Below are 56374 nucleotides of genomic sequence, written 5' to 3' on the forward strand. Positions count from 1 at the left end.
CGCCGGCCTGCAGCGCATCGGCTACCTGCTCCTCCAGCTTGGCGATTGCGCGGGCGTTCATCAGCGGGCCGATGTCGGGGTCGTCGAGGCCCGCTCCGACCGTCAAGGCGCCGACACGCTCGGTGAACCGGCGGCAGAATTCACCATAGACGGGGCGTTCCACCAGGAAGCGATTGGCGGCCAGACAGTCCTGACCTGACGTTGCGAACTTCGCCTTGACCGCCTCGTCGACCGCCTTGTCCATATCGGCATCGGCAAAGACGAGGAAAGGGGCGTGACCGCCGAGTTCCAGCACCAGGCGTTTGACCGTGCCAGCCGAGCGGGCGTAGAGCAGCCGTCCGATTTCCGTCGAGCCGGTGAAGGAGAGAGCCCGCACGCGCGGATCGACGAGCCACGGTTCGACCACAGTTGCGGCATCCCCTGTGACGACATTGAAGACACCTGCCGGCAAGCCCGCCCGTTCGGCGAGTTCCGCCAGGGCCAGTGCCGAATAGGGTGTCTCGTGGCTCGGATGGGCGACGACGGTGCAGCCCGCCGCAAGCGCTGCCGCTGCCTTTCGGGTCAGCATCGCGGACGGAAAGTTCCAGGGCGTGACAAGCGCTGCAACACCGACCGGCTCCAGCCAGACCTCCATCTCCGCATCGGGCAGATGCGACGTCACGCCGGTAATATCGGGCCGTTTGGCCTGTTCGGCATAATACTCCACGAAAGAGGCCGCGTAGTCGATCTCGCCCTTTGCCTCGGAGATCGGCTTGCCCTGTTCGACAACCATCAGGCGGGCGAGATCCCGTCGATGCGCCAGGATGAGCTCGAACCAGCGCCGCAGAAGACGCGAGCGCTCCTGGGGCAGCGCGCCGGCCCAGGCCGGAAAGGCGCGTGCGGCCGCCTCGACCGCCGCAGCACTTTCCTGCGCCGACAGGCTGGCCACGTCACCAAGCCATGCGCCGGTCGCAGGGTCGGTCACCGCGAAGGTCCGGCTGGTTGCAGAAGCCATCCAGCGCCCGCCGATATAGGAAAACTGGCGGATCAGGCGGTTGTCGTCGAAGCCCGTGAGCGGTGATTTCGCAACGTCGGCGGAATGGGTCATGATCTGTCTCTTGCTGCGTTTCCTGCGGCTCCAATGTCGCGCATGAGCCGCAGACGAAGTCTCTTCTGGCGGCCTCGCCGGCAGAGAGAGCATCTCTATTCGCCACCCGCGCCGGCGTTTTCGTCTGTCCATTCCGCGAGCAGCAGATCGAAGGGCAATGGTGCCTGCTCCTTGACCGGCTTGGTGACGATGTAGCTGTAATAGCGCGCAAGCCCCAGCGGCTCGTCCAGGAGCGTATCCATCAGCCGCTGATAGCTGTCGACATCGCGGCTAACGATCTGCAGCAGGTAATCGAAGCCGCCGCCGACCGCCCAGCAGCCGACGATCTCCTCCCTTGTCTTGACGGTGCGCTCGAAAATTTGGAAAGCCTGCGATCGATGGCGTTCCAGCTCGACGGTCACGAAGACGGTAACGCTTGCGGCTATCGGCTTCAGGCTGATGTCGGCCCGATAACTGCGGATGATGCCCGCCTTTTCCAGCCGGTTCAGCCGCTCCCAACAGGGGCTCGGTGAAAGGTTGATACGGCTTGCAAGCTCCGCCTTGGAGATGCGCGCCTCCCGCGAGAGCACCTTGAGGATCGCGATGTCGCGGCTGTCGAGCTTCAGCATGGCGATGTGCCGCAACAGGAAGGCGTGATCAAGACCACCTCAGACCTCCATCACCGTTCCGGCGGCGGCTGCAGCACACAGCCGGCGGGCAAAGGTCGCGATCGCCGTATCCTGCGCGCCGGTGCCGGTGAGATCGCAGATGGTGATATCCGCCTGGCTGAGGCGGCCGGCAGCGAGCCCGCTCGCCACGGCGCCGAGTTCGGCAGGTGCTGCTTTCTGCCAGAGGCCGGCGGCGACGGCGCTTCTGAGCTCGCCCAAGATCTCGCACTGGCTGACGCGGTCGCAGATATAGGCGTGCGCCGCAACGAGCGCCTTCGGATCGATCTCGTTCTTCTCCGACTGATCGGAGCCCATCGCCGTGATATGAAGGCCGGGATGCAACCATTCAGCCTTCAGGATCGGCTGGAACGACGGCGTGGTCGTGACGACCAGCTGGCTTTCGGCAACCAGCCGCGCCGGATCTGCCTCGACCATGGCCTCGATACCGAGCGTGCGGGCGATATCGCTGGCGCAGATTTCTGCCTTGGCCAGGTCACGGCCCCAAACGAGAACCCTGCCGAATGGGCGCACGAGATGAGCCGCTTGAATTTGCAGGCGGGCCTGGACGCCGGTTCCCATCACTCCGGCCGTCTCGACCTGCGCGGGCGCCAGATGGCGGGCGGCCACGGCTCCGGCGGCCGCCGTGCGGATGTCCGTCAGGTAGCCATTGTCCAATAGCAGCGCTTCGACGAGACCTGTGGTGGCGGAGAAGAGGATCATCAGACCGTTGAGGCTCGGCAGGCCGATCTTCGGATTGTCGAAGAAACCCGGGCTCACCTTGATGGCGAAACCATCGAAACCCGGAATATACGCCGTCTTCACGTCGACCTCGCCGTTGACCGCAGGGATCGCCATCGACAGGATCGGCGGCATGATAACGTCACCCGTCGCCAATGCCTTGAAGGCGTCCTCGACGACATCGACTGCGTGGAGATCGAGACGAACCGCCTTGCGCAGTTCCGTCTCCGTCAGGATCATGATGTCATGCGCCATAGCGCCGTCCTTCCAGAAGAGTGTTGCCGAGCGTCACTGCCTTGCCCGAGACGATCCGGGTAAAAGTCGGCATGTCGAGATTGCGGCCGGTGAGGATGGTCGCAGCCGGTCCTTCGGGCAGCGCGACCTTGCCCGAGAGAACTGCGGCAAGGCCGACCACGCCGGCACCCTCGGCCACGATGCGCTCCTCGTGGTAGACCACCTGCATGGCGTTGTAGATGTCCGCCTCGCCGACCAGCACCGTCTCGTCGAGAAGATCCCTGCAAAGATCGAAGGTGAGGCGGTTGTGGAGGCCGATGCCGCCGCCGAGCGAATCTGCAAGACTTGCCACCTCTTCCACCTCCACCGGCCTGCCGGCGGAAATCGAGGCAACCATCGCAGCTCCCCGGTCCATGGAAATTCCGATCGTGCGGATCTTCGGATTGATGGCCTTGGCCGCCAGCGCCACACCGGCTGCAAGCCCCCCGCCGGACAAAGGGATCAGCAGCGAGGCGATATCGGAACGGTCCTCCAGCATCTCCAGCCCGATCGTCCCCTGCCCGGCAATCACGTCGGCATGATCGAAGGGCGGTATCTCGACGAAGCCTTCTTCCGCACAGAGACGACTGCTTTCGGCCTGCGCGTCGTCCTGGCTCCGGCCGACGATGCGTATGTCGGCGCCGAGCGCCCGGATGCCGTCGACTTTGGCCTGCGGCACTAGCGACGACATGCACACGACGGCCCTAATGCCTCTGGCGCGGGCGGCGTAAGCAACGCCGCGCCCGTGATTGCCGGTCGAGCAGCAGACGACGCCTTGCGTTTCGGCGGGCAGGCGGGCGATCGCATTGGCCGCCCCGCGTATCTTGAAGGCGCCAACCGGCTGGGCGATCTCCAGCTTCAGCAGAAAATCGCGTCCCGACTTCTGCGTCATGAAGATGGATGGAACGAGCGGGGTGCGGACCGCATCTTTGGCGATCCGGGCGCGCGCCGCCAGCACGTCGGCAAGCGTGATCGGGTCGCCTCCGCTCATTGCGCTTCCGTGACCGCCCTTAAGAATTGCTGCGTGCGCTCCTTCTGCGGATTGCCGAAGATTTCGGCAGGCGTCCCCTCCTCGTGGATCTTGCCCTTGTCGAAAAAGCAGACACGGTCCGAGATCTCACGCGCAAAGCGCATTTCATGCGTCACCATCAGCATGGTCAGATCGTGCTCGGAGGCAAGCCGGCGAATGACGGTCAGCACCTCGCCGACGAGTTCCGGGTCAAGCGCCGAGGTCGGTTCGTCGAAGAGCATGATGCGCGGGCGCATGGCAAGGGCACGCGCGATGCCGACGCGTTGCTGCTGGCCGCCGGAAAGCTGGCCGGGAAACTTGTGGGCGTGGTCCGTCAAACCGACGAGTTGAAGCAGCTCCTCCGCCCGCTCCTTCGCCTCGGTTTTCGACAGACCAAGCACCACGCGCGGCGCTTCCATAAGGTTGCGCAACACTGTCATATGCGGAAACAGATTGAACTGCTGGAAGACCATGCCGAGCTGCTTGCGCATGCCGCGAAGGTGGTTTTCGCCGGCTGCCACAAGGGCACCGTTCTTCCGCTCGTGCCACAGCGGATCGCCGCCGACATAGACGGCGCCGCCATTGATCTTTTCGAGCGTCATCAGGATGCGCAGCACGGTCGACTTGCCCGAGCCCGAGGGGCCTATGATGGTGACTTTCTCGCCCGGGGAGACGCTGAAATCCAGGTCGTTGATGACGACGAAATCGCCATAGGACTTCTTGACCTTGTCGAAGACAATGACCGGCTCGCTCATCTTAGCGGAATTCCTCTCTTCGGGAGGTTGATGTCGACATACCGCACGAGCGCGGAGGCGAGGATCGTCAGGAGCAGATAGATCCCGCCGACCATCGATAGCGGCACGAGATAGTCGAAGGTCTGATCGCCGATGATCTTGGCGACGTTCAGCATCTCGAGCACGGTGACGACCGAAAGCACCGGCACGTCCTTCATGATCGACACGAGGTAGTTGCCGAGTGCCGGGATGATGCGCGGTATGGCCTGTGGCAGGATGATGTGGGTAAAGGACCGGTGCGGCGGCAGGTCGAGCGCCTTGGATGCCTCGTGTTGGCCGTGCGGCACCGCATCGATGCCGGCGCGATAGACCTCCGACGTATAGGCGCTGTATTGGATACCAAGTGCCAGCGCCCCGGTCATGAAAGCCGGCAGGACGATGCCGTAGTCGGGCAGCACGTAATAGAGGAAGAACAGCTGCACGAGCAGCGGGGTATCGCGGATGAATTCCGTGACGAAGGTGGCAGGCCAGGAAACGACGCGCGATGGCGCGCCCTTCAGGACGGCGAGGACCAGACCGATCACCATGGCGACGAAAAAGCCGAGGATCGAGGCCTCGATGGTGACGACGAGCCCGCGCAGCAATATCGGCAGGATCGAGAGCGCGAAGGCCAGCTCGCCGTGGGTCGTATCCCATTCATATCCGAACAACATCCGGCTACCTCCTTACGCCGCGCCAGCGGCCAAGGGCATTTTCGAGCATGCGCATGGCAAGCGACAGGACAAGCGCCATGCCGAAATACATGAACAGGATGATCGTGTAGATCGTGGTGGAATCCTGATAGAAGTTGCGCAGCTGCTCGGCCTTGAAGGCAAGATCGGCGAGGCTGACGAGCGAGACGAGCGCCGTGTCCTTGAGGTTCTGGACCGCCAGATTGGAAAAACTGGGCATCATTTCCGGAACAGCCTGCGGCAGAGCCACCCGGAAAAGCGCCTGACGCGAGGTGAAGTTCAGCGCGGTTGCCGCCTCGTACTGATTGCGGCTGACAGCCTCAATTGCGCCGCGAACCACCTCGGCACCATAAGCGCCGATGTTGAGCGCAAGCGCCAGAACCCCGGCTGCGACCGGTGGCAGCCGAAGGTCGAGACCGACCATATCGCCGGCGATCGGCAGGGCGAAATAGAGCCAGAACAGCTGGACCAGAAGTGACGTGCCGCGAAAGACCTCGATATAGACGATCGAGAAGCCCCTGATGAACCAGTTGCCGGACAGCTTCCCGATGCCGAACAGGAACGAGAAGAGTCCGCCGAGTATCGTCGAATAGACGGTGAGTTCGATGGTGATCCAGGCACCCTCCATGAGAGGGCCGAGATAGTCCGTCCAGTGCATCCGCAGCGTTCCCCATCGGTTTTAAGGTGGCTCACGTCGAAACGGCAGCGACCGGAGCTTTGCGAAATCCGCCCCGGCCAGCCGTATCGACCGATGCAATCCGTGCGGATTACATAGCGCAGAGCTCCTTGGTCGTCTTGGCCGACGAACCTTCGATGTCTGCCGGGGTAAAGCCGTAGCCGGAGAGGATCTTCTTCCACTCATCGGTCTTCTTGAAGGCTTCGAGTTCCTTGTTGAAGGCATCGCGCAGATCGGTGGAACTGGAATTGAAGTTGAAACCACCCCAGCTTCGCACTTCCTTGCCGTCGACGACCGGGTCTTTGAACTTATCGACGATCTGGACCTTGTCGCTCTTGCCGGCAAGTTCGCTTGCGGTCAGGCCGGTTGCCGCATAAGCATCGGCGCGACCGGTCGAGACGGTCGAGATCGCATCGGAATTAGCCGCGATCGTGACGATGTTGGCTTCCGGTACGCCAAGCGCCTGCATCATGTGAAGCTGGTCGGCACCGGCCATGATCGCGACTTTCATGCCGCCCTTGGCAAAATCGGAATAGCCGCTCAGACCCTTCGGATTGCCCTTGGCGACCAGCAGGCCCTCACCGTAGGACGTATTGGGCTCGGAATAGATGACCTTCTGGCAGCGTTCCGGCCGGATCGCCATCTCGCTCGCCGTCATGTCGAAGCGATTGGCCTGCAGGCCGGGGATCAGCGAGGAGAAATTAGTAACCACCCACTGGATGTTATCGGCCGAAATGCCGAGCTTGCCGAGCACGGCTGTGGCAACGTCCGGGCCTGCTCCCTTTGCCGCCCCGCTGGGGTCCATAAAGCCATAAGGAATTTCGTTGGCGACCGCGACGCGGATAAAGCCGCGATCCTGCACTTCCTTCAGCGTGACTGCACCCGCCACCGAGGCGCCGACGGAGACGAGGATTGCCGTCGCCAACGCCGTTTTGAACATGCTCCGTTTCATTCGCTTGCTCCCGTTTTTTTCTCTGCTGGTTCCACACGTGTTTTCTTATGTTGTACACAACAGCATCGAATTTACGGGTGTGTCAATATTTTTCTTGCATTTTTTTACCGAATATAGCCTCATTCTCGTGCACTTGTACACAAATCCAGCATTTGCCTAATTCGTTGACTTTCGGAGGACCGATGATCGCCAAGCGCCTTCCCTTCTCGCGGGACGAGTTTTCCCGCCGGCTGACAAAAACCCGTGCCGCCATGGCAGCAAAGGGGATCGACGTTCTCTTCGTCGAGGATCCCTCGAACATGGCCTGGCTGACGGGCTATGACGGCTGGTCCTTCTACGTGCATCAGGGCGTCATCGTTTTTCACGACGAGGACCCGATCTGGTGGGGTCGCAGGCAGGATGCCAACGGTGCCTACCGCACCGTCTGGATGGACGACGGCCAGGTGACTTTCTACGCAGACAACTACGTGCAGTCGACCGAGCGCCACCCGATGCAGACACTGGCGGCGATCCTGCGCGAAAAAGGATATGGGACCAAACGGGTCGGCCTCGAATTCGATAACTACTATTTCTCCGCCAAGGCCTATCTGACGCTGAAGGACGAGCTGCCGGCGGCCGATCTCATCGATGCGACCGCCCTCGTCAACTGGCAGCGCACCGTCAAGAGCGGCGAAGAGATCGCCTTCATGCGCAAGGCCGCCCGCATTTCCGAAAAGATCGTCGACGGCATCGTCGAACGCATGCGGTCCGGACTGAAAAAGAACGAACTCGTCGCCGACATTCTCGGCGACGCCGTGCGCGGGACGGACGACGCCTGGGGCGATTACGCGGCGATCGTCCCCCTTTTGCCGAGCGGATCCGATGCTGCTGCCCCGCACCTGACCTGGGACGGTCGCGAGACGGAAGGCGGAACGGCCACCTTCTTCGAGATCGCCGGCTGCTACCGCCGCTATCACGTGCCCTTCTGCCGGACAGTCTTCCTCGGCACACCGCCGGCCTTCCTGCTGGAGGCCGAAAAAGCCCTCGTGGCGGGGCTGGAAGCCGGGCTGGAAGCGGCACGCGCCGGCAACCGCGCCTGCGATATCGCCAATGCCCTTGCTGCGCCGCTCGAACGCGCCGGCATCGAGCGCGGCGCACGCTGCGGCTATCCGGTCGGGCTCTCCTATCCTCCGGACTGGGGCGAACGCACGATCTCGTTGCGCGAAGAGGATCAGACCGTGCTGCAGCCGGGCATGACCTTCCACTTCATGCCGGGGCTTTGGATGCAGGATTGGGGCATGGAGATCACCGAGACGATCCTCATCCGCGAAAACGGCGCGGCCGAGTGCCTGTGCGACCGGCCGCGCAAGCTTTTCGTCAAGGATTGATGCATGTCGCTTGAAGCAACCCGATCGATTTTATCCGATCTCATCGCCTTTCCGACCGTCTCGTCAGACAGCAACCTTGCGCTGATCGACTATGCTGCCGAACGGCTGAGCCAATCCGGCGCGCGTGTTGTTCTGACGAAGGACGCAACCGGCCTCAAGGCAAATCTCTTTGCCTCGATCGGCCCGGACTGCGATGGCGGTATCGTTCTGTCCGGCCATACAGATGTCGTGCCTGCCGATGCGAGCGAGTGGCAGTCCGACCCGTTTTCGGCGCGCGAGGCCGACGGCCTGATCTATGGACGCGGCGCCTGCGACATGAAGGGCTTCATCGCCGCCGCGCTTGCCATGGCGCCCGACTATGCGAGCCTGAATCTCAAAAGGCCCATTCACTTCGCTTTCACTTACGATGAGGAAGTGGGTTGCCTCGGCGGCCAGCAGCTCGTTTCCGAGCTGGCGCGCCGGGGGATCAAGCCTTCTGTCGCCATCGTCGGCGAGCCCACCGACATGCGGATCATCGAGGGACACAAGGGCTGCTACGAATATACGACCGAGTTTACGGGGCTGGAGGGTCACGCATCCAATCCTGATCTCGGGGTCAACGCGATCGAATATGCCGTGCGCTATATCGGTCGGCTCCTCGAGATCGGTGGCGAGCTTCGCCAAACCGTGCCGTCGAGCCCCTTCACACCTCCCTGGACGACGATACAGGCCGGACGGATCGAAGGTGGAAAGGCGCGAAACGTGATTGCCGGTCATTGCGCCGTCGAATGGGAAATGCGCCCGGTGCGAGGGGCCGATGTCGACTACGTGAAACGTCGCATCGCCGCCTATTGCGAAGAAGTGCTTCTGCCCTCGATGCGCGCCGTTTCGCCGTCAGCCTGCATCCATACGCATGTCGTCGGCGAGATCGACGGGCTGGAACCCGTGACCGACAACGAGGCGCGCGCCATCGTTTCGGCTCTGACGGGCGCAACGACGGCCGATGTCGTCTCTTTCGGAACGGAAGCCGGCCTTTTCCAGAAACTTGGCATTTCCACTGTCGTTTGCGGACCGGGCTCGATCGATCAGGCCCACAAGCCGGACGAATTCATCAGTTGCGCGCAGTTGAAGGCGTGCCTGGATATGCTAAGCGGATTGAAGCAGAGGCTCACCACCTGAGGAAGGCGACGGTGCAGCCGTTGGAGGGTCACCGCACCATGCAGGATCACGAGACGAAAGTCGACGAGGCAACGGCGAGATCGGCAAAGCCTGCCGGGACCGACGACACGCAGGTCAACGCGGCCCGGGAGCGCTTCCAGCGGATTTATTCGATCCTGAGAGGCCGGATCTGCATGCTCGACTATCCACCGGGCACCCGGCTGAGCGAGGAAGCGCTCGCCGCCGAATTCGGCATCAGCCGCACGCCGGTGCGCCGTGTCCTGGGCTGGCTGGAATCGCAAGGGCTTCTGCGCTCGGTCCAAGGCGTCGGCACGATCGTCACCGATGTCGAGATCGGTGCGTTCGCCCAGGTTTACCAGCTGAGAATGGAATTGGCCGAACTCGTCGGCAAGCTCTCGCCTGTCCCGCCGAGCCAGGAGACGATCCGCCTTTTCCACGAACTCGAAGCACGCGGCGTCGAACTGGTTGCCCGTCCCGATCCGCGAAATTTCGCCCAGCTCAACATCGATCTTTTCCACGCGCTTATGCGCCTCACCGAAAACGAACCGCTGCGGGAGATTTCAGAACGCCTGTATTATCAGACTGCCCGCATCTGGCTGAAGTCCATTTCGCATATGGATCTTGCCGAAGAAGTCGCAGTCTTTGCTCGTGAGATCGCGGAAATCCGCACCGCTGTCGAAATCGGCGACGTCAGCGCTGCCGCCTATATCCGCCGCTCCCATATTTCCATGAGCTTCGTGCGCCTCAGCAACACCTCGGCCCTGCGATAAAAGCGGGAATGCCGCAGGCCTGTTGCACTGGCCAGCAGATAGCTCGCGTGAGCTGATTGTTGCAGTCTGATCTGATTATTCCAAAGAACGAATTTGGTGTCGCCAGAGGCCCTGAAGGAACCTTTTCATCCGATATCGCTTAAACAGCATGATCAAATCCATGCTCGTCAGCGGCTTCATATCGCTTGCAATCTACGGCGTCGGCAACGCCCAGCAACTTGCGGCCGGGGCCATCAATGACGCGTCGATCGGCGACATCTCCCCAGACCCTCCGAAAGAACGATCGACGACGCCGGATCCGGCAATCATCCATCTTCAGGTGCTGCTGGACCGCGCCGGCGCCTCCCCCGGCGTGATCGATGGCTTTTACGGTGAAAACGTCGTCAAGGCGATTGCCGGTTTCGAGATCATGCAGCGTCTTCCGGTCGACGGAAAGCCCGATCCGCAGATGCTCTCCCGGCTGCAGGACGATCAACAGGTGATCGGTTCCTATGTCATTGCGCAGGATGATGCCGCCGATCTCGTCGAGACCATTCCGAAGGACTACGCCAAACAAGCAAAGATGAAACATCTCGGCTACACGAGCGTCGCCGAGCGGCTGGCCGAGCGCTTTCACATGGACATCGATCTTTTGAAGGCATTAAACCACGGCGCTCGATTCGATCCGGGCGAAACAATTTCGGTCACGGTCATCGGCGCGCCAAGAACGGGGAAGGTCAAGCGTATCGAGGCTCGCCGCAAAAGCGGCGAGGTTCTGGCCTTTGCCGACGACGGATCTGTTCTTGCAGTCTACCCGGCGACGATCGGCAGCGAAGATAACCCCTCACCGACTGGTCACCACAAGGTAAACGGCGTCGCCCGAAACCCCAAATACACCTACAATCCCAAGATCAATTTTCAGCAGGGTCATAACAAGGAGCTCCTGAAGTTGCCGAGCGGACCCAACAACCCGGTCGGGACGGTCTGGATCGACCTCTCCGAGCCGACCTACGGCATCCATGGAACGCCGGAGCCTTCGCTGATCGACAAGGCCGGTTCGCACGGCTGCGTGCGGCTGACAAACTGGGATGTCGAGGAGCTTGCCGGCATGGTGAAGCCCGGCGTCGTCGTCGACTTCGTAGACTGAGCGACTTTCCGACCGAACGGAAAGCGGACGAACATTTCGAAGAAGCCCGGCACAAAGCCATGCTCCGACTACGCGGCCGTATTGGCCTCAGCAGCACTCAGCGCCAGATCGGTCACCTCGCCGGTCGAGGCATAGCCGGAGACGAGTTCGGCAAGCATCAGGCGGGCGGCCGGTATGTCGTTGCGATCCAGCGCTGCATCGAGTGCCGTAAGGCGTTTGGAAAGTTCCGGCCAGGAGAGGAAATCCTCGCGCGCCTTCATGATGCGCGGATGCTGCGTCGTCTCGGGATTGTCGCCGATCAGCAGTTCTTCGTAGAGCTTTTCGCCGGGCCTGAGACCGGTGACCGAAAGCTCGATATCGCCTTCAGGATTATCCTCACTGCGCACCGTCAGGCCGGAAAGATCGATCATCCGGCGCGCTAGATCGGCAATGCGCACCGGTTCGCCCATATCGAGCAGGAAGACATCGCCGCCATCGGCCATGGCCCCGGCCTGGATGACGAGCTGAGAAGCCTCCGAGATCGTCATGAAGTAGCGGGTAATATCGGGATGCGTCAGGGTCACCGGCCCGCCATCCCTGATCTGTTGGCGAAACAGAGGCACGACGGAACCGGAGGAACCCAGCACATTGCCGAAGCGGACCATGGAGAAATTAGTGTGGGTGCGGTTGGCCGCCCGTTCGGCAGAAAGCGCCTGCAGCACCATTTCGGCAAGGCGCTTGCTGGCGCCCATTACGTTGGTCGGCCTCACCGCCTTGTCGGTGCTGATCAGCACGAAGTTCGACACACCGTATTTTTCGGCAGCCTGTGCTGTGATCAGCGTGCCCATGACATTGTTCTTGATGCCTTCTACCGCATTCTGCTCGACGAGCGGCACATGTTTGTAGGCAGCTGCATGATAGAGCGCCTGCGGGCGCCAGCTCATGATGATGTGTTCCATGCGGTCGCGGTCACGCACCGAACAGAGGATCGGCACGATCTGCACCTTCTGCTGCTCGTACACTTCCGAAAGCTTCTGCAGCTCGCCGTGGATCGCATAAAGGGCGTATTCGTTCTGCTCGACGAGGATGAGATGAGTCGGGCTGCTGCGCAGGATCTGGCGGCAGAGCTCGCTGCCGATCGAGCCGCCGGCCCCTGTCACCATCACGACCTTGCCGAGTGTGGCCTTGTCGAGCAATTCCTGGCGCGGCGCCACGGCCTCGCGGCCGAGCAGGTCTTCGATTTCGAGTTCGCGGATATCCGAAACGGCAATACGGCCCTGCGCAAGTGCCGTCATATCCGGCAGCGTGCGGACGTTCACCCGCGCCTTGCGGATTTGCTCGAGGATCTCGTTGCGGCGCTGGCGCGATGCCGATGGCAAAGCCAGAAGCACGTTATGGACATTCAGCGTCTGGACCAGTTCGGTCAGGTCGGAGGGATCATAGATCGGCAGGCCGCCCATGATGCCGCCTTTGAGCTTCGGATCATCATCGAGATAACCGACGACATTGAGCTCTGCACTGTTTGTCAGTGCAGCGGCCAGTTGCCGGCCGGAACTGCCCGCGCCATAGATCAGCACCTTTGCCATCGCGCCCTTGTGCAGGATGCGCTGATAGGTGTCGCCAAGCCAGTAGCGGATGCCGAGGCGCGAAAGGCCGATTGCGATCAGCAACAGGAAAGGCTGCAGGATGCCGACGGTACGCGGAATGCCGGGAACGCTAAGCGCGGTGAAAATGGTGGCAAAGGCAACGCCATAGATCGCAATCGCCTTCAGCACTGCCAGGAAAGCGGCAATGCCGGCATAGCGGAAGATCGCCCGGTACATGCCCATGACGACGAAGATCGGCAGGGCCAGACACAGCGATACGAGAACCGCGAGCCACTGCACCCCGGTCAGCACCGTCCATTCGTTCAGGCGGAAACAATAGGCAAGCCAGATGGTCAGAACACAAAGGCTGGAATCGACGATCAGCGCAAGAATACGCTTGGCCGGACGTGGCATCGCCAAGAGCGGCCCGACCAGTGCCTGCATCGACATCCAGGACTGGCTGGTCTTTGATCCGTCATGTGAAGGATCATCATGCATGTTTATACTGCCCATCCATCATTCCAGCCTGATTTCTTCTTGTCCTTTTCGACCTTAAGTGCAACCGAAATAATCGGTGGTCGCGCACGCAACCTGTTCATAACCTTAGCTTGTAGCCTCAATGGGTTATGCCCTTGCTGCCCAATACCTTGCCGACGGTCATTGCCAGGATGCGCATATCCATGAGGAACGAGCGGCGCTGCAGGTAATCGACGTCGAACTTCACCTTTTCGGGGATCGGCAGTTCGTCGCGTCCATTGACCTGCGCCCACCCTGTCAGTCCCGGCAGCAAAGCATCGACACCTTCTGCCGTCCGAAGTGCGATAAGATCGTCCTGATTGTAGAGCGCCGGGCGCGGGCCGACGAAGCTCATCTCACCCTTCAGGATACACCAGAGCTGCGGCAGTTCATCGAGGCTCGACTTGCGCAAGAAGCCGCCGATCGGCGTCAAATAGCGGGAAGGGTCGTCGAGCAGATGCGTGGCGACCGTCGGCGTGTCGATCCGCATGCTGCGGAATTTCGGCATCCGGAATATCTCGTTGCGGCGCCCCACTCGGTTCGACCAGTAAAGCACCGGCCCCGGTGAGGTCAGGCGTACGCAAAGTGCCACGATCCCGATCGGAACGATCAGGATCAGGGATGCTGCCAGAGCCAGGAAAAGATCCGCTGCCCGCTTCAAGTCCGTCCTCGTCTTTCGCACATTCTTTTGGCCTTCGACGGCCTGCCTTGCCCTACCGTCTCGGGCCAATTCACGTCAACGACCCTTTCCGGCCGGGAAGCGCTTTATGCGTTGTTTCTCAGGCAGTTGCGGCAATTCGGCCACCGGTTCTCGGAACACCGCTTCACGCAACCAATTGAAACAACACGAATATCATACGGTCATGGAAGTTAAAGCCGAGTTCGTTTCCGCCACCTGTCCTTTCCCGCCATGCGGATACGTCTTCCAACCCTCCTGTTGAGGGCACCAAAATCACTCCCTGTGGCTATCCCCCGTGCAAATGACAGTGGCGACAGGCAGATATCATGCTCAGGCGCTTCAGGCCCTCTGCGAAACCGGCTTGTTATGGCGTACGAGAGCCATCAGCATCGGACCAAGAGAGAACTCTCCTCGCGCTCCCTTGCGTGCCAGGTCACGCAGATAGCCGCCAGGCGAGTTGATATGGGTTGCCCGTTCGAGCATGCAGGCGATGACGATAGCGGCGTTTTCGCGGCCGAGGGTACCGCAAGCTGTCTCATAGGTCTCCGGGGTTATCCCGAGCATGGAGCGGACGGTAACGGCTGCGGTAACGAGATCTCGCCAGCCGGTGATCGATCCTCCTTGAGCGTAATCATTGATCTGGGGGCAGGCCTGCAGAACGAGGGCGAGAGGGAAGATTTTCTGGGGTCCGGTTGAGTGAGCCTTTTCCGTTGCTGGTGGCAGCGTGTCCTCTTGCACCGTCGGTGAAGATTCTAATTCAAGAGAGTCTTTATCTGAATTCTGTATGTGCGGTTCATTTTGGACCACACTGGCGCTCATTTTTTTGGAATTATCGAAGCGCGTCAACAGATTGACCAAGTCGGCGCGAAGGTCTTCGAGCTTCATGCGCACGCCGTCCAGAGCAGAAGCGTCAGGATTGCGGGGCAGACATGCGAGGTGGCGGGTATAGGCAGCCTCGATGTCGTTCCAGTTGCCGGGAACGCCTTCGTCGAGTGCAGCATCGATAAGTTTGCGAACATCACGACGGCAGATCGTCAGACGCTCACGCGCACGTCGGAGTGTCATCCGGTCAGTCTCGATCTTTTGAGCCATGGCGGCGAGTTCCTCGCTGCGGGCAAGAAGCGGCACTAGGCTGAAGCCATAGGCATCTTCTACCTCACCAGAGGTCTTGCGGCGCGCAAAACGTTTTCCATTGGCGCTGTCCTTGCGGATAACAAGCCCGGCATCGACCAGGGCGGCTAGGTGTCGGCGCAGCGTGGTGACGGCGATGCCGTGCGCCCGCACCATCAATTGCCGGTTAGACGGAAAGACGATCATGCTCGCCTCACCGGAGAGATGGCTCTCGGGATAAAAAGAGAGAAGGGCATTCAGCACGGCGAGCGTACGGTCTGAAATGCCGAGCAGCGGACGCGCTTCGCAGATGTTGCGAAAGACTTTCCACTTGTCGACAGACCTACTTGCTTTAACCGATTCGGCCTGAAGCTGACCTTTCATCAAGGCAAGCGACATCGGCCGCCGCCCGAATGGCGTCGTAACAAATCCCGTATCCATTGTGGTTCACCTTATACAAAGGCAAATCATCAGCGCCCGCCAAAACGGCGTTCAAAAACCTTGACAGTGATTCCGGGAAGTGCGATTCTCTGGGTGCTAAACGAGAGAAGAGGGCTTCCGGATGTTTTGTTCGGGGGCCTTTTTCTTTGCCTATTGGCTCCTTTTCCTAACAGTCAAATCTTCATCAGCAGGCCTCAGCCTGCCAGCAGTTATCGTTGTGACCTGACGGCGCCGAACTCCTCGAAGAGTTCATCCAGCCGGGTCGTGAGATACTCGGCAAATTCAGGCACCATGCGTTCGTCAAAGGTAATGCGTGTCTTGTTGCCGGAGCGCTCGATTTGCGCTGCCCTCTGTCCTTGCCGTGTTTTCCAGATCTCGCCTGTCGCCTTCTTGGCATCGCGCACCGCCATCTTCGACAGCAGGTGTTGCAAGCGCTGATCGCTGTCGAGATTGGCAAAGGCTTCGCCCTCGATGATCGCTTCGACCTTCTTGGGCGCGGAAGAAACGGCATCGACGAGAGCCAACCAACGTGCGCGACCTGCCTTCGGCGCCGGGCCGATCGCCAGGATCAGGGTCTGTGGTATGCCTCGGGCGACAGAGATGTAACGGCTGAGATCGGCCTTGTCGGTCGACAGTGCCGCCATAATGACATCACGTGGGTAACCGGCTTCTTCCAGACGAAGGGCAAACAGCGCCTTCTCGATGAAGGAGAGATCCTGCCGGTCGAGATTTTCCTTGCCCTGGGCAATCACCAGTTCGTTGTCGCTCAAGTTCTGAACGATTGCCTTGACCTTCAGCCCAAGCTTTGCGGCCGCACGCAGGCGGCGACGGCCGTAAGCGATCTGGTAGTGCCCCTCCTTTTCAGGGTCGGGACGGACCAGGATCGGCACCTTCTGGCCGTGCTCGGAAATGCTTTTTGCCAGCGCATCGAAATCAGCATCGCGCTCCACCGGGATGCGGTCGCTGATCGAGGAGTTGGAAATATCCGACGGTTCGATGTCCAGAACGTGGAAGCCAGAGGAAATCTGCGCCTGCAGCCGGCCGGCAGAGCGCGCCGCTTCGGTCATTTCCTGCAGTGATGCACCCATGGCCGAGACGGCGCCGGTGCGCACGCGGTCCGGATTCTTCTCGACACCGGCAGATGGCGTCGGCGTATCGGCCTTGCGCATGAAGATCGAATTGACGGTATCGCGTCGGCTCATCAACTCTCTCCTTTCCAGTCGGATGCCGGCAAGCCGAAAGAGCGCAGTTGGGAGCTCCCAACGCGCTTATGGGCTGCCGATGGACGGAGGGATGTCAGGAAAGTGCACAAACGGCGGTAACCCCTGTTGGGAGCTCCCAACAGGGCGGTCGTCTCGAAGAAACCGGAAAAATCGCCGTCGACGAGGCAGAACGTCATATGCGCCCCCATGCTTGCCGGATCAGCGTCTCGACCTCTCCGTTGACGGCATCGAGGGCTTCCATCGCGCGGTCGTAGGTCGAGCGCGTCAGGTTCTCGCGGCCGATCTCATAAAGCGTCTGCTTGGTGAGGCCGGCATCGGACACCGCTGCCGATTTCACCATCGCATTGATCATGACGTGATCATCAAACAGATTGCGTAGGAGAGCCGCCACCTTCGTCTGCGGCGCATCCTGAGGTTCGTATCGAGTGAGCAGATATCGAATGAAATCGTAGTTGAGCTCGCCGCCGGCTTCGCGCACGACGGAAAGAAGGTCATGCGTCATCAGCAGGAACTGGCTCATGGAGGCCACATCCAGCATCTGCGGATGTACCGTGACGATCATCGAGGTCGCGGCACAAAGACCGCTCAGCGTCAAATATCCGAGCTGCGGCGGGCAATCGAGGACCACGACATCATAGTTCTCGGCGACATCGTCGAGCGCCTTGGCCACGCGCATGAAGAACACGCCCTCGCCATCCCGGGAGCCGCGCATCAGCGCGCGCGGCGTCGTGTGCTCGAATTCCATGAGTTCGAGATTGCCGGGGATGAGATCAAGGCCATCGAAATAGGTCTTGCGCACGACTTCTGAGAGGGGACGTCGCTCCTCGTCGTAGCGGATCGCTGCGTAGAGTGTCTCGTTCGAACGGACATCCGTTTCCGGCATGACGCCGAGCATCGCTGACATGCTGGCCTGCGGATCGAGATCGAGAGCGAGCACGCGGTAACCCTGCAGCGCAAGATATTGCGCCAGATGTACGGATGTCGTGGTCTTGCCCGATCCGCCCTTGAAGTTGGTGACGGCGATGACCTGAAGATGTTCGTTCTCTTTGCGGCGCGGCAGGAAATCATGCGCCTCGCGGCCACGGGCGGACGCGGCAAGCAGGGCGCGCAGTTCGTTGAGCTGACGCAGGGAATAGAGGCGCCGGCCGTTGCTGCCGACATCGGGCTGCGGGCCTTCGCCGGCAAGCGTCATCTTCCGCAAGGTCGAATCCGAGACGCCGATCAGCTTGGCCGCCTCGCCGGAGGTAAAGCGGCGCAGCGTCTTGCTCGCGGTCGGCGGAAACAGGGCTTCGCTGATCGCCTGCAACTGCGAACTGATCGTCGACGCATGAGCGCCGATCGTCTCGTCGACGCTACGTTGAAGGGTCCGAGAAGTCCTTTGTGGCTTGCTCACGCTCTAATCTTTCATCACGGAAAAACACCAGAAACGGCTGTTTATCCGTGACGATTACCGATCGGAGCGATTCTGGCAAGCTACTCCAGCAGATCATGGCTTTGGCGGCAGCGGTCGCGATCATGAGTTTACGACAGAAGGATTACAATTTCCGCTGATATCTCCGATAGTTAACAGAAATCCAATTCGCCTTGCCATGCTGTGCCATCCTCATATCATTTTTGCGATCGCTGCGGCAAAGCCGATGTTTTGATCCGGCAGACGGTCCCTGGCGCATCCCATTGAGAAGAATCAGCTATTACCGATTCCTAATCTTTGCCGGCAAAGGATGTGATGACCAAAGGGACGAGGGCCTTATTGCCTCAATCCTCTGAGGCGTCGTCGAAGACAAAGGGCGCCTGTTTTGAAATCCGGAAGACGAGATCACGTCTGTCTGGAACGCCGATCTGATAAAAAGTCTCTCTGACATCTTTTGTCGGTGGTTGGGCGTACCGGAAATTGGACAGGTCTGTGGCGGAATCAATCTGTCTATTTGATTCCGTTTCGATGAAAGATGTATGAAAAACCAGCGCGTTAGGAACACGCGAAATACGCTGCCGAAGCACGCGAAGTGGGCTCTTTCAAGCCCGTCTTCGTAGATCAAACTTATAAAGGATCCGGGATGTTTCCGCAATAACCGGCATTGCCCTATCCCCAGCGGACAGCCGAGAAGACGTGATGCCGCCCGCCCTAGCCGCTGAATGTGTAACCGGCAATCGAGGCCGGCTTCATCTCGATTGAGAACCCGGGTCGGGTCGGCGGCATATAGGCCGCGTCCTTGATGATGCAGGGATCGAGGAAATGTTCATGCAGGTGGTCGACATATTCGATGACGCGGCCATCCTTGGTGCCTGATACCGCCACGTAATCGATCATCGACAGGTGTTGCACATATTCGCAGAGCCCGACACCGCCGGCGTGCGGCCAGACCGGCAGGCCGAATTTGGCCGCCACCAGCAGCACCGCCAGCACTTCGTTCAGCCCGCCCATGCGGCAGGAATCGATCTGCACGATGTCGATCGCGCCCTCGGCGATGAACTGCTTGAACATGATACGGTTCTGGCACATCTCGCCGGTCGCGACCTTCACCGGGGAAATGCCCTGGCGGATCTTGCGGTGGCCGGCGACATCGTCGGGGCTCGTCGGCTCTTCGATGAAGAAAGGCTTTGCGAAGGAAAGCTCCTTGACCCAGTCGATCGCCTGGCCGACCTCCCAGACCTGGTTGGCGTCGATCATCAGGTAACGATCCGGACCGATCACCTCGCGGGCAATCCTCAAGCGGCGGATATCGTCTTCCAGATCGCGGCCGACCTTCATCTTGATGTGGTTGAAGCCAGCATCGATCGCCTCCTGGCAGAGCCGGCGCAGCTTCTCGTCCTCGTAGCCGAGCCAGCCGGCCGAGGTCGTGTAGCAAGCATACCCTTCCTTTTCGAGCGTGGCGATGCGCGCCGCCTTGCCGGGCTCGGCTTGTCTGAGGATGGCGATCGCCTCATCGCGCGTCAGCACGTCGGTGAGGTAGCGGTAATCGACGATATCGGCGATCTCCTCGGCCGGCATGTCTGCAACGATGCGCCAGACTGGTTTCCCCGCCTCCTTGGCAAGCAGATCCCAAACGGCGTTGACGATCGCGCCGGTCGCCAGATGTATCGCGCCCTTTTCAGGGCCGATCCACCGAAGCTGGCTGTCGCTGGTCAGATGCCGCCAATATTTGCCGGGGTGAGCGATCACGTTTGAAAGTTCCGTGCCGACGACGAGGTGCCGCATCGCTTCGATCGCCGCGCAGCAGATATCGTTGCCGCGGCCGATGGTAAAGGTCAGGCCGTGGCCGGCAAGCCCGGGCTTGTCGGTTTCCAGGATCACATAGGCGGCGGAATAATCCGGATCCGGGTTCATCGCATCCGAACCATCGAGACTTTGCGAGGTGGGAAAGCGAAGGTCGACAACGCGGAGGTCGGTGATGCGGGTCATGATGTTTCTTCCCGTTGAGGTGCCGGTATCCTCCTTCGAAGAAGCCGGCGATGCGAAAGCTCAGATCGTCCAGCCGCCGTCGATGGCGTAGGCCTGGCCGGATGTGTAGGTCGCACCGGCGAGGTAGACGGCGAGATCGGCGATCTCCTCCGGCGTGCCGAGGCGGCCCATCGGCTGGCGGGCGATGAAGGCGGCGCGCGCCGTGTCGTAATCGCCCTGTGCGCGCATGCGGTCCTGCAGCGAGGGGCTTTCCACCGTGCCGGGGCAGATGCAGTTGCAGCGCACGCCCTGCGTCACGTAATCGGCAGCGACCGATTTTGTAAGCCCGATCACAGCGGCCTTGGTCACGCCATAGGCGAAGCGGTTTGGCACGCCCTTGATGCTCGAGGCGACCGAGGACATGTTGATGATTGCGCCATCCTTGCGTTCCAGCATGCCCGGCAGCACGGCGCGGATGGTGCGGATCATCGCCTTGACGTTGAGATCGAAGGCAAATTCGAGATCGGTATCCTTCATCTCCAGCACCGAGCCGTTATGGACAGTGCCGGCGCAGTTGAAGAGTACATCGACGGCGCCGATTTCGGCCACCAGCGCCTTGACCGCCTCGTCATCGAGGACGTTCAGCTTGTGTGTCGAAACCTTGCTCTCCGCCGCAAGGGTCGCCAGCGCGTCGGTATTGATGTCGGTGGCATGCACCTTGGCGCCGGTTGCGGCGAAGGCAAGCGCGGTGGCGCGGCCGATGCCCTGACCGGCTGCGGTGATGAGGACGGTCTTGGCGGAAAGATTGCTTGTCATGTCATGGCCTCTGTGGATTTTTCGCGTTCAGGCGGTGGCAGTGAAATTCTATCTCAAAAGGATCGGTCGGGATGGAGGCCGCGCCCGATCGGGCGCCCTTTCAGGCGGCGACGCCCCGCCAGGCGGACGATCACGATATCCATGCGCTGCATGGTCTTCCTCCCTCTGCCGTTATCTTATTTTTGTCTCGCCTTGGCGAGCCTTTCCGGGAACTGCGACCGGCCGGCACAAGTCCCACGCCGAACGACATCCTCACTCTTAATTTGTCTGTTTATAGACAAACAGACGATTGTCTTGTGGTCAAGCGCGAACTTTTTCTTTTCCGTCTGCCCGCCTGCGTATATGCAGAATGATATTCACAGGAGGGAAGAATGGAGACCGAAGAGGCAGATCGTTACCGCGCTCCGGCGCTCGACAAGGGCCTCGATATTCTCGAACTTCTGGCAAGCGTCGATAGCGGTCTGACGCAGGCGGAAATCGCCAAGCGGCTGGAGCGCAGCCCGAATGAATTCTATCGAATGCTCGACCGTCTGGTGAAGCGCGGTTACGTGACGAGGCTCGATGGCGACCGTTACTCTCTCACCCTGAAGCTCTTCGGCTTGGCGCAGCTGCATGCGCCAGTGCGCCGGCTTGCCTCCTATGCGACGCCGCTGATGCGCGATCTCGCCCAACGCTCGCGCCAGGCAAACCATCTTGCCGTCTTCGACCGCGGTGCCGCCGTCGTGATCGCCCAGCAGGAGGCGCCGGACTATTGGGGCCTGTCGATCCGCGTCGGTTCCCATATCAGCCTGTTCGATACCGGCTCGGGCCACGTCCTGCTCGCCTTTCGCAGCGACGAAGAGCGCGAGATGATGATCTCGGAACATGTGCGCAGCCGCAAAGACGCCGATCTCGGCCAGGAATTTTATAAGCGGTTGAACCAAATCCGCGAGCGCGGCTACGAAATGATGGCAAGCGCCCAGACAGCCGGCGTTTACAATCTCTCGGCACCGATTCTCGGGCCGGACGGGCGCAGTATTGCAGCGCTGACTTGCCCCTACATCGCGCTGGTCAATGCGCCGGCAGCGCCCGATATTACGCAGGCGATCGGCATGGTGCAGAATACGGCGGCCGAGCTTTCGAAGCTCGCCGGCGCGACGATGACTATGCCCGCTTAAAATTCACCAGAATTTCTATTTGAATAATCCATTCACCACCGATAGTTTCCGCCAACCACTCTTTGGAGGAGAAGAGCGTGTGCATAGACACCCATCTGCATGTCATCGACCGGTCGGCGCTGAATTATCCCTGGCTTGCCGACGTGCAGGCCCTCGACCGCGATTTTCTCTACGAGACCTATGCGACCGAAGCCAAACGCTGCGGCATCACCAAGGTGCTGCATATGGAGGTGGATGTCGATCCGGTCGACATGCAGGCCGAGACCGATTATATCCGCCGCCTCGGCGATCTGGTGGCTGGCGCGATCGTCTCCTGCCGGCCGGAAGAAGATGGCTTTGCCAGCTATCTGGAACGCCAAAAGGCTGATCCCTTCGTCAAGGGCTTCCGGCGCGTGCTCCATGTGGTGCCTGATGATGTCTCCGAAGGCGCGCTTTTCCGCGAGAATATCAGAAGACTCTCCGGAACCGGCCTGACCTTTGACCTCTGCACGCTGCCGCATCAGGTCGGCAAGGTGGTGGGGCTCGCTGACGCCGCACCCGACGTGCAGTTCGTGCTCGATCATTGCGGCAACCCGGATATCAAGTCGAACGCCTTCGAGCCCTGGAGCCGCGGTATTGCCGAAATCGCGCGCCGGCCCAATGTGGTCGCCAAGATTTCCGGTATCGTCACCAATGCCGATCCGGAAAGCTGGACGGCGGAAAATCTGCGGCCCTATATCGAGCACGTCGTATCAAGCTTCGGCTGGGACCGCGTGGTCTGGGGGAGCGACTGGCCCGTCTGCACGCTGGCGGACGGCCTTTCGACCTGGGTCGCAGCCACCCAGGCGGTGCTGTCGGGGACTGCGGAAACAGAGCGTTCGAGGCTCCTTCACGGCAATGCACAGCGTCTGTGGAAGCTCTGACTTTAGCGCAGGCTCGCGCTTTTAAGGTTCAATTCTGCCGGATTCTCGCTTGAAGCGATCTGTCACCACGTGCAATCGGCACGGGCTCTCGGATGCCGCGATGTTTTGACCGCCTAAACTACATCCAAACAATTGCTAGGTTGAACTAACTCGGCTAAAAGTTGTTGTTGCCGGGCGTGTAAGTTGTTGGTCCGGTTTTCGCAGGAGGGAATATCAAATGAAAGAAGAACCGCATTCCGTGGACGTTCACGTCGGCAAGACGATCCGTATACAGCGACTGCTGAGAAAGGTTTCTCAGACGGAACTGGGCGATCGTGTTGGCGTGACCTTCCAGCAGATCCAGAAATACGAAAAGGGCTCGAATCGCGTCTCTGCCAGCATGCTCGTCGAAATCGCCGGCGCGCTGAACGTCGATGTCAGAACCTTCTTCGACGATCTGACTGCGCCTGCCGCCAACGCAAACGATAATCCCGCTCCGAGCGAAGAATTCGTCATTTCGCGTGAAGGCGTCCAGCTCAACGCTGCCTTTTTCTCAATCAAGAACGAGCAGCTTCGTAAGAAAATCCTCAAGCTCGTCCAGGCGATTGCCAGTACAGAGCAGAGTGAAGTCGACGCTGCGGAATAACGCGTCGGCATGATTTTCTAGCGCTCAGTCGCACCCTGCAGCAGGGCTAATGGCGATCGATCACGATCAGATTTTCGCCAGCGTCCTTCATTGCGATCTTGGCTTTACTGCCGACGAGTTTTTCGAGGTTCGCATCGAGCTCCCTATCCGGATCGATGCCGTCCCAATCGATGACGACCTGCAGCAGCGCCATGTTTGTCAGGTGCATGAGGTTGCGCAGCTGAAGTTTTTCAGCCTCGTCCTTGGCTGCCGACAGCAGCCGGAAGAGTCTTGCGTATTCTCTGCCTGTACCCTGGTCCTTTTTTTCGAACATTGTTCCCGCCCTCGACAACAGTCATATCCCCATGCAGGATACCTTGGGCTTGGAACCGTTATTCGAGCGTTACAGGCTGCATCTGCTGCGTGACTTCGGCCTGCAGTAGCTCGAAATGCGAGGTTGCGGCAAAGCTCCAGTCACGCTTTGCTGACGTAAACTCTCCCTTTTGCAGCCATTCCAGCACGAGCCTTGCGTCGGCGCGTTTGCGTTCGACGCGATTGGCGCGGATCGCAGTCAAAATCTGGTCGCGTCGCGGTTTACGAGCAAAGTTGGATGCTTCGACCACCTTGGCATAAGTTCGTTCGGAGAAATGCAGGAAGCGCCCAGAAAGCAGCAGCTTCTTACGCTCGCTGACGGTAATGTCACCCTTGGCATAGAGGCTTTCGATCGTCGGCTCGAAATCGACCCAGGGAACCGAAAGCGGCAGCCAGCCGAGCTCCTGCGGTGCATGGACGAGCGCCACTGCCTCGTCATCGATGAGATTGCCGGATTCGTAGTCGTCGAAGATCGAGCCGATGCCAACCATGCCGAAGGCGGAGCATTCGGCGGCGCGCAGCGCCCCCATGCTGGAGCCACCGGCAACGGCAACGCCCCTTTCCAGCGCAAAGAGGATTTCCTTGTGCCAGACGGATGGCAGATCGCCGAAATAGCCGTCGATCAGACCGATTGCGGTCGCTCCTTCCTGCACAGCGGTCAGAATATCGCCGCAGGCGGCAGGCGGGCGGAAAGCGATATCGGGATGCCGCTTGCGCGCTTCCGCGATCTCGCTTGCGAGGCTCGGACCGACGAAGAGGATCTTCATGCCGCGGCCTCCCTGATGACGTTGACGGCGCGCAGGCCGAGCTGGATGTATTGGCCGCTGATATCGACCTCAAGGCCCGGCACGATAACGCGCACGACGGAAACCGGAAGGGTGGGATGTGATAATGGCACGGCGATGATCTGGGTAATGCCTGCAACCCTCAGACGGCCCGCAATGTGGCGGATCGTATCCTGGATCGTTGTGGGACGCTGCCGGCGCATGGGGAAAGGTTTCAGCACCGCATCATTGTTGCAGAGATCGACGACCTGGCGCATGCCGGCGCTGCGATCGATCCGCTGATAGATCTTCGGCGAGAAATCGTCGCGGCTGCCGGCAATCGCCGTCAACCGGCTCTGGGCGGCTTCGGTGATGGCGCGAAGAGCTGCGCGCACCGGATCAGGATGGCAGCCGCAGCCGCCACAGACCTGCGCCCAGCGCGCATCGACGCGGTCCGAGAGATTGCCGGGAATGATGACGGCAAGAAAAGCCGGGACACCGATATCGGTGGTCATGTCGATCAGTAGCAGGCGCATGCCGGCCTGGCGGATGCGATCGACCAAGACATCGATCACGGCATCGCCGAAGGCGCGCGGATCGATTCTGTTCTGCTTGAGCTGTTCAGGGGATTTGAGCTGGGTCAGCGCCCACGCGTCGCGCTCGACGAGTTCGCAGAGCCCGTGCAACACGGCTTCGGCAGGCGTATTACCAGACGCCAGCCCGTCGCTCGACTGCTCGAAGCCAGGGGGACGCTCGCCGCGATGGTCGAGGCCGACTAGCCACCAAGGCACAAAGGCTGTGCTGCCCGAAAGAAGATCGAAGCCAGAGCACCAGGGGATTTGGCCATCGCCGATCTCGTCCGGCGCACAACGCGCCACGCTGTCGAGGTCGATCATGGCGGTCCGTTCCGCCTTCATGTTGTCGAGGCTGGCAAGCCTCAGATCTGCGGGCGCAATTTCAGCGATACGAGTCTCGATCGCCTCCATGGCCGCAGAGGTCATCGCAGCTTCCTTGTCGATGCCTTTGCCCTGGAAAACCGACAGCGTGTGGCTGTTCGGCCTTGTGGCGAAGGCAACCGGGATGTTCAGCACGTCGAGGCCGGTCAACAGGCCGACGCGAGTGATGCCGATTTCGCGCAGATGCGGTTTGATCGCCGCAAAAGTCTGCCCCGGGGTCATCGATCGGTCGTGATAGCTGTTGACGCCTGCCGACGATCTTTTGAGGTCAGCGGCAAGCGTTTTAAGGGCGGCCAAGGCAGACATGCTGATCGATTCCTTAGCGGAACCTTAGTGCATGCGTCAGGCTTTCAAGGCCATTTGCCGAAACGGCCAGTTCGTCCTGCTTGACGGCAGCCTTGGCGGCAGCGGAGAAACGGAGCGCGGGGGCCTGGATTGCAACGTTGGTTTCAACGGTTTTCATGATCTCTCTCCAAATGGTTGGGCGGCTGACCGCCGTTAACCATTCGAAAAGAACATTGCCTGCGTCATTTAAGCGTTACAGGCTTCGTTAAAAGGCCGTGTATCAGGGAAGACCGGCAAGTTGCAGGCCTTTTATCAACGGATCGGTGAAGGCCGGATCGCGATCGGGGACGAAGTGGCGGATCTCTTCGCTGCGGAAATCCGGGAAATTTTCCAGAACGACCCGAGCGTAGTTCCTGGCTTTCGCGGCATCACCCGCCATGGCATGGGCGGCTGCGAGCAGGCGCGCTGTCGCCTGTTTTGACTTTACCGGCTCCAGCGCATCGATCGCCTTTTCATATTCTTCGCGCATGAAATGGATGCCGCCGAGGTTCCAGTAATAATAGTCCGGCGGCAGCGGATTGAGCTTGAAGGCAGCGCGGCTGAGTTCGAGGGCCCGGTCAAAATCGCCGTCATGGGAAAGCGCGTCGGAAAAATCTGCCAGGATGTCGGCATCGTTGGGATTGAGATCCTGAGCCTGCTGGAAGGCATCGAGACTTTCTTCGAACCGGCGGCGGTAGAGCGCGACGAAGCCGAGCTCGCGATAGGCCCGGCCACTGTTGGGATCGGTCTCTCGTGCCATTCTTGCAGCACTATAGGCTTCGTCCAGCAGGTCGCGCTCATGCATGCCTCGGATCAGCCATTCCATGCCGAGTGCGCGAGACATGCCGGCATGGGCGGGAGAAAAATGTTCATAGCGGCTGAGCGACGACTTGAACCATTTGCGCGCCTGGCGCAGGTGCTGGAGGTCGGTATGGGAAATCAGCCGCTTGCCTTCGAGATAGAGGCGATAGGCGGAGGCCGGCACCTCGCCGAGCGGCGTCGCCAGTTCAGTGCGTTCGATCGTATCGGCGAGCGTCATGACGATGCGCCGGGTCAACTGGCTGAAGGCTTCGCTGATCTTCTGCATCGCGAAGGGAATTTCGACCGCCCAGAGCACTTCGGAAGTCGCTGTGCGCGTCAGCCGGCAGGTTGCATAGACGTCCTCGTCGCGGCCCTGGATCGTCACATAGACGGCATAGTCGAAGCAGAGGTCGAGCGGGCCGACGGTCGCACGGGTCGGGTCGAGCGCGCGGCTTATCATTTCCAGGCTCGTATGAGCGGCAATCACCTTAAAGCCGCGCTGCTGGCTGAGGCCGATCGTGACATCTTCGAGCAGCGCGCGCCCGACGCGCTCCATCAGCGGATCGGTGAAGATGCTTTCGGGCGGCAGGATGACGATGCGCGGCTGGCCGGCCGGATCGATCAGCAGTTCCGACACCGCAGGCCGACGTTCCGGCGCAGCCGGCTGTGCGGCAGCCAGGATGCCGAGTTCGCGGGCGAGGGCCGTCGTTACCTCGTCCGGTTCGATATCGAAATCTTCCCTGAGCTGGCTGCGGCATTTCAGATAGGCTTGACGCGCCGACGGCAGGTCGTTCATGCGCGTATGGGCGCGCATCAGCGCCCGGCAGGCGATCTCATTGGCGGGGTCGAGTTCGATCAGGCGCCTGGCAAAGGCGATTTGTTCCTCATCCGGGCGCTCGTCGTCATGTTCCAACAGGCGGACAAGATGGGCCGAGCGCGCTTCGTCAATCCGCTGGCGCTCGAAGGTCAGCCAGTCTTCGGCACCCTGGGTTGGAGATTTGACGCTTTCGAGCAATTCTCCGAGCAGGACGTTGCTTTCATCCGGCCCCAGCACATCCTTCTGCTTGAGGATCGTGAGGTCGACCTCCCAGCCGGGCGCAAGGCCGAGATGGGTGCGCGTGGCAACGAGCAAGGGCGGCAGGCCTGCGGGAATGCTCTGTTCGATGCGCGACAGAAGCTGGCGAAGGCTGCCGGCCCGTTTTTCGGGAAGTTCGGATTGCCAGAGCTGGCATCGAATGGTTTCGCGATCAACCAGCGGTTCCTGCGACAGCGCTAACATCGCCAGCAGGAAATAGGACTTTTCGGGCAATGGAAGCTCAGTCCCGGCGGCCATCAATCGCGGCCTGCCGAGCAGACATAATCTGTTCGCTTTCACTTCCCCGGCTGACCCGTCCATCAGGGTTCTCACCTTCAAAAGCCGGAACGCTCAAGGGCGCCGCGACCGATTGCAGGATGTTAGAGGGAATGACGCGCAACGGGAAGCGCTTTTGCTACCCTGGATTAAGATTTTCATCAAATATTACGGTCTCGACCGGTGTTTGCTGCTATCATGATTTATGAAAGCTGCATTCCGGGCCGACTATTGTGGTATTTCGGAACATCGTCGCACCATGCGGACCGGCGCACCGCGACCTATTTCTCCAGTGCGGCGGCTTCCTCGACCGATCCTAAAGCCCCTCCTTGGTTCTCCGCCAAAGCACATCCTCTGTGCGATTGAAACGGTGACGTAAAGATCCAAATCAGAGAGCGAGGCCCTTGATATAGTCGATCGATCGCTTGGCAAACCGGCGCCAGTCGGAGGGGTTGTCGTGCTCCGTTACGATGTGCTCGGCCTTCGTCCGGCGAAACAGCGGCACGAGCTTTGCCCAGTCGATGATGCCGTCACCGGTCGCAGCCCAGCCGTCATCCTCCTTTGTGCCTTTGGGCGCCATGTCCTTCATCTGGATGGCGATGATGCGGTCGGCGAATGTCTGGAGCTCTGCTGCGGGGTCGCCACCGGCCCGGATGATCCAGCCGCAATCGATTTCCAACCGGATATTCTTTTCTGCGCTCTCGAAGATCAGATCGATGGGGCGCGAGCCATCGGCAAGAGGGCGGAATTCGAAATCATGATTGTGCCACGCGACCCTTAGACCATGCGACGCAACGCGATCGGCGCCCTCCGAGAGCGTCTTCCCGAGATCTCTCCAGTAATCGGCTGTCGTGCCCCGATCTTCCGGCGCCACATAGGGCGGGATCAGGATCGTCGCTCCCATGGCAAGCGCGATATCGACGAAGCGCTGCGGCTCCTCGGTCAACCCTTTCAACGGCATGTGGAAGCAATGGCATTTTAAGCCGGCATCGTCGAGCGCTCGGCGGAAAGCTTTCGCGTCTGCCTCATAGGCCGGCAGCCAGGGTTCGATCGCGTCATAACCGAAGGCCTTCAGCTCCGGAAACTGGGTAAAGAGCGGCGGGAAATTGCGTGACGAATAGAGCTGATAGGAAATCGGATAGGTCATTCTTCCTCCCGGTTGCTTTGCTATTGTCCCGGCCTGCGCCTCAGCTCCGGCCAATTGTGCTTTCCCGGATCACCAGATCCGGTTCGATCTGCGTAATGCGCGGCTCCGGCAGACCGTCTTTGGCGACGACCAATTTCATCAGCCGCTCGACGGCAAGTTCGGTGACGACGTCGACGGCATAATTGACGCTGGAGATCGGTGTCGCCGCATGTTCGGCGAATTCGATATTGTCGAAACCGATGATGGCGACATCCTTCGGCACCTGCACGCCGTTCTTCTGGCACCAGCGCAGCGCGCCGATGGCAAGCGAGTCATTGGCAGTGAAAATCCCCGTCGGCCGGTTTGGCGCATTCATCAACGTATCCATCGCCCAATATCCCTTTATGACCGAATGGCCGAGCGGGTCGGCCGTCAGTTTGGGGTCGAAGGCGATGCCGGCTTCCGTGAGAGCCTGACGGTAGCCGTCGCTCTTTTCGACATTGCCGAGCGGATTGGCGCTGTCGATGATGCCGATGCGCTTGTGGCCGGTATCGATCAGGTGGCGTGTCGCCTTATATGCGCCGCGGCGTTCGTCGACGCAAACGGCATCGATGCCGGCATCGGGATCACCGACAAGCAGCACGATCGGATAGTTCGATTGCCGGATTTTTCGAATGTGATCGAGGCGCCGATGGCTGCGCGGGTAGATCAGCATGCCGTCGACCTGGCGCGAGCGGAACATTTCGAGCGCCTTGATTTCCTCCTCGGGATCATTGTTGGAGGTAGCAAACAGCGTGCCGTAGCCGCGCTCGGCAAGCGCCAGCTCGATTGCCTGCGCCGTGCGTGTCAATGTCGGGTTGGTGATGTCGGTCAGGATGAGGCCGATGGTCTTCGTCTCGCGGCTGACCAGCGACTTGGCAATATGGTTCGGCAGATAGTTCAGCGCATCGGCGGTCTTTCGTATCAGCTGGCGCGTCTCGTCGGGAATGCGTGGGCTGTCTCGCAGCGCGAGCGACACGGTGTTCACCGAAAATCCGGTCTTGTCGGCGATATCTTTGAGGCGAACGCTCGATCTGCTCATGGTCTTTGTAATATTCCGAGATGCTTAACCTCGTTTTCATAGCCCCCGGTCGTGGAAAGCGAAAGGGCGGCCGCATGTTTCACACGGCTGCCCTCCCCTTATCACTTTCCTTCGGCATGCAGCCGCTTGATGCCCTGATACTGCAGGCAGTCCGGATGCATTTCCATCAGCTCGATACGGTTGCCGTCAGGATCCTCGATCCAGGCCTGACGATTGCCGTCGAGCCCCTCCTTGATCTCTGCCGTCAACTTGATGCCGGCCGCCTTGATGCGCTCGGCGGTCGCATCGAGGTCGTCGATCGTGAAGCACATGTGGTTGACGCCATTGGCGTTCCAGCCGGGCGCGCGATTGTTTTCGGCACCGGGAAAGATTTCGAGATAATGATCGTCAGTGATGCGCAGATAGACGAGCCAGGTGGAGCCGTCGTCATTCTTCAGGCGCAGCATCTCCGGAAAGCCAAGGCGTTCGCGGTAAAAATCGAGCGATGCCTCAAGATCTTTCACCTTGATCGCGACATGGCCGTAGCCGGTAATTCCAAGCATGCTTCCTCCTCTCGTCGGCTCCAGGGAGCCGCCGCTTAAAAATCGATGCCGGCAAGCCGGATTTAGTTTAACGATAATACAAGATCACAATTGATCTGAACGCGGCAGATTGTCAACTGCCCCGGATTACTCAGTCCCACTTCGGCCCCCAGTCCGGATCGACGACGCGGTGATTACGGTCGATGGTCTCGATCCTGGCAATTTCGCCAGGTGAAAGCGTGATCGAACTTGCCTTGAAGTTCGAGCGGATGCGTTCCTGCCGGCCGGATGTCGGAATGGTGCAATAGCCCTTCGCAAGTTCGAAGGCGATTGCCACCTGCTCCGGCGTCGCATCATGTCTTTCGCCGATTGAGCGCAGTACCGGTTCGTCGGAAAGTACGCCACGGGCGATCGGCAGATAGCAAGTGACGAGAATGTCCTTTTGTTTACAATAGTTTGCGAGCTTCTTGTTCTGCAGGATTGGGTTCAGCTCGAACTGGTTGTTGGCGATCTTGCCCTTCCCGAGCAGCGCTTCAGTCTGTTCCAGGAGGGCAATCGTGAAGTTCGAAACGCCGATCAGCCTGGTCAAGCCGCGGGCCTGCGCCTCGGCGATCTGGGTGATATAGACCTCCAGCGGAATGCGACCGTAAGGCGCCGGCCAATGGATCAGCGTCAGGTCGACCTGGTCCACCTTGAGCGCTTCCAGGCTCTTTTCCAGCGATGGAACGAGTTGACCGGAACCGAAATTATCCGTCGAGATCTTAGTCGTCAGGAAGACGTCGTCGCGTTTCAGGCCGGAGCGCCGAAGTGCCTCCCCGACCTCGAATTCGGTGTCATAGGTTTGCGCGGTATCGAGATGCCGGTAGCCGGTTTCCAGCGCGCAGAGGATCGCATCGATACCCTCCTTGCCGTTGCGTCCGAACGTCCCAAATCCCATGAGCGGAATAACCTCATGCTTTTCCAAGCCTTTTTCCTCCCTTTCGCCTCGCTCCACCAGGCATTTCCAGAGCTTTGCAACAGCTTGAGGCCGTGTCCAGCGAAAAACCCCTGTTGACCTCAGGTAAATTTTGATCATAGTTTAACGATAATACAAGCTCGATTTCGGGCGTTGGCCGGTGTGGGAGCGCCGGTCTCGGGAGGAAGTGATGCAGTTACGCTGGAGCCGGATGGCGCCCCAGCTGGCTCTCGCGCCGGCTGTCGCCGTCACCCTTGTCGCATTTGTCGGTGCCATATGCTGGACCGCGTGGCTGTCGCTGACGCGAAGCCGGCGACTTCCGGAATATGAGATCGACTGGAGCGAATGGGCCCGCCAATACGAGCGGCTCTTCAACGACGCCGGCTGGACGATTTCGCTGCAGAACCTCGTCATCCTTGGACTCGGTAGCGCGCTTGCGATCGTCTTCGGCTTTGTTCTGGCGGCGATGATCGACCGCGAATGGCGCGGCGAGAGCTTCTTCCGCACCGTCTTCCTGTATCCCCTGGCCGTTTCACTGATCGTAACGGGGGCTGCCTGGCGCTGGATTTTCAATCCGCAGCTCGGACTTGAAAACTTCCTGCATGGGCTCGGCTTCACCTCTGTCAGTTTCAACTGGCTGGCAAGCCCAGAAACGGCAATGTATGCCATCATTCTTGCCACGATCTGGCAGAGTTCCGGTTTCTACATGGCCCTGATGCTATCGGGCCTGAAATCGATCAATACGGAGATTTGGAGTGCGGCGCGCCTCGATGGCGTCAGCTTCTGGCGGCTCTATCTGGAAATCATCATTCCGATGATGAAGTTCACCTTCATCACCTGCGCGATCCTGCTCTCGCTCGGCGTCATCAAGGCCTATGACGTTGTTGTCGCCATGACCAACGGGGGGCCCGGCAATTCCACCTGGGTGCCGGCCTATTTCACCATCAATGCGCTCTCGGCCAAGAGTAATATCGGTTACGCCTCGGCAGCGGCCATCACCATGCTCGTCATCACCGCGGCGATCTTCCTGCCCCTCGTATTGATCACCGCCTGGCAGCAGCGTCGGGCAAATGGAGGTGCAAGATGAACATGCTGACCCAGGCCGCGACACTCGAAGATGCCGTGAATGCCTCGCCGCGCCCGGCAGGCCCTTTCTTTCCACGTAAAAAGAAACGCATTCCGGCCCGCTCCATCGCCATTCTTGTGTTTCTGACGATCTGCGCGCTGTTCTTCTGCGTGCCGCTCTATGTGGTCGTCGTCACCTCATTCAAGACGATGGACCAGATCCGCGAGGGGGCAATCTTCTCGCTGCCGCATGTCTGGACGCTGGAGGCCTGGGACCATGCCTGGAACAAGGCCTGCTCGGGCATCAACTGCAACGGGCTGAAGGTCGGCTTCTGGAATTCGGTGCTGATCCTCTTTCCCTCGCTTATCTTCTCGATCGCGCTGTCGATCGTAACCGGCTACGCGCTGGCGCTTTGGAATGTCCGCTGGGCCAATGCCTTCCTGTTCCTGCTCTTCATCTGCGCCTTCGTGCCCTTCCAGGTTATCATGTATCCCCTGATCCGCATCACCGCGACGGTCGGCATCTATGGCACGCTCTGGGGGATCGCTGCGGTCCATGCCGTGCTTGCCATGCCGGTGTTGACGCTGATCTTCCGCAATTACTACAAGGATATTCCCCAGGAGATCATGCGCGCGGCGATCATCGATTCCGGCTCCTTCTGGCGGATCTTCTTCGAGATCATCCTGCCGATGTCCGGCAATATCCTGATCGTCGTGCTTATCCTGCAGATCACCTCGATCTGGAACGACTATCTGATTGGCGTCACCTTCGGGGGTCTTGGAACACAGCCGATGACGGTCATCCTCGCTAACCTTATCACGGTCTCGACTGGCGTCGTCGCCTATAACGACAATATGGCGGCGGCGCTGCTGACCGCCATTCCACCCCTCGTCATCTATTTCCTCGTCGGCAAATTCTTCGTTCAGGGAATTACCGCCGGCGCGATCAAGGGTTGATCCATGCCGCGTGTCTCCTTCGAACATATCGTCAAGTCCTTCGGCGCCGTGACAATCCTGAACGACCTCAATCTTTCGGTCGATGACGGCGATTTCCTCGTGCTGCTCGGGCCGTCCGGCTGCGGCAAGACCACGCTTCTCAACCTGCTCGCCGGACTTCTGGAAGTCAGTGACGGCCGCATCATGATCGGCGAACGCGACGTGACCGACCTCGATCCGCGAGATCGCGGCCTTGCCATGGTCTTCCAGTCCTACGCGCTCTATCCGACCAAGACCGTCTACGGGAACCTGAAATTCGGGCTCGCAGCAAGCAAGCTCGACCGGGCCGAAATTGAGCGCCGGATCACTGTGACCGCCAAACTCCTGCAGATCGAGCCGCTGCTCAACCGCAAGCCGGGTCAGCTGTCTGGTGGCCAGCGTCAGCGCGTCGCGATTGGCCGGGCGCTGGTCAAGCAGGCGGGCGTTGTTCTCTTCGACGAGCCACTGTCGAACCTCGACGCGAAGCTGCGCACTGAAATGCGCCTCGAAATCAAGAAACTGCACGACACGCTGAAGCCGACCGTCGTCTATGTGACGCACGACCAGATCGAAGCGATGACGATGGCAACCCGGATCGCCGTCATGGATGGCGGCGTCATCCAGCAGTTCGGCACGCCCGACGAGATCTATGGCCGGCCGGCCAATCTCTTCGTCGCAGGCTTTATCGGCGCACCGGCCATGAACCTTCGCAAGGCGCGGCTGACGGTGAACGGCAGTGGCATCAAGGCTGCATTCGATACCGGCGATGCCATCGATCTCGGCGACTACGCCTTTTCGAAGAGGCCGGAAAGCGGCGCTGAAGTCGTCGTGGGCTTGCGGCCCGAACATTTTGTCGTCGCCGAACAGCCGATTGCCAATCCGGCGGCACGTTTCGAACTGCCTCTGCGCCAGGCCGAACGCACCGGCTCTGACGCGACCGCCTATCTCGGCTTCGGCGAACAGCTTCTGGCACTGCGCGTCGATCCCGATCGCGCCGCCGGCTTTAGACCGGGACAGCCGGTGCGAGCAGAATTTCCGCGCGGCAAGGCGAATGTCTTTAACGCTGAGACCGGACTGCGAGTGTGAATGAAGAACCGATGGGAGGAATGGAAATGATGAACAGGATTATTGCCGGCATCACAGCCGCATTGCTTGCAGGCGCCGCCCCCATGGCCGCGCCCGGTACCGCAAATGCAACCGAGTTGGTGATCTACCACACCTGGTCCGCGCCTCCGGAAGTGGCAGCGCTGAACGTCTTGAAGAAGAACCTGGAGGCCAAGGGTCACACCTGGACCGACATCGCCATTCCCCATGACACCGGCTCCAATGTCAACCTGATGAACCTGGTTGCCGGCGGCAATCCACCGAACCTCTTCATGGAGTCCAACCCCGGCGTCTATCGGGACCTCACCAAACAGGGCTTCGGCCGGCCGCTGACAGATTTCTTCAAGGAGCGTGGCTATCCGGACAAATACCCTGACGCGGTTGCCCGTTCCATGGTCGTCGATGATCAGGTGATCAAGGTGCCGACGGCGCTGCATATCGACGGCATGGTCTATTACAACATGGACGTGGCCAAGAAGATCGGCGTCGATCCGGCCGCCTGGACGTCGCTCGATCAGATGTTTGCCGATTTCGACAAGATCAAGGCGGCAGGTATTATTCCGCTCGCGGTCGGCGGTCAGCAATGGCAGGTAGGCTACCTCACCCACGCACTGGCGGCAACGATCGGCGGACCGGATTTCTTCAACAGGATCTATGGCGAAAAGCCCGATCCGGCCGTCTTCGACACGCCGGAATTCAAGCAGATCTTCGAATACTTGCGCAAGTTCCAGCAGGCAGCCGACAAGGGCTCGGCCAACCGCGAATGGAACCTGACGACCAATCTCGTCATCACCGGCAAGGCGCTGATGCAGATCCATGGCGATTGGATGAAGGGCGAGTGGCTGGCGGCCGGCAAGACGGCAGGCAAGGATTTCGGCTGCATCCAGATCCCTGGCGCCAAGGCCGTCGTTGCGACCGTCGACAGCTGGGGTCTGCTCGGTGGCCAGCCCGCGGACAAAGACAAGGCCGAGCTCGACTTTGCCTCGATCGTCGTCGACCCGAACGTGCAGGCGGAATTTGCCAAGGCGAAGGGCTCCACACCTGTGCGCCTCGATGCGCCGCAGGACAGTCTCGATGCCTGCTCCAAGGAGGTGTTGAAGATCGTCGCCGATCCCAAGCATCAAGTGCAGAACCCACATGCGATCAGCGATGCTGATTGGGAAAATTCGATCTGGGACGTCGTCTTCAATTTCTGGAGCGATCCGAACATGAGCGTCGATGATGCGATCTCCAAGATCAAGGAAAATTACCAAACCATCCTTGGTTGATCCTTTCCTCCGGAGGCGGTCCGTTTCAGGTGGTCGGACCGTCCCTCCTGCTGCCCTAAAATGGAGAGTTTGATGGACAAGCGTTTGCTTGACGAAGATGCCGTGATGCAGATCTGCTTCGTTACCGACGATGTGGAAAAGTCGGCCCGTTGGTTTTCCGACCTGACCGGCAAGCCCGTTCCGCCCGAGGGCAAGGCTGCCGACCCCGAAGAAGCCAAGGCGATCTATAATGGCAAGCCTGCCGAAGTCGGCTGCCGCATCATCATGTTCAAGTTCGGCAATATCGACGTCGAATTCCTTGAGCCTGGCCCGGAAAAGAGCGCCTGGCGCGATCTTCTGGAAGAGAAGGGCCCCGGCTGTCACCACATCGCCTTCAAGACGAAGAACCTGACGAACCGCCATCGCTACCTCGAAGGCAAGGGGCACCGCCTGTTACAGCGGGGCGAATTCGATGGCGGCCACGGGCGCTACGCCTATTACGACACCGTGAAGGATCTCGGCGTCATGATCGAGCTTCTCGAATTCAACTCGGACATGGAGCACCAACCCCGGCGCGAGCCGGCTTGAGGCCTTGTCGGCTCGTGGGTCAGAAGGCCTGAGCAAGCCGACGCATTGGTGTCGCACTTTCGGCGGCGGCTTCGACGAAATCGAGACCGATATCGAGCACCGGTGCGCTGTGTGTCAGCCAGCCGACGGAGATCAAATCGACACCCGAGGCGGCAATGGCCGGTGCTGTTGCCGGCGTTACGCGGCCGGAGGCTTCGGTAATGGCGCGGCCGGCGACGATGCCGACGGCCTCGCGAAGCTGATTGGGCGTCATGTTGTCGAGGAGGACTGCATCGACCCCCTCATCCATCGCCTCGTGCAACTGCTCGAGCGTGTCGACCTCCACTTCGATCTTGACCATATGGCCGACGCCGGCCTTGGCACGGCGGATGGCTTCCGAAACGCTGCCGGCAATGGCGACGTGATTGTCCTTGATCAGCACGGCATCGTAGAGCGCGAAGCGGTGGTTCATCCCGCCGCCGGCCCGCACAGCATATTTTTCCAGCGCCCTCAGACCCGGTGTCGTCTTGCGGGTGCAGACGACGCAGGCTTTGGTGTTGCGGATCGCCGCGACGATGCCCGCCGTCACAGAGGCGATGCCGGAGAGATGACCGAGAAAGTTCAGGGCCGTGCGCTCGGCCGTCAGCAGCCCGCGCGACGGGCCTTCGATGGTGGCGATCACGCTGCCCGGTTCCACGGCCGCACCATCGGGCAGGTGTCGGCGGAGCGTAATGGCGGGATCGACGAGCTGGAAGGCAAGATCTGCGATGTCGAGACCAGCAACCACGCCCGGCTGGCGGGCGGCCATGACGACCGTCGAGCGATGCTCTTCCGGGATGACCGCTGCCGAGGTGATATCGCCGGCTAGGCCGAGATCCTCGGCAAGGGCGGCACGCACCAGCGGCTCGACAATGACGCGGGGAAGGGAAGCGAGGTTCATCTCAGGCACTCCTTGCAAGAGGATGGGAGGCTGTCGCCCGGGCAATTTCCAAGGCATCAGTCAGCGTCATTTTCCGTCGCGCGGCTTCGGCCCGCTTCAGCGGAAAATCGGTGCGGGCATGGGCGCCGCGCGATTCCCCCCGTAGGCTGGCGAAGACGGCAATCAGCAGCGCAACGATCGCCGGATCCGAAGCTGGCCCGTCGTTTTCTGCAAGCGGCAGCAGGCTTGCAACGGCGCCATGGATGGCGCCCCCATTGCGCAGTACGCCGAGATGGCGTGAGACGATTGGCCTGATAAGCGAGGGTTCGGCTGCTGCAGGCAGCATTCCTGCAATTTCGGCTGTCGAGGATATTGCAACCGGGGTCGCAAGGATGTCGCGCGCCGCCCGCATGCCCATGACGGCTGCTTCCAGCAGGGAATTGCTGGCGAGCCGGTTTGCCCCGTGGAGCCCTGTGGAGGCGGCTTCGCCCACAACCCAGAGCCCGGCGACGGAGCTGCGGCCGACGGCGTCGGTTGCCACTCCGCCCATGTGATAATGTACGGCGGGCCGCACCGGGATCGGCTGGGACGCGGCATCGATGCCAGCCTCCCGGCAAAGTGCGTCGATAACCGGAAAACGCGTTGCGAAACGATTACCAAGGGCTGCACGCGCGTCGAGGAAAACCTTGCCACCACGCGCGAGTTCGGCGCTAATGGAGCGGGCCACCACATCGCGCGGTGCGAGTTCCGCACCGGCGATGCCGGCCATGAAGCGTTCGCTGCGCTCATTGACGAGAACTGCGCCCTCGCCACGAACCGCTTCGCTGACGAGCGCCAGTGGCCGGCGGCGGGAATCGAGCGCCGTCGGGTGGAACTGCACGAATTCCATGTCGGCAAGTTCAGCACCGGCGCGTGCCGCAAGCATGATGCCCTGCCCGAAATTGCCCATCGGATTGGTGGTTGCCTCATAGAGCCCGCCAATGCCGCCGGTCGCGAGCACGATCCGCCGCGTCGGCAGGATGACGGCGCCGTTTTCACCGGAGCAGACGAGGCCGGTGACACCAGCTTCGTCCGTTTGGATACGCCGGGCCTCAAGCCCTTCGAGGACGGTGATGGAAGGAGTTGCTGCAACGGCATCGACCAGTGCGCGGACGATCGCCGCACCCGAGCCGTCGCCTTCGGCATGCACGATACGGCGGCGACTATGGGCCGCTTCCAGCCCTAGCGAAAAACTGCCATCCGCCGTCCTGTCGAAGCTGACCCCTGCCCGCTCCAGCGCGGCAATAGCCGCCGGCGCATCTGCGACGATGCCGGCAGCGACGATGGGATCGCAAAGTCCGTCACCGGCAGCGAGTGTGTCGGTCAGATGCAGCTCGGCGCAGTCATCGGCGCCGAGACTGGCGGCAATGCCGCCCTGCGCCCAGGCGCTCGACGTTTCAGCGCCGAGAGCCGCACGGGTGACGATGACAACAGGTTCGGGCGCCAAGGTCAGCGCCGTCGTCAGTCCCGCAAGGCCACTGCCGACGATGACGGTGCGGCCGGTGAGTTGGTCAGCAATCTCGCTCATATTGCCAGCATCCTCTCGACAGCCCTACGGGCAGCGACAGCGACCGCGGGATCGACGGTCACTTCGTGGCGGTTTTCGTCCAGTGCCGCACGAATGTTGGAAAGCGTGATGCGCTTCATGTGTGGGCAGAGATTGCAGGGGCGGATGAATTCGACATCAGGGTGATGCACGGCGACATTGTCGCTCATCGAGCATTCGGTCAGCAGCACGACGCGGGCGGGCTTCTTCTGGCCGACATAATCGGACATGACGGCGGTTGAGCCGGCGAAGTCAGCCTCGGCAACGACATCAGGCGGGCATTCGGGATGGGCAAGCACAGTCACGCCGGGATGGTTTTCGCGAAGCTGGCGTACATCGTCGGCGGTGAAGAGCTCATGCACCTCGCAATGCCCATGCCAGGCGATGATCTCGACATCGGTCTCCCTGGCGACATTGCGGGCAAGATATTCATCCGGGATCATCAGCACGCGCGGCACGCCAAGGGATTCGACCACCTTCCTGGCATTGCCCGAGGTGCAGCAGATATCCGAGGCGGCTTTGACTGCGGCCGATGTGTTGACATAGGTAATCACGGGCACGCCCGGATGGGCCTGGCGCAACAGCGCGATGTCCTCCGGCGTAATCGAGTCCGCAAGCGAACAGCCGGCGCCGAGATCGGGGATCAGCACCGTCTTTTCCGGGTTTAGAAGCTTTGCCGTCTCGGCCATGAAATGCACGCCGGCAAGCACGATCACGTCGGCTTCCACTTCGATCGCCTTGCGCGCCAGAGCCAGGCTGTCGCCGACAATATCGGCCACGCCGTGGAAGATTTCCGGCGTCTGGTAGTTATGCGCGAGGATAACGGCATTGCGTTTGCGCTTCAGTTCCAGGATCACATCGACATCGTCCTGAAACATCATCCATTCGGCTTTGGGAATGACGCGACTGACGCGATCATAGAGGGAAGACGCGGATACAGGATGGTTCATGGCCGGCTCCATTAATTATGCTCGATTTGAGCATATCATGCGCAAAGAGATATTCTCACCGTGAGCATATGTCAATTGCGGGAGAGCGGTAATTTCGTTCCGGCGAGCGCGCGTTCTTCGAGAATGGTCTGGCGGAAGCGGAAAAGCTTGGCCGGCCGGCCGCCGGTCTCGCTCGTCGCCCCGCCGGTTTCCTCCACCAGTTCCTGCTGTTCGATCAGGCGGCGGAAATTCTGCTTGTGCAGCGTCAGGCCGGCGAGCGCCTCGACGGCCCGCTGCAACTGCAGAAGCGTGAAGCTCTCGGGCATGAGTTCGAAGACGACGGGGCGGTATTTGATCTTGGCGCGAAGCCGCGCGATGCCCGTCGCAAGGATGCGCCGGTGATCTGCAAACATTGCCCGGCCGAGATTATCGTCCTTGCTGGCGCCGGCTTCGCAGACGAGACCCGCCTCATAGAGCAGTTCATACCGCTGCAGCGTCAGATCCTCGTTCCAGCCGCCGCCATCGAGCCCGAAGGTGAAATCGGCGCGCCGATGGCGGTATTCGCGCCTGACAGGATCGGCATCGGCCCACAAGCGCAGGCGCGCGATCAGGTCATCGAGGATTTCTGGACGCCCGTCGCGATGGTCCTCCCAGGGGAAATATTCATACCAGCCGTGCCAGCCCGGTCGTCCGGCGCCTGACTGTTCGTTGACGAGACCGAGATAACTGATCGAGATGGTGCGACCGCCCTGGATATCGTTGTTCCGGTCTCGGTCGGCAAAGGTGTAAAGCTGCTCGAGGAAGCCGACGGGATGGGCGGTCTGTTCCTGGATCCATTCGCGCAGGCCCGATTGCAGCGTGCGATGGCCCATTTCGAAGGGGCCTGACGGCAGCGCATCGCCACCCTGGATCGTCATGACGCGCGGCTCGTCCTCGGTCACCGCGACGAGGACCGCGATCAGTTCCGCATGTGCAAAGCCTATCGTCACCAGCGCCTGAGAATCTGTTTCTGATGGCTCTATTCTCTGACATAGGACGGCGCTTATGCCAATGGACGCTTCCCCTTCTCCCCAGCAGGGAGATGGAAGATACTGCAGCCTATCCTTCCGCTTCCAGCCGATGCAGGAAATTGTACAACTCGGCCTCGTCGATGCCGACGAGATGACGCCTTTCCGGATAGGCGCCGGATCGGACATCCTCGGCAAATTCGTTGAAGGCGGCGATGCGTTCGCGTTGCAACCGGTCATATTGGGCCGCGAAGTTGCGATAAACTTTCGCGTGGCGCGGCGTGTGGTCTCTGGTCGTGCCGAGCACATCGTCGGCAAAGAGATATTGCGCGTCGCAGCCGCGTCCGGCGCCCATAGAGATCATCAGCATCGAGGTGCGGTTGGAAATCGCCGCCGCGACATCGCCGGGGACGACCTCGATCTCGGCTGCGAAGGCGCCGGCATCCTGAAGCGCCTTCGTCTCGCGCCACACGTCGAACGCGCTGGCAGCCGTCTTGCCGACGGCGCGAAAACCGCCGGTCCAGGTTGCCTTTGAAGGGATGAGGCCGACATGGCCGCAGACGGGAATGCCTTCATCGCGCATACGGCGGATGGTCTTCAGGCTGGCGGCGCAATAGACGGCATCGCCGCCAGCCTTTAGTGCCTTGAAGGCCTCGCGCATATATTCTTCAGCCGAGACATGATCGCCATATTCGAGCCCAGGAATGGCAAAGGGCGTTGGTGCCGCTTCGCGAAAGGCTGGCCCAAGCAGGGCTGGCGGCACCGAGACCATGTCGATGCAGGCCTTTTCTGCTGCTTCCGCCTCCTCAAGCGTGGTGACGCGCAGCATGGTGAGCTGGCGTTTTCCCTTGAGCGCCAGGAGATCGGCGACAGTGGCGCGATTATGTTTCTTCATCGCATTATCCTTTGAAAACTATCAGGCGGCGAGCAGCGACTTTAGCTTGACATTGGTGGCGGTCAGTGCGGCCGGGTCGGGATGCGCACGTGCGGCAATCAGCATTTCCGCCAGCCGGATGTCGCGGGCGACCGCATTGCCAGGCCCGATGCCGCTTGCGGCAAGGAGCCGACCTTCGGCATCGAGATGGAAGAGGATAAAGGCCCCCTCGCCGAGATCGCGGCGCAAAAGCGTGGCCGCGCCATCGGCAAGCCCCGTTATCTGCAGCGTCATCTCATACTGATCCGACCAGAACCACGGCACGGTGGAAACCGGTTCATCGGCGCCGAGCATATTGGCGGCGGCAAGCGTGCCCTGCTCCTGCGCATTGCGCCAGGATTCCAGTCGCACGCGCCGCCCACCATAGATGGCGAGCGGAAAGGAGCAGCAGTCGCCGGCCGCGAAAATATCGGGGGCGGAGGTATGCAACCGGTCATCGACTGCGATGCCGTTGTCGATCGCAAGTCCGGCTGCCTCGGCAAGCTCGACATTTGGCCGGGCGCCGATGCCGACTAGGGCCAAATCGGCTTCGATCGCCTCATCGTTGGAAAGCCGGATGACGGCCTTGCCGCCCTGCTCGGTCAGGGATTCGATGGAGACACCGCAGCGCAGATCGACACCCTCGGTGCGGTGGCGTTCGGCGACGAGCTCGGCAATCTCCTCGGGAACGCCGCGTTTCAGCACCCGTTCCAGCCCTTCGACGAGGATGACGTCGGCGCCAAGCTGGCGAGCGGTTGCCGCAACCTCCAGGCCGATGAAGCCGCCGCCGATGACGGCAAGCCGTTTGCCGGATTGCAGCACGGCGCGCAGGCTCACCGCATCATGATGCGCGCGGAGCGACCGAATATGGCGGCTTTCAGCCGACGCATTGGGAAAGGCGCGGGCGCTGGCGCCCGTTGCAAGCAGCAGCCGGTCGTAGCTGAGCTCGCTGCCGTCGGACATGGTGACGCTATGGGCCGCGGCATCGAGGCGGGTTGCCGTAACGCCGGTCAGCAGGCGGATATTGCCGGTCTGATAACTCTCGGGTGCGGCGATGAATTTGGGATCGGCATTACCGGCAAGGCCGGCCTTGGAGAGCGGCGGGCGCTCATAGGGCGCATGCGGCTCGGAGCCGACAAGCGTGATGTCGCCGTCAAACCCCTTTTCCCGGAGCGCAAAGGCGCCCCGCCCCCCGCATTCCCCTGCCCCGATGATGACGAAATGGGCCATGGCGCACCTCAGATCGCGATGAAGACGGCGCCGTCTTCGATCTTGACGGGGTAGGTCTTCAGGTTGACGCAGACGGGTGCGCCCTTGGCTTCACCGGTCTTGTAGTTGAACCGGCCATTGTGCTTGGGACATTCGATGATTTCCTCCATGACGAGGCCGTCGGCGAGATGGACCTGCTCATGCGTGCAGAGCCCGTCGGTGGCAAAGAATTCGTCATCCGGGCTGCGATAGACTGCAAACGTGCGCCCGCCATGATCGAAACGGATGACATCCTCCTCGTCGATCTCGTCCTTGCCGCAAACCTCGATCCACTTTCCGCTCATCTTTTTCCTCCCTCGATCCTGTTATTAGGCTGCCTACTGGGCTGCAGGCGCCAGTTCGGCGTGGAATTCCTCGCGATAGGGCCGTGCCGTTGCCGGTAATTCCCGCTTCAGGAAATAGTCTTCGTTGCGAAGTTGGCGCAGGAAGGCCGGGATCATCTCCTTGTAGCCAGACCAGATCGACGGGTTGGCTGCTGGCAGATCGTGCTTGATCATCGCATGCAGCTTCGGTAGCGCGTGATAAGGCACCATCGGGAACATGTGATGCTCGACGTGATAGTTCATGTTCCAGTAGATGAAGCGGCTGATCGGGTTCATGTAGACCGTGCGGCTGTTCAGCCGGTGGTCGATGACATTGTCGGCAAGCCCGCCATGCTGCAGCAGGCCGGTCAGCACGTGATGCCAGGCACCGTAGAGGCGTGGCAGGCCGATCAGCATCAGCGGCAGGATCGAGCCCGAATCGATGGCAAGCGCGATGGTGGCGATGTAGATCGTAAACCAGATACGAGCGATGCGGATCGCCTTCGGCTGCTCCATCTCGGGAATGAAGGTCTTTTCCGCCGCGCTGATGATACCGGCCGAATTTCTGATCATGTCGATCACGGCATGCCAGACATCGAGAATGCCGAAGAAATTGAGCACAAGGCGGAAGAGGTCCGGCGGGCGCATCACGGCGATCTCGGGGTCGCGGCCGACAATGACGGTGTCGGTGTGGTGGCGGGCATGGCTCCAGCGCCAGGTCACCGGATTGCGCATGATCATGAAGCAGGCGATCTGGTAGACGAGATCGTTCATCCAGCGCGTCTTGAAGGCGGTGCCATGGCCGCATTCGTGCCAGCGGCTGTCCGATGCCGAGCCGTAGAGCACACCATAGGCGAGGAAGAAGGGCACTGCGATCCAGGAGCCCCAGAAATAGGTGCCAAGGGCGGCAAGGATCACCATGCTGCCGAGCCAGAGCGCCGTGTCGCGGATCGCCTGATTGTCGGAACGCTGCATCAGCGCCTTCATCTCCTTTCGGGGAATATCGGTATGATACCATTCCGCAGCCGCAAGACCGGTTTCAACCGCTGTCCTGCCGCTCTCTCCCAAAAGGCTGTAATCGCGCTTCGTTGCCTCGCCAGCCATGCTTTCCTCCTCACCAGTTCTTGGTCCGGAGAATAGGTTGACTTCGCAAAGCCCTCAATGCAGGCTTGATATATTCTATCAAAAGCCATCAGAGACGGCTTTCATTCATGATTGAAAACTATCAGGACCAACCATGCGCCGCCCGACCATATCAGATCTTGCCCAAGCCTCTGGCGTCAGCGTTGCGACCGTCGATCGCGTTCTGAATGGCCGTCATCGGGTGCGTGAGGAAACGGCGCGGCGCGTCTATGATGCGGCCCAGTCGATCGGCTATCACGCCGTCGGCCTGATCCGGCAGCGCGTTTTCGAGGATCTGCCGCAATATCGGCTGGCCTTCCTGCTGCAAAAGCCGACACAGCCCTTCTACCAGGCCTTTGCCCGCGAGATCGAAACGGCCGCCCGTAACGTCACGACCGCCCGCATACAGACGCAGGTGGAATATCCGTCCGCCGCAACACCCGCTGCGATCATAGAAAAGATCAAGCTACTCGGCGCGAGAAACCAGGCGGTCGCGCTTGTCGGCCCCGATTATCCCGCTGTCACAGCTGCCGTCGAGGAGCTGAAGGAACGCGGTATTCCGGTCTTCTCGCTGCTTTCGGATCTCGCGACCGGTGTCAGGGATGCGTATGTCGGCGTCAACAATCGCAAGGTCGGCCGCACCGCTGCCTGGATGATTGCCAAGGCTGCCCGCCGGCCCGGCAAGGTGGCCTGTTTTGTCGGCAGCCATCGTTTTCATGGTCATGAGCTGCGTGAGATGGGTTTCCGCTCCTATTTCCGCGAGGAAGCGCCTGACTTCGAGGTGGTCGAAACCCTTATCAATCTCGAAACCCCCGAGATCACCCATGAGGCGACACTGACCCTTTTGCAGAAACATCCCGATCTCGTCGGCCTCTATGTCTGCGGTGGCGGCATGGAGGGGGCGATTTCGGCATTTCGCGAAGAGGGGATCGGCGGCCGGACCGTGCTTGTCGTCAACGAGCTGACGGCAGACAGCAAGGCCGGCCTTGCCGACGGCATCGTCACCATGGCAATCGGCACGCCGCTGCCAGCACTCTGCAAGGAAGTAGTGTCACTGATGACGGGTGCGCTCGAACAGGACGAGATAGCCGTTCCCGGTCAATCATTTCTGCCCTTCGAGATCTTCCTGCCGGAGAATATCTAAATGATGGAATTCTATCAGGAGCCGGGAAAATCTATCAGCGATGATAGAGCCTCTGGCCGCGCGGCCTATGGCTTGAACGCGAAATTCCAGTAGAGATTCGATCACACAGTCATAATGCTTCTCACGCATGAGGAGCGAGGAGGAGATTTCGCATGGCATCCATCCGTTTCGCGCTGAACCATATGGCGGCGCCCGCGCTTTCGATCGAAGATTTCTTTGCGCTTGCCGCTTCGCTCGGCATCGATGCGGTGGAGATCCGCAATGATCTCGCAGGCAACGCCATCCTCGACGGGACCAAGCCTGACCTTATCAAGGAGGCGGCCGCCCGCCACGGCGTCGCAATCATCTCCATCAATGCGCTGCAGCGCTTCAACGAGTGGAACGCGGCACGCGAGCAGGAAGCCCGCGAGCTGATCGATTATGCAAGGGCGGTCGGCTCGCAGGCGCTGGTGCTGGTTCCGAAGAACGACGGCACGGGAACAGCCGATGGCGAGCGCCAGGCCAATCTGCGTGAGGCCCTGACGGCACTCCGACCGATGCTCGATGCGGCCGACATTGTCGGTCTCGTCGAGCCGCTCGGTTTTGAAATCTGCTCGCTGCGCTCCAAAGCGGAAGCAGTCGATGCGATCGAGACGCTGAACGCGCAACCAACCTTCCGGCTGGTGCACGACACGTTCCATCATCATCTTGCCGGTGAAACGCCCTTCTTCCCACATCTGACCGGGCTCGTGCATATTTCCGGCGTCAGCGATCCTTCTGTTTCCGTCTCTGACATGCGCGACCCACATCGTGTCCTCGTGGCCGCCGATGACCGGCTCGGCAATGCCATGCAGATCCGCGCGCTGCTGCAGGCAAGCTACAAGGGCCCCTTCTCCTTCGAGCCGTTCGCATCCGAAGTGCATGCGCTGAAGGATCCCGCCGCCGCATTGAAGGCAAGCATGGACTATCTCGCCGCGAAGGTCTGAGCTATCGTCTTTCTCGGAAGCGGCGCTGGTAAGCGGGGTCGTAGAGCGAGCTCTCGCGGAAATCCTCTGACGCCAGCGAGCGGCCGACGAAGATGATGGCCGTGCGCTCGATCGGTTCGGCTGCCACCTTCGCTTCGATATCGGCGAGCGTGCCACGCAGGATACGCTCGTCCGGCCAGGTAGCCTTGGCCACGATGGCGACGGGACAATCTGCACCGTACAATGGCGTCAGCTCCGAGACGATCTGATCCAGTGCATGGATGGCGAGATGGATCGCGAGCGTCGCGCCTGTCGCCGCGAATTTTGAGAGCGTCTCTTCATTCGGCATCGGCGATGCACGGCCGGACACACGCGTCAGCACGAGGCTTTGCGCAACAGCCGGAATCGTCAGTTCGCGGCCGAGCACGGAAGCAGCCGCCGCAAAGGCCGGAACGCCCGGCGTCATCGTATAGGGAATGCCATGCTTCTCCAGCCGGCGGATCTGCTCGGCGACTGCGCTCCAGACGGAAAGATCGCCGGAATGCAGTCGGGCGACATCCTGGCCGGCATTGGCGGCGCGGAGATATTCGGCCTCGATCTCGTCAAGCGACATCGGCGCGGTATCGATGATGCGTGCACCCCGCGGGCAATATTGCAGCAGGTCCGGTGAGACGATGGAGCCGGCGTAGAGGCAGACAGGGCATTTGCCGATCAGGTCGCGTCCGCGCACCGTGATGAGATCCGCTGCACCCGGTCCGGCGCCGATGAAATGAACCGTCATTCTTTTATTCCTTGATCCAACGCCACTGCGTGACTGGCATGGCCGGTCGCCAGCCGCTCATGCCGCCGATGGGTGCGGCGCGGGCAATTTCGATCTTCGTCAATGCGCCGCCGCGCGCTCGGTATTCGGCCAAAAGCAGCGCCTCCATTTCCAGGGTGACGGCATTGGCAACGAGCCGCCCTCCCTGCTTCAGTGCTGTGATTGCCGCGTCCATGACGCCGGCCTCGCTGCCGCCGCCGCCGATAAAGATCGCATCCGGTGCCGGCAAGCCGGCGAGTGCTGCGGGTGCGGTGCCTTCGACAAGGGCAAGCTGCGGCACGCCGAAACTCGCGGCATTGCGGGCAATGAGAGCGGCCCGTTCCGGCGCCTCTTCGATTGCGATTGTTTTCAGGGACGGGTCGGCCAGCATCCATTCGATACCGACGGATCCGGATCCCGCGCCGATATCCCAGAGGAGCTCGCCATGGCGCGGCGACAGCGCCGAGAGCGTGACGGCCCGGATCTCCTGCTTGGTAATCTGACCGTCATGTTCGAAGAGCGCATCGTCGAGGCCCGAAGCATAGGGCAGGATTCGTGCCCCCGGCCCCGCCGCAATTTCGAGAGCGCACACATTCAGCGGGTCGATACCATTGAGATCGAAGCCTGATGCCGTCGTGCTGCGGATGCGCTCCCGCCCGCCGCCGAGCGCTTCCAGCACCGTCAGCCGCGTCTGGGGAAAGCCATTTGCGACAAGCAGTTCGGCCAGTGCCTGTGGGCCCTTCTCGTCCGAGGTCAGCGCCAGAATATGCCTGTCGGCATGCAGATGCGGGCAGATGAGGTCGAGCGGGCGTCCATGCAGTGACACACAGGCCGTCTCTTGCAGCGGCCAGCCGAGACGCGCCGCAGCAAGGCTGAACGCGGAGGGTGCGGGGATGGTGCGCATTTCGTGCGCCGCGATGCGGCGCGATAGCGTCGCACCGACGCCATAGAGGAATGGATCGCCCGAGGCCAGTACGACGACGGGCGTCCCGCGCCGGGCCAGGATCGCCTCGATCGATTTCTCGAAGGGGCTCTGCCAGGTGAAACGCTCGCCGGTGATTAGTGTGTCGGCAAGTTCATGATGACGCGCGCCGCCGAAGACGGCCGGTGCGGCAGCAATGAGGCGCTTTGCCTCCTCGCTGAGCCCGTCTGGACCATCCTCGCCGATGCCGATAAGAGTGAGCCAGCGCGGGTCGGAGGGGGACGTGTCAGACATGGAGAAGACCCGTATCCTGATCCTCGGCGGCACCAGCGAGGCGCGCAAACTGGCCGCCGCGCTTGCCGCGCGAGAGGACCTCGATATCCTGCTGTCGCTGGCGGGCCGCACGCAGGCTCCGGCCAACCAGCCTGTTCCCGTCCGCATCGGCGGCTTCGGTGGTGCAGAGGGGCTTGCGAACTTCCTGACGACAGGAGGCTATCACCTGCTGGTCGATGCCACTCATCCCTTCGCTGAACGCATTTCGGCCAATGCCGCCATTGCTGCTGAACGCACCGGTATCGGTGCGCTCGCCCTCGTTCGCCCTGAATGGGTGCCCGAAGCTGGCGATCACTGGCATGTCGTGGCCGATATTCCGGCGGCCATCGTTGCCCTTGGCCCCGCCCCGCGCCGCGTTTTTATGGCGACCGGCCGGCAGGGTGCTCATCACGCCGAAGTCGCCCCACAGCATTTCTACCTGGTCCGCAGCGTCGATCCGGTCGATCCGCCGCTTGCCCTTGCCGATGTCGAATATCTCCTCGACCGTGGCCCCTTTACGCTCGAAGGCGAAATCGAGCTGATGCGGCAGTATCGTATCGATGCCGTCGTTACAAAGAACAGCGGTGGTAGGGCGGCCTATGCGAAGATCGAGGCGGCACGCCTGCTTGGGCTCAAGGTCGTCGTGATCGCGCGCGCGCCCGCTGCCAGCATGGCGTCGGTCGAAACGGTGGAAGCGGCGCTCGAGGCAATCGATCATCTCGTCTCCACGGCCATGAAGCGCGGCGTATAGATCAGGTCCGGCTGTCCCTCGCGGGCGATCACCCGCGTCTCCTGCGAACCGATGATGACGCAGGTCGCCATATCGGCAATGGAAGCGTCGGCGTCTTCGAGCTGTTGCATCGTAATCCGCTCGTCGGGCCGGCCGGCCGCACGGCCGAAGATGACGGGTGTCGTGGCTGGCAGATGACGGCGCAACAGCTCGAAGGCGGTGCCAAGCTGCCAGGGGCGCGCCTTGCTGATCGGATTATAGAGGGCGATGACGAAACCGGCTTGTGCCGCCAGAGCCAGGCGGTTTTCGATGACGGCCCAGGGCTTCAGATTGTCCGAGAGCGACAGCGCGCAGAAATCATGCCCGAGTGGTGCACCGACGCGGGCGGCAACTGCCAGCATGGCGGTAATGCCGGGAAGAATGGTGAGATCGACGCCGCGCCACTGCGCCGGTCCCTTGTCGATCGCCTCGCAGACAGCAGCGGCCATGGCAAAGACGCCGGGATCGCCGCCCGAGACGACACAGACATCGGCGCCGCCAGTGGCGAGTGTCAGCGCCGCTGCTGCCCTGTCGAGCTCCTCGCGGTTGTCGGAGGCATGGCGGGTCTGATCAGCGCGCAGCGTCAGCCGGTCGAGATAGGGTCCGTAGCCGAAGAATTCACTTGATGCTTCGACGGCGGCCATCGCCTCCGGCGTCATTTGCTCCGGATTGCCGGGACCGGTGCCGATTACGAATAGCCGGCCGCTCATCGGCTGGCCTCCCAGCCGGGCACCAGCACCAATGAGAAATAGGGCGCGTTGCCCTCGTCCCGCTCAGTGAGCTTTACCATTGCGGCATTCGCCATGGTGCCGCGTTCGACATAGAGCGCGTCGCCGAGACGGCCGGCAGCCTGCAGCGCACGGCGGATCTTCGGCAGGTTGCGGCCGACCTTCATAATGACGGCGGCCTCGGTATCGGCGAGGCGGCGGGTCAACTCCTGCTCGCCCATCGTGCCTGGCAAGACGGAGAGCACGTCGTCACCTTGAACAATTGGCATACCCGCCAGCGACCAGCAGCCCGACATGGCGCTGATGCCGGGAATGACCTCGGTCGGGTAGCGCCGCGACAGCCGCACATGCAGATGCATATAGGAGCCATAGAACAGCGGGTCGCCTTCGCTGAGGACGGCGACCGTGCGGTCTGCGTCAAGATGAAGGGCAACGGCATCGGCGGATACGTTGTAGAAATCCGTGATGTGGCTCTGGTAGAGCGGATCGTTTTTGTCGAGCTCGGTCGTCACTGGGTAGTAGAGCGGCAGCAGCGCGGTGTCGGGTTTCAGCAGGTGCTCGACAATCGCCTTGCCATTGCCGCCCCTGCCCTGCTTGGCGAAATAGGCAATCACGTCGGCGCCCTCGATGGCGCGGACGGCCTTGACGGTGAGGAGCTCGGGATCGCCGGGTCCGGTGCCGACGCCGATCAGACGGCCGCTCATAGGCCGGGCCTCGACAGCGCGTTGATGGCGGCTGCCGTCATGGCGCTGCCGCCGAGCCGGCCGCGCACGATGGCATAGGGAACGCCATAGGAATTTTCCGCAAGCGCATCCTTTGATTCGGCAGCGCCGACAAAGCCGACCGGCATGCCGATGATTGCCGCCGGCTTCGGCGCACCGTCTCGCAAAAGTTCGAGAAGATGGAAGAGGGCCGTTGGCGCATTGCCGATGGCAACGACACTGCCGGCGAGCCGGTCGAGCCAGAGATGGATTGCGGCGGCCGAGCGGGTATTGCCGGTCTGACGGGCAAGCTCGTGCGTGCGCGGATCATGCAGGGTGCAGATCACCTCGTTCCCGGCCGGCAGGCGGGCACGCGTCACGCCATGCGACACCATCTCCGCATCGCAGAAGATCGGAGCGCCGTCTTGCAGAGCGATGCGCGCAGCATGAACGAAATCGGGTGAAAAGACGAAGTTCTGCGCCGCCTCGACCAGGCCGCAGGCATGGATCATGCGTACGGCGACGTCGGCTTCTTCAGGCGAAAAACGCGAGAGATCGGCTTCGCTGCGAATGATCGCGAAGGAACGCTCGTAGATCGCGTCTCCGCTGCGGATATAATCGTAGTCTGGCATTGCTATTCCTGTTGCAGCGCCTCGGCGAGACCGGTGGGGCCAAGCCTCTTCAGGCAATCGGCACTCGACTCGCCCGCGCCTCTCTCTTCTTCGATCAGCCGGGCGAGCCTCTCTATAGCGAAATCGATCCCGCCGCCAGCAATCCTTGCAGCCGGTTCGTCCGCAGCGATCCCGTCGACGACAAAGTCGTAACCGCCGGCCGCCCCGACGATCGCGAGATCGGCGCGCCGATGCGCGCAACCTTTCGCACAGCCGGAGAGGTGAAGCTTCAGCGAGCCGTCGAAGAGCGCCGGAATTCGATCGATCAACTGGCTGGCAAGAGCCTTGGTATCGTAGAAAGCCGAGCCACAGGCCCCTGCTCCTGCGCAGGCAGCGATCTGCTCGGTTGGCTCGTTCGCCGTCACGCTGAAGCCGCAACAGATGGCCGCTTCCAGAAGAGCCGGCATTGCCGTCTCGGCCAGATCAATCACGAAGAAACCACGATCCGGAGCCAGCCGGATTTCCCTTGCGCCGGCGTTTTCGGCTGAGGTGAGGAAGGAAATCAGATCAGTGGCCCTTGCCTGACCGAACTTCAGGCGCACGCCGAGTATTGTCCTGCCATTCCTCAGCTTCGTGACGCCGACGAAGGACGCTTTCGTCGGCGCAGGACCGATAGATCGGATGCTATCGAACTCACGAAGATGGGCGCGCAGTTTCGCTTTGTCGATGTCGCGGGCGCGTGTGCGTCTGCCATGCGCAATCAGCGTCTGCAGCAGGTCGCGGACCGCACCGACAGCCGCATCCGCAGTGCCGAGGGCCAGTGGCGTGGCACCCTCTTCATCGCTGGCTATTGAAACCAGCCATTGTCCTGCCGGCTGGGCGACGACGCGGATATCGGCGATGAGAGCGGAAAGGGAGAATCGACCACCCCCGTCGATCAGTATGGAGAGTTTCGGTGCAAGATGGCGAGAGCTGAGAAGGTCGCCGAGCTTGCTGCGCAGCATCGCCTCCATATCGGCCGCATCAGCAAACTCGTCGGCGTCGATGCCGTGCAGCGGCGAAATCTCAACTGCCACGCCATCAGGTATAATGATCCCGGCGGCATCGAGCTCCCCCGCCAGCGGACTGACGGATTCGGTTTGCAGACCCCGAATCTGCAGATTGCCGCGAGCGGTGATTTCAACAACACCGTTTCCATGCCGTGCCGCTGCCGAAGCCAGGTGCCGGAACTGGGAGATCGAGAGGGTGCCGCCAGCAGGCCGCAGGCGCACGAGCAGGCCGTCGCCGGTTTGCATGGGTGCGGCAAGCGCCGGGCAGGCGCCGCGTTGCATGCCCACGATATCAGGTTTCTCTGCTTTCAAGATACTGCCGGCAATGCTGCGCATTCATCCATCCTCTGGCCCCATGTCTTACAGGATCGCGCCGGATGCAGCAAAGCGAGATCGGTTCGTCGACCGGAACAATCAGTCGTCGAAATCACGCCCTTTGCGCAGGAGATAGATATCCATGATCCAGCCATGTCGCGCCCGTTCCTCGGCTCGGAGCCGGAGGATGTCGGCGGCTATACTGCCGAGCCGGCCCGAGCGGATCACTTCATCCTTGGTGCCGAGATAGGCGCCCCAGAAAATCTCGGCATCGGGATCGTCAATCTTCGAGAAAGCCTGCTCGCCATCGAGCATAACGACCGTCGTTTCATGCGTCAGCCCCGTCGCGGTCAGCCGCCGGCCGGTGGTGATCTCGACCGGCTTGCCGACGAGATTGACAGGAATGCGGTGGCTTGCCGCCAGCGCCTGGATGCTGGTGATGCCGGGAACGACGCTATAGTCAAAGGCGCAGGTACCGGCGCTACGCACGCGTTCAATGATGCGGATCGTGCTGTCATAGAGGCTCGGATCGCCCCAGACGAGGAAGGCGCCCGCACCAGTTTCCGGCAGATTGGCAATCAGATCTTCATAGATGCGGGCGATCGCGGCGTGCCAGTCGTCTACGCTCCCGGCATAACTTTGGTCGGAGATTGCGCGCTGTGGTACCTCGAATTCAACGATGCGCACACCTTCGCGGGTCAGATATCGATCGCAGATCTCCCTGCGAACCTCGGCAAGATCCGCCTTCTTGGCACCTTTGGTCGGGATGAACACGACGTCTGCCATGTTCATGGCGTTGATTGCCTGGATGGTCAGATGTTCGGGGTTGCCCGTGCCGATGCCGATGATATGGATGTGCCGCACGCTCTCTGCCTCGTGATTTCACCGGGTTGTGCCGCTAAAGAAAGTCTTTGGCAAGGGCGGATCCGACAGTTGGCCGCGGCCAACTTTCTCTCTGTTCGGTTAGCGAACGGTTTATTGTCGCTGGCTCCGAATCATGTCATCTTCGATACGCTTTTTGACGCTATGTTGATGGAAAAGCGCTTTAAGAAGGGGCAGGTGTTTTGGACAACATTAGCGTATCAACGACAGACGTTCGCATCGAACGGCACGCCACGCAGCTCTCACGCCAGCTGAAGCTGCTGCGAGAAAGGCTCTTTCCGCCGCTTTCGCAAAAGACGCTCCGGACATTTACCTCCGGCGAAGCAGCGCAGATGGTCGGTGTTTCCGACGGCTACCTTCGCCAGCTTTCACTCGATGGCAAGGGGCCGCAGCCGGACGTTTCGCTGAACGGCCGCCGCTCCTACACCCTTGGTCAGATCAACGAGCTGCGCCAGCATATGGCCAAGATCAAGCCGAAGGATGCGCTCTCCTACCTGCCCTGCCGTCGCGAGGGCGAGAAACTGCAGACGATCGCCATCACCAATTTCAAGGGCGGTTCGGCCAAGACCACGACGACGCTTTATCTTGCGCAGTATCTGGCGCTGGAAGGGTACCGGGTCCTGGCGATCGATCTGGATCCACAGGCTTCGCTCTCCTCTCTACTCGGCGTCCAGCCCGAGTTCGACCTCGGCGATGGCGACACGCTCTATGGCGCGATCCGCTATGATGCGCAGCGGCGCCCGTTGAAGGATATTATCCGCAAGACCTATTTTGACGGCCTTGATCTCGTCCCCGGCAATCTCGAGCTCATGGAGTTCGAGCATGAAACGCCGCGGGCTTTGAATGATCGCCAGAGGCCGGAAGAGCTGTTCTTCCGCCGCGTCGGCAATGCGATAGCCGAAGTCGAAGGCAATTACGATATCGTCGTTATCGACTGCCCGCCACAGCTCGGCTATCTCACGCTCGGTGCCGTTTGTGCCGCCACGTCGCTTCTCATCACCGTTCATCCGCAGATGGTCGATGTCGCCTCTATGTCGCAATTTCTGTTGATGACCTCGGATCTTCTCTCCGTGGTGCGCAAGGCCGGTGGCGACCTGCAGCATGATTTCATCAAATATGTCGTCACCCGTCACGAGCCTTTCGACGGGCCGCAATCACAGATCGTGGCACTCTTGCGCAATCTCTTCGGTGACGATGTGCTGACGGCAACGATCCTGAAATCGACGGCGATTGCCGATGCGGGCCTGACCAAGCAGACCCTCTATGAAATTGAAAAGGGGCAGGTTCGCCGCTCCACCTATGACCGGGCACTGGAATCGGTTAACGCCGCCAATGGCGAGATTCTTGCCAGCATCCATAAAGCATGGGGCCGCACATGAGCAGACGAGATCGACTGAAGGGCTTGTTCACCGACACGGCGCAGGAGTTGGCCGCGGCCAACTTCGAAGAGACGTCTGTGCGTGGAGCGGCCGGTCCGGTACGCACCATGGCGCTGACACTCGGCCGCATGGAGGAAGAGAGCAGGGCGATGGAGGAAGCCCTGTTGTCTGGCGAACACATCGTTGAACTCGATCCGGAGCTGATCGATTCCTCCTTCATTCGAGATCGCCTCGGCGATGAGCCGCTCGATCTGGAGGACGAGCTCGTGCAGTCGATCGCCGAGAATGGCCAAGAAGTCCCGATCCTCGTGCGGCGTAATCCGCACCATGACGGGCGCTATCAGATTGCCTATGGCCATCGCCGCCTTCAGGCCGTCAAACTGCTCGGCCGTAAGGTGCAGGCGGTCATCCGCAAGCTCGACGATACAGATCTCGTGATCGCGCAAGGCATAGAAAACTCGGCGCGACGCAATCTCTCCTACATCGAGCGGGCCGTTTTCGCGCTCAACCTCGAACTGAAGAAGTTCGATCGTCCCGTCATCATGAAGGCACTTTCAACCGACAAGACGGAATTGTCGAAGCTCATCTCCGTCGCGAAGGCCATTCCTGGCGATATCATCCAGGCCGTAGGCGCGGCGCCCGGCATCGGCCGCAGACGGTGGATGGCCCTTGCCCAGGATTGGACCGACACCACCGCCGGCCGTCTGACGAAGCTGATTGCATCCTCCACCTTCAATGCGGTCGAGAGCGATCGCCGCTTTGAGCTGGTCATCGCCGAGCTTTCAAAGAAGGAGGAGGCCAAGCCGCAAACCACGGAATATGACTGGAAGCCTGCGAGCGGTGGCAAGATCGCCGGACGCATCAAGAGTTCCGGCACGTCCTATACAATTGTTCTGAAGACAGG

At 60.9% G+C, this 56374-nt stretch carries 57 protein-coding genes (2 of these 57 only partly in view); 18 read left to right on the top strand and 39 right to left on the bottom strand.

Translation table 11 applies throughout. The annotated features are described in order from the left end of the window. The 8 genes from FHT92_RS17455 to ehuB all read right to left on the bottom strand — a co-directional run. Positions 1–1087 carry the 5' portion of an NAD-dependent succinate-semialdehyde dehydrogenase gene (locus tag FHT92_RS17455; RefSeq protein ID WP_183827613.1) on the bottom strand. It extends 398 nt beyond the left edge of the window, so 1087 of the gene's 1485 nt are visible here — the first part of the coding sequence; the start codon lies at positions 1085–1087; its stop codon lies beyond the left edge, outside the window. A gap of 95 nt (positions 1088–1182) precedes the next feature. After that, a complete protein-coding gene (locus FHT92_RS17460; protein ID WP_183827616.1) occupies positions 1183–1695 on the bottom strand; it encodes an Lrp/AsnC family transcriptional regulator in 513 nt (170 codons plus the stop codon). A 39-nt stretch (positions 1696–1734) separates the two neighbouring features. Beyond that, positions 1735–2727: a cyclodeaminase gene (locus FHT92_RS17465; protein WP_183827619.1), complete on the bottom strand. Its 993-nt coding sequence runs from the start codon at positions 2725–2727 to the stop codon at positions 1735–1737. Beyond that, positions 2717–3736 (bottom strand): hydroxyectoine utilization dehydratase EutB, encoded by a 1020-nt coding sequence (gene eutB / locus FHT92_RS17470; protein ID WP_183827622.1) that lies wholly within the window; start codon positions 3734–3736, stop codon positions 2717–2719. The genes FHT92_RS17465 and eutB overlap by 11 nt, the downstream gene beginning before the upstream one ends. Then, positions 3733–4509, bottom strand: coding sequence for an ectoine/hydroxyectoine ABC transporter ATP-binding protein EhuA (gene ehuA / locus FHT92_RS17475; protein WP_183827625.1), 777 nt, complete (start codon positions 4507–4509; stop codon positions 3733–3735). Before ehuA ends, eutB begins: the two co-directional genes overlap by 4 nt. Further along, complete coding sequence (gene ehuD, locus FHT92_RS17480) at positions 4506–5201, bottom strand: ectoine/hydroxyectoine ABC transporter permease subunit EhuD (protein WP_183742003.1); 696 nt, start codon at positions 5199–5201, stop codon at positions 4506–4508. The genes ehuA and ehuD overlap by 4 nt, the downstream gene beginning before the upstream one ends. Before the next feature lie 4 nt (positions 5202–5205). Then, on the bottom strand, positions 5206–5877 hold the full coding sequence (gene ehuC, locus FHT92_RS17485; RefSeq protein ID WP_183742001.1) for an ectoine/hydroxyectoine ABC transporter permease subunit EhuC: 672 nt from the start codon (positions 5875–5877) through the stop codon (positions 5206–5208). 109 nt (positions 5878–5986) lie between these two features. Next, positions 5987–6847 (bottom strand): ectoine/hydroxyectoine ABC transporter substrate-binding protein EhuB, encoded by an 861-nt coding sequence (gene ehuB / locus FHT92_RS17490; RefSeq protein ID WP_183827628.1) that lies wholly within the window; start codon positions 6845–6847, stop codon positions 5987–5989. Positions 6848–7029: 182 nt separating this feature from the next. Here ehuB and FHT92_RS17495 point away from each other — a divergent pair, with 182 nt between their 5' ends. The 4 genes from FHT92_RS17495 (at position 7030) to FHT92_RS17510 (ending at position 11268) form a co-directional block, all read left to right on the top strand. Further along, positions 7030–8214, top strand: coding sequence for a M24 family metallopeptidase (locus FHT92_RS17495; RefSeq protein WP_183827631.1), 1185 nt, complete (start codon positions 7030–7032; stop codon positions 8212–8214). A gap of 3 nt (positions 8215–8217) precedes the next feature. Further along, on the top strand, positions 8218–9372 hold the full coding sequence (argE, locus tag FHT92_RS17500; RefSeq protein ID WP_183827634.1) for an acetylornithine deacetylase: 1155 nt from the start codon (positions 8218–8220) through the stop codon (positions 9370–9372). A gap of 11 nt (positions 9373–9383) precedes the next feature. Beyond that, entirely contained in the window at positions 9384–10142 is a 759-nt protein-coding gene (locus FHT92_RS17505; RefSeq protein WP_312858774.1) for a GntR family transcriptional regulator, read from the top strand. A 148-nt stretch (positions 10143–10290) separates the two neighbouring features. Next, positions 10291–11268 carry a L,D-transpeptidase gene (locus FHT92_RS17510; RefSeq protein WP_183827637.1) on the top strand — a complete coding sequence of 326 codons (978 nt, stop codon included), beginning with the start codon at positions 10291–10293 and terminating at the stop codon, positions 11266–11268. 68 nt (positions 11269–11336) lie between these two features. Here the strand turns inward: FHT92_RS17510 and FHT92_RS17515 are convergent, their stop codons facing one another. From FHT92_RS17515 to FHT92_RS17545, 7 genes are all read right to left on the bottom strand, one after another. Then, the gene (locus FHT92_RS17515) at positions 11337–13283 is read right to left on the bottom strand and encodes a polysaccharide biosynthesis protein (RefSeq protein ID WP_183828485.1); all 1947 of its coding nucleotides are present in this window, start codon (positions 13281–13283) and stop codon (positions 11337–11339) included. Positions 13284–13449: 166 nt separating this feature from the next. Then, on the bottom strand, positions 13450–14010 hold the full coding sequence (locus FHT92_RS17520; RefSeq protein WP_183741992.1) for a sugar transferase: 561 nt from the start codon (positions 14008–14010) through the stop codon (positions 13450–13452). Positions 14011–14367: 357 nt separating this feature from the next. Continuing rightward, positions 14368–15579 (bottom strand): plasmid replication protein RepC, encoded by a 1212-nt coding sequence (gene repC / locus FHT92_RS17525; RefSeq protein ID WP_183827640.1) that lies wholly within the window; start codon positions 15577–15579, stop codon positions 14368–14370. Positions 15580–15788: 209 nt separating this feature from the next. Then, the gene (gene repB / locus FHT92_RS17530) at positions 15789–16781 is read right to left on the bottom strand and encodes a plasmid partitioning protein RepB (protein ID WP_183741988.1); all 993 of its coding nucleotides are present in this window, start codon (positions 16779–16781) and stop codon (positions 15789–15791) included. 193 nt (positions 16782–16974) lie between these two features. Continuing rightward, positions 16975–18195: a plasmid partitioning protein RepA gene (repA, locus tag FHT92_RS17535; RefSeq protein WP_183741986.1), complete on the bottom strand. Its 1221-nt coding sequence runs from the start codon at positions 18193–18195 to the stop codon at positions 16975–16977. 729 nt (positions 18196–18924) lie between these two features. Beyond that, positions 18925–20202 carry an L-fuconate dehydratase gene (locus FHT92_RS17540; RefSeq protein ID WP_183827643.1) on the bottom strand — a complete coding sequence of 426 codons (1278 nt, stop codon included), beginning with the start codon at positions 20200–20202 and terminating at the stop codon, positions 18925–18927. Positions 20203–20262: 60 nt separating this feature from the next. Beyond that, positions 20263–20997 (bottom strand): SDR family oxidoreductase, encoded by a 735-nt coding sequence (locus tag FHT92_RS17545; RefSeq protein WP_183827646.1) that lies wholly within the window; start codon positions 20995–20997, stop codon positions 20263–20265. Between the two features lie 71 nt (positions 20998–21068). On the opposite strand from FHT92_RS17545, the gene FHT92_RS17550 reads away from it, so the two are divergent. The 4 genes from FHT92_RS17550 to FHT92_RS17565 all read left to right on the top strand — a co-directional run bounded on the left by FHT92_RS17550 (position 21069) and on the right by FHT92_RS17565 (position 23681). Beyond that, complete coding sequence (locus tag FHT92_RS17550; protein WP_183827649.1) at positions 21069–21350, top strand: hypothetical protein; 282 nt, start codon at positions 21069–21071, stop codon at positions 21348–21350. Between the two features lie 18 nt (positions 21351–21368). Then, positions 21369–22154, top strand: a complete 786-nt coding sequence (locus FHT92_RS17555) for an IclR family transcriptional regulator (RefSeq protein ID WP_183827653.1) — start codon at positions 21369–21371, stop codon at positions 22152–22154. A 77-nt stretch (positions 22155–22231) separates the two neighbouring features. Then, positions 22232–23056 carry an amidohydrolase gene (locus FHT92_RS17560; protein ID WP_183827656.1) on the top strand — a complete coding sequence of 275 codons (825 nt, stop codon included), beginning with the start codon at positions 22232–22234 and terminating at the stop codon, positions 23054–23056. 217 nt (positions 23057–23273) lie between these two features. Next, positions 23274–23681 carry a helix-turn-helix domain-containing protein gene (locus tag FHT92_RS17565; protein WP_183741976.1) on the top strand — a complete coding sequence of 136 codons (408 nt, stop codon included), beginning with the start codon at positions 23274–23276 and terminating at the stop codon, positions 23679–23681. A 46-nt stretch (positions 23682–23727) separates the two neighbouring features. On the opposite strand, the gene FHT92_RS17570 is transcribed toward FHT92_RS17565, so the two are convergent. From FHT92_RS17570 to FHT92_RS17610, 9 genes are all read right to left on the bottom strand, one after another. Continuing rightward, positions 23728–23994, bottom strand: coding sequence for a hypothetical protein (locus tag FHT92_RS17570; RefSeq protein WP_183741974.1), 267 nt, complete (start codon positions 23992–23994; stop codon positions 23728–23730). Positions 23995–24052: 58 nt separating this feature from the next. Continuing rightward, positions 24053–24799 (bottom strand): TfuA-like protein, encoded by a 747-nt coding sequence (locus tag FHT92_RS17575; protein WP_183827659.1) that lies wholly within the window; start codon positions 24797–24799, stop codon positions 24053–24055. Next, positions 24796–26058 (bottom strand): YcaO-like family protein, encoded by a 1263-nt coding sequence (locus tag FHT92_RS17580; RefSeq protein WP_183827662.1) that lies wholly within the window; start codon positions 26056–26058, stop codon positions 24796–24798. Before FHT92_RS17580 ends, FHT92_RS17575 begins: the two co-directional genes overlap by 4 nt. Before the next feature lie 13 nt (positions 26059–26071). Next, a complete protein-coding gene (locus tag FHT92_RS17585) occupies positions 26072–26215 on the bottom strand; it encodes a hypothetical protein (RefSeq protein ID WP_183827665.1) in 144 nt (47 codons plus the stop codon). A gap of 102 nt (positions 26216–26317) precedes the next feature. Continuing rightward, entirely contained in the window at positions 26318–28273 is a 1956-nt protein-coding gene (locus FHT92_RS17590) for a tetratricopeptide repeat protein (protein ID WP_183827668.1), read from the bottom strand. Positions 28274–28616: 343 nt separating this feature from the next. Next, entirely contained in the window at positions 28617–29375 is a 759-nt protein-coding gene (locus FHT92_RS17595) for a sugar phosphate isomerase/epimerase (protein ID WP_183827671.1), read from the bottom strand. Positions 29376–29415: 40 nt separating this feature from the next. Beyond that, positions 29416–30435, bottom strand: a complete 1020-nt coding sequence (locus FHT92_RS17600; protein WP_183741962.1) for a LacI family DNA-binding transcriptional regulator — start codon at positions 30433–30435, stop codon at positions 29416–29418. A 101-nt stretch (positions 30436–30536) separates the two neighbouring features. Then, complete coding sequence (locus tag FHT92_RS17605) at positions 30537–30977, bottom strand: VOC family protein (RefSeq protein WP_183827674.1); 441 nt, start codon at positions 30975–30977, stop codon at positions 30537–30539. Positions 30978–31107: 130 nt separating this feature from the next. After that, positions 31108–31920, bottom strand: coding sequence for an aldo/keto reductase (locus FHT92_RS17610; RefSeq protein ID WP_183741958.1), 813 nt, complete (start codon positions 31918–31920; stop codon positions 31108–31110). A gap of 181 nt (positions 31921–32101) precedes the next feature. Between FHT92_RS17610 and FHT92_RS17615 the strand changes: the two genes are divergently transcribed. From FHT92_RS17615 to FHT92_RS17635, 5 genes are all read left to right on the top strand, one after another. Continuing rightward, a complete protein-coding gene (locus FHT92_RS17615; RefSeq protein ID WP_183741956.1) occupies positions 32102–32998 on the top strand; it encodes a carbohydrate ABC transporter permease in 897 nt (298 codons plus the stop codon). After that, positions 32995–33933, top strand: a complete 939-nt coding sequence (locus tag FHT92_RS17620) for a carbohydrate ABC transporter permease (RefSeq protein ID WP_183827676.1) — start codon at positions 32995–32997, stop codon at positions 33931–33933. Before FHT92_RS17615 ends, FHT92_RS17620 begins: the two co-directional genes overlap by 4 nt. Before the next feature lie 3 nt (positions 33934–33936). Beyond that, positions 33937–35037 carry an ABC transporter ATP-binding protein gene (locus tag FHT92_RS17625; RefSeq protein WP_183741952.1) on the top strand — a complete coding sequence of 367 codons (1101 nt, stop codon included), beginning with the start codon at positions 33937–33939 and terminating at the stop codon, positions 35035–35037. Positions 35038–35063: 26 nt separating this feature from the next. Beyond that, entirely contained in the window at positions 35064–36323 is a 1260-nt protein-coding gene (locus tag FHT92_RS17630; protein WP_183741950.1) for an ABC transporter substrate-binding protein, read from the top strand. A 72-nt stretch (positions 36324–36395) separates the two neighbouring features. Next, positions 36396–36890 carry a VOC family protein gene (locus FHT92_RS17635; RefSeq protein ID WP_183827678.1) on the top strand — a complete coding sequence of 165 codons (495 nt, stop codon included), beginning with the start codon at positions 36396–36398 and terminating at the stop codon, positions 36888–36890. A 19-nt stretch (positions 36891–36909) separates the two neighbouring features. Here the strand turns inward: FHT92_RS17635 and nadC are convergent, their stop codons facing one another. The 8 genes from nadC to FHT92_RS17675 all read right to left on the bottom strand — a co-directional run bounded on the left by nadC (position 36910) and on the right by FHT92_RS17675 (position 44897). After that, positions 36910–37809, bottom strand: a complete 900-nt coding sequence (gene nadC / locus FHT92_RS17640; protein ID WP_183741945.1) for a carboxylating nicotinate-nucleotide diphosphorylase — start codon at positions 37807–37809, stop codon at positions 36910–36912. Between the two features lies 1 nt (position 37810). Then, a complete protein-coding gene (locus FHT92_RS17645; protein WP_183827681.1) occupies positions 37811–39355 on the bottom strand; it encodes an L-aspartate oxidase in 1545 nt (514 codons plus the stop codon). Next, positions 39352–40323 (bottom strand): quinolinate synthase NadA, encoded by a 972-nt coding sequence (gene nadA / locus FHT92_RS17650; protein WP_183827684.1) that lies wholly within the window; start codon positions 40321–40323, stop codon positions 39352–39354. The genes FHT92_RS17645 and nadA overlap by 4 nt, the downstream gene beginning before the upstream one ends. 71 nt (positions 40324–40394) lie before the next feature. Then, positions 40395–41291 carry an NrtR DNA-binding winged helix domain-containing protein gene (locus FHT92_RS17655; protein WP_183741939.1) on the bottom strand — a complete coding sequence of 299 codons (897 nt, stop codon included), beginning with the start codon at positions 41289–41291 and terminating at the stop codon, positions 40395–40397. A 109-nt stretch (positions 41292–41400) separates the two neighbouring features. Beyond that, positions 41401–42204, bottom strand: a complete 804-nt coding sequence (locus FHT92_RS17660) for a 3-methyl-2-oxobutanoate hydroxymethyltransferase (protein WP_183741937.1) — start codon at positions 42202–42204, stop codon at positions 41401–41403. 21 nt (positions 42205–42225) lie between these two features. After that, positions 42226–43452 (bottom strand): NAD(P)/FAD-dependent oxidoreductase, encoded by a 1227-nt coding sequence (locus tag FHT92_RS17665; RefSeq protein ID WP_183827686.1) that lies wholly within the window; start codon positions 43450–43452, stop codon positions 42226–42228. An 8-nt stretch (positions 43453–43460) separates the two neighbouring features. Next, positions 43461–43775: a MocE family 2Fe-2S type ferredoxin gene (locus FHT92_RS17670; RefSeq protein WP_183741933.1), complete on the bottom strand. Its 315-nt coding sequence runs from the start codon at positions 43773–43775 to the stop codon at positions 43461–43463. A 33-nt stretch (positions 43776–43808) separates the two neighbouring features. Then, entirely contained in the window at positions 43809–44897 is a 1089-nt protein-coding gene (locus FHT92_RS17675; protein WP_183827689.1) for a fatty acid desaturase family protein, read from the bottom strand. Positions 44898–45030: 133 nt separating this feature from the next. On the opposite strand from FHT92_RS17675, the gene FHT92_RS17680 reads away from it, so the two are divergent. Both FHT92_RS17680 and FHT92_RS17685 read left to right on the top strand, forming a co-directional pair. Continuing rightward, positions 45031–46059 carry a LacI family DNA-binding transcriptional regulator gene (locus FHT92_RS17680; RefSeq protein WP_183827691.1) on the top strand — a complete coding sequence of 343 codons (1029 nt, stop codon included), beginning with the start codon at positions 45031–45033 and terminating at the stop codon, positions 46057–46059. Positions 46060–46211: 152 nt separating this feature from the next. Then, a complete protein-coding gene (locus tag FHT92_RS17685) occupies positions 46212–47024 on the top strand; it encodes a TIM barrel protein (protein ID WP_183741927.1) in 813 nt (270 codons plus the stop codon). Position 47025: 1 nt separating this feature from the next. Here the strand turns inward: FHT92_RS17685 and cobM are convergent, their stop codons facing one another. After that, a complete protein-coding gene (gene cobM, locus FHT92_RS17690) occupies positions 47026–47784 on the bottom strand; it encodes a precorrin-4 C(11)-methyltransferase (RefSeq protein ID WP_183741925.1) in 759 nt (252 codons plus the stop codon). A 4-nt stretch (positions 47785–47788) separates the two neighbouring features. After that, the gene (gene cbiE, locus FHT92_RS17695) at positions 47789–49018 is read right to left on the bottom strand and encodes a precorrin-6y C5,15-methyltransferase (decarboxylating) subunit CbiE (RefSeq protein ID WP_183827695.1); all 1230 of its coding nucleotides are present in this window, start codon (positions 49016–49018) and stop codon (positions 47789–47791) included. On the opposite strand from cbiE, the gene FHT92_RS17700 reads away from it, so the two are divergent. Then, entirely contained in the window at positions 49017–49787 is a 771-nt protein-coding gene (locus FHT92_RS17700; RefSeq protein ID WP_183828487.1) for a cobalt-precorrin-6A reductase, read from the top strand. The two genes, cbiE and FHT92_RS17700, sit on opposite strands and share 2 nt — an antisense overlap. Here the strand turns inward: FHT92_RS17700 and FHT92_RS17705 are convergent. The 5 genes from FHT92_RS17705 to cobF all read right to left on the bottom strand — a co-directional run bounded on the left by FHT92_RS17705 (position 49751) and on the right by cobF (position 54073). After that, entirely contained in the window at positions 49751–50515 is a 765-nt protein-coding gene (locus FHT92_RS17705; protein ID WP_183827698.1) for a precorrin-3B C(17)-methyltransferase, read from the bottom strand. The two genes, FHT92_RS17700 and FHT92_RS17705, sit on opposite strands and share 37 nt — an antisense overlap. Continuing rightward, on the bottom strand, positions 50512–51237 hold the full coding sequence (locus tag FHT92_RS17710) for a precorrin-2 C(20)-methyltransferase (RefSeq protein ID WP_183741919.1): 726 nt from the start codon (positions 51235–51237) through the stop codon (positions 50512–50514). The genes FHT92_RS17705 and FHT92_RS17710 overlap by 4 nt, the downstream gene beginning before the upstream one ends. After that, a complete protein-coding gene (locus FHT92_RS17715) occupies positions 51234–51866 on the bottom strand; it encodes a precorrin-8X methylmutase (protein ID WP_183741917.1) in 633 nt (210 codons plus the stop codon). The genes FHT92_RS17710 and FHT92_RS17715 overlap by 4 nt, the downstream gene beginning before the upstream one ends. 2 nt (positions 51867–51868) lie before the next feature. After that, positions 51869–53230, bottom strand: coding sequence for a precorrin-3B synthase (gene cobG / locus FHT92_RS17720; protein WP_183827701.1), 1362 nt, complete (start codon positions 53228–53230; stop codon positions 51869–51871). Positions 53231–53308: 78 nt separating this feature from the next. Then, the gene (cobF, locus tag FHT92_RS17725) at positions 53309–54073 is read right to left on the bottom strand and encodes a precorrin-6A synthase (deacetylating) (RefSeq protein ID WP_183827704.1); all 765 of its coding nucleotides are present in this window, start codon (positions 54071–54073) and stop codon (positions 53309–53311) included. Positions 54074–54273: 200 nt separating this feature from the next. Here cobF and repA (FHT92_RS17730) point away from each other — a divergent pair, with 200 nt between their 5' ends. Then, on the top strand, positions 54274–55470 hold the full coding sequence (repA, locus tag FHT92_RS17730) for a plasmid partitioning protein RepA (RefSeq protein ID WP_183741914.1): 1197 nt from the start codon (positions 54274–54276) through the stop codon (positions 55468–55470). Then, positions 55467–56374: the 5' portion of a plasmid partitioning protein RepB gene (repB, locus tag FHT92_RS17735; protein ID WP_183827707.1), read on the top strand. Its footprint extends 97 nt past the window's final position; 908 of the gene's 1005 nt are visible here — the first part of the coding sequence; the start codon lies at positions 55467–55469; its stop codon lies beyond the right edge, outside the window. The genes repA (FHT92_RS17730) and repB (FHT92_RS17735) overlap by 4 nt, the downstream gene beginning before the upstream one ends.

This window comes from Rhizobium sp. BK377, assembly GCF_014193935.1.
GTDB lineage: Bacteria > Pseudomonadota > Alphaproteobacteria > Rhizobiales > Rhizobiaceae > Rhizobium.

Coding starts and splice junctions, on each gene's coding strand:
- FHT92_RS17715 (WP_183741917.1), bottom strand. CDS start 51,866: ATGCCAGACTACGATTATATCCGCAGCGGAGACGCGATCTACGAGCGT.
- ehuD (WP_183742003.1), bottom strand. CDS start 5,201: ATGTTGTTCGGATATGAATGGGATACGACCCACGGCGAGCTGGCCTTC.
- FHT92_RS17665 (WP_183827686.1), bottom strand. CDS start 43,452: ATGGCCCATTTCGTCATCATCGGGGCAGGGGAATGCGGGGGGCGGGGC.
- FHT92_RS17515 (WP_183828485.1), bottom strand. CDS start 13,283: ATGTCGATGCAGGCACTGGTCGGGCCGCTCTTGGCGATGCCACGTCCG.
- argE (WP_183827634.1), top strand. CDS start 8,218: ATGTCGCTTGAAGCAACCCGATCGATTTTATCCGATCTCATCGCCTTT.
- nadA (WP_183827684.1), bottom strand. CDS start 40,323: ATGAACCATCCTGTATCCGCGTCTTCCCTCTATGATCGCGTCAGTCGC.
- FHT92_RS17710 (WP_183741919.1), bottom strand. CDS start 51,237: ATGAGCGGCCGTCTGATCGGCGTCGGCACCGGACCCGGCGATCCCGAG.
- FHT92_RS17465 (WP_183827619.1), bottom strand. CDS start 2,727: ATGGCGCATGACATCATGATCCTGACGGAGACGGAACTGCGCAAGGCG.
- FHT92_RS17685 (WP_183741927.1), top strand. CDS start 46,212: ATGGCATCCATCCGTTTCGCGCTGAACCATATGGCGGCGCCCGCGCTT.
- FHT92_RS17625 (WP_183741952.1), top strand. CDS start 33,937: ATGCCGCGTGTCTCCTTCGAACATATCGTCAAGTCCTTCGGCGCCGTG.
- ehuB (WP_183827628.1), bottom strand. CDS start 6,847: ATGAAACGGAGCATGTTCAAAACGGCGTTGGCGACGGCAATCCTCGTC.
- FHT92_RS17540 (WP_183827643.1), bottom strand. CDS start 20,202: ATGACCCGCATCACCGACCTCCGCGTTGTCGACCTTCGCTTTCCCACC.
- FHT92_RS17615 (WP_183741956.1), top strand. CDS start 32,102: ATGCAGTTACGCTGGAGCCGGATGGCGCCCCAGCTGGCTCTCGCGCCG.
- ehuC (WP_183742001.1), bottom strand. CDS start 5,877: ATGCACTGGACGGACTATCTCGGCCCTCTCATGGAGGGTGCCTGGATC.
- FHT92_RS17605 (WP_183827674.1), bottom strand. CDS start 30,977: ATGCTTGGAATTACCGGCTACGGCCATGTCGCGATCAAGGTGAAAGAT.
- cbiE (WP_183827695.1), bottom strand. CDS start 49,018: ATGTCTGACACGTCCCCCTCCGACCCGCGCTGGCTCACTCTTATCGGC.
- FHT92_RS17575 (WP_183827659.1), bottom strand. CDS start 24,799: ATGAAGATCCTCTTCGTCGGTCCGAGCCTCGCAAGCGAGATCGCGGAA.
- FHT92_RS17555 (WP_183827653.1), top strand. CDS start 21,369: ATGGAGACCGAAGAGGCAGATCGTTACCGCGCTCCGGCGCTCGACAAG.
- ehuA (WP_183827625.1), bottom strand. CDS start 4,509: ATGAGCGAGCCGGTCATTGTCTTCGACAAGGTCAAGAAGTCCTATGGC.
- repB (WP_183741988.1), bottom strand. CDS start 16,781: ATGAGCCGACGCGATACCGTCAATTCGATCTTCATGCGCAAGGCCGAT.
- cobG (WP_183827701.1), bottom strand. CDS start 53,230: ATGCGCAGCATTGCCGGCAGTATCTTGAAAGCAGAGAAACCTGATATC.
- eutB (WP_183827622.1), bottom strand. CDS start 3,736: ATGAGCGGAGGCGACCCGATCACGCTTGCCGACGTGCTGGCGGCGCGC.
- repC (WP_183827640.1), bottom strand. CDS start 15,579: ATGGATACGGGATTTGTTACGACGCCATTCGGGCGGCGGCCGATGTCG.
- FHT92_RS17620 (WP_183827676.1), top strand. CDS start 32,995: ATGAACATGCTGACCCAGGCCGCGACACTCGAAGATGCCGTGAATGCC.
- FHT92_RS17495 (WP_183827631.1), top strand. CDS start 7,030: ATGATCGCCAAGCGCCTTCCCTTCTCGCGGGACGAGTTTTCCCGCCGG.
- FHT92_RS17600 (WP_183741962.1), bottom strand. CDS start 30,435: ATGAGCAGATCGAGCGTTCGCCTCAAAGATATCGCCGACAAGACCGGA.
- FHT92_RS17680 (WP_183827691.1), top strand. CDS start 45,031: ATGCGCCGCCCGACCATATCAGATCTTGCCCAAGCCTCTGGCGTCAGC.
- FHT92_RS17550 (WP_183827649.1), top strand. CDS start 21,069: ATGGAGGCCGCGCCCGATCGGGCGCCCTTTCAGGCGGCGACGCCCCGC.
- FHT92_RS17545 (WP_183827646.1), bottom strand. CDS start 20,997: ATGACAAGCAATCTTTCCGCCAAGACCGTCCTCATCACCGCAGCCGGT.
- FHT92_RS17675 (WP_183827689.1), bottom strand. CDS start 44,897: ATGGCTGGCGAGGCAACGAAGCGCGATTACAGCCTTTTGGGAGAGAGC.
- FHT92_RS17510 (WP_183827637.1), top strand. CDS start 10,291: ATGATCAAATCCATGCTCGTCAGCGGCTTCATATCGCTTGCAATCTAC.
- FHT92_RS17660 (WP_183741937.1), bottom strand. CDS start 42,204: ATGAAGAAACATAATCGCGCCACTGTCGCCGATCTCCTGGCGCTCAAG.
- FHT92_RS17460 (WP_183827616.1), bottom strand. CDS start 1,695: ATGCTGAAGCTCGACAGCCGCGACATCGCGATCCTCAAGGTGCTCTCG.
- FHT92_RS17705 (WP_183827698.1), bottom strand. CDS start 50,515: ATGAGCGGCCGGCTATTCGTAATCGGCACCGGTCCCGGCAATCCGGAG.
- FHT92_RS17635 (WP_183827678.1), top strand. CDS start 36,396: ATGGACAAGCGTTTGCTTGACGAAGATGCCGTGATGCAGATCTGCTTC.
- FHT92_RS17670 (WP_183741933.1), bottom strand. CDS start 43,775: ATGAGCGGAAAGTGGATCGAGGTTTGCGGCAAGGACGAGATCGACGAG.
- FHT92_RS17585 (WP_183827665.1), bottom strand. CDS start 26,215: ATGAAAACCGTTGAAACCAACGTTGCAATCCAGGCCCCCGCGCTCCGT.
- nadC (WP_183741945.1), bottom strand. CDS start 37,809: ATGAACCTCGCTTCCCTTCCCCGCGTCATTGTCGAGCCGCTGGTGCGT.
- FHT92_RS17570 (WP_183741974.1), bottom strand. CDS start 23,994: ATGTTCGAAAAAAAGGACCAGGGTACAGGCAGAGAATACGCAAGACTC.
- FHT92_RS17580 (WP_183827662.1), bottom strand. CDS start 26,058: ATGTCTGCCTTGGCCGCCCTTAAAACGCTTGCCGCTGACCTCAAAAGA.
- FHT92_RS17645 (WP_183827681.1), bottom strand. CDS start 39,355: ATGAGCGAGATTGCTGACCAACTCACCGGCCGCACCGTCATCGTCGGC.
- FHT92_RS17595 (WP_183827671.1), bottom strand. CDS start 29,375: ATGACCTATCCGATTTCCTATCAGCTCTATTCGTCACGCAATTTCCCG.
- FHT92_RS17700 (WP_183828487.1), top strand. CDS start 49,017: ATGGAGAAGACCCGTATCCTGATCCTCGGCGGCACCAGCGAGGCGCGC.
- cobM (WP_183741925.1), bottom strand. CDS start 47,784: ATGACGGTTCATTTCATCGGCGCCGGACCGGGTGCAGCGGATCTCATC.
- FHT92_RS17565 (WP_183741976.1), top strand. CDS start 23,274: ATGAAAGAAGAACCGCATTCCGTGGACGTTCACGTCGGCAAGACGATC.
- FHT92_RS17630 (WP_183741950.1), top strand. CDS start 35,064: ATGATGAACAGGATTATTGCCGGCATCACAGCCGCATTGCTTGCAGGC.
- FHT92_RS17590 (WP_183827668.1), bottom strand. CDS start 28,273: ATGGACGGGTCAGCCGGGGAAGTGAAAGCGAACAGATTATGTCTGCTC.